Annotated in this window: 48 protein-coding genes and 2 pseudogenes; 30 read left to right on the plus strand and 20 right to left on the minus strand. The window is 68.4% G+C overall.

Going from position 1 to position 54154, the window contains the following annotated elements:
- Positions 1 to 134 precede the first annotated feature (134 nt).
- A complete protein-coding gene (gene dnaG, locus QM619_RS15690; protein WP_415110969.1) occupies positions 135 to 2027 on the plus strand; it encodes a DNA primase in 1893 nt (630 codons plus the stop codon).
- A gap of 66 nt (positions 2028 to 2093) precedes the next feature.
- Here the strand turns inward: dnaG and pgm are convergent, their stop codons facing one another.
- Entirely contained in the window at positions 2094 to 3725 is a 1632-nt protein-coding gene (gene pgm / locus QM619_RS15695; RefSeq protein ID WP_415110835.1) for a phosphoglucomutase (alpha-D-glucose-1,6-bisphosphate-dependent), read from the minus strand.
- Between the two features lie 148 nt (positions 3726 to 3873).
- Positions 3874 to 4593 carry a type 1 glutamine amidotransferase gene (locus QM619_RS15700; protein ID WP_415110838.1) on the minus strand — a complete coding sequence of 240 codons (720 nt, stop codon included), beginning with the start codon at positions 4591 to 4593 and terminating at the stop codon, positions 3874 to 3876.
- 25 nt (positions 4594 to 4618) lie between these two features.
- On the opposite strand from QM619_RS15700, the gene QM619_RS15705 reads away from it, so the two are divergent.
- Positions 4619 to 5509, plus strand: coding sequence for a tetratricopeptide repeat protein (locus QM619_RS15705; RefSeq protein ID WP_415110841.1), 891 nt, complete (start codon positions 4619 to 4621; stop codon positions 5507 to 5509).
- A gap of 61 nt (positions 5510 to 5570) precedes the next feature.
- Positions 5571 to 5981 (plus strand): CRISPR-associated endonuclease Cas1, encoded by a 411-nt coding sequence (locus QM619_RS15710; RefSeq protein WP_415110844.1) that lies wholly within the window; start codon positions 5571 to 5573, stop codon positions 5979 to 5981.
- A gap of 498 nt (positions 5982 to 6479) precedes the next feature.
- Here the strand turns inward: QM619_RS15710 and QM619_RS15715 are convergent, their stop codons facing one another.
- The 6 genes from QM619_RS15715 to glgX form a co-directional block, all read right to left on the minus strand.
- Positions 6480 to 6707: a hypothetical protein gene (locus QM619_RS15715; RefSeq protein WP_415110846.1), complete on the minus strand. Its 228-nt coding sequence runs from the start codon at positions 6705 to 6707 to the stop codon at positions 6480 to 6482.
- Positions 6708 to 6838: 131 nt separating this feature from the next.
- Positions 6839 to 7639, minus strand: a complete 801-nt coding sequence (locus QM619_RS15720) for an NUDIX hydrolase (protein ID WP_415110849.1) — start codon at positions 7637 to 7639, stop codon at positions 6839 to 6841.
- Positions 7636 to 9528 carry a 1,4-alpha-glucan branching protein GlgB gene (glgB, locus tag QM619_RS15725; protein ID WP_415110852.1) on the minus strand — a complete coding sequence of 631 codons (1893 nt, stop codon included), beginning with the start codon at positions 9526 to 9528 and terminating at the stop codon, positions 7636 to 7638. The genes QM619_RS15720 and glgB overlap by 4 nt, the downstream gene beginning before the upstream one ends.
- The gene (locus QM619_RS15730; RefSeq protein ID WP_415110855.1) at positions 9528 to 10832 is read right to left on the minus strand and encodes a phosphotransferase; all 1305 of its coding nucleotides are present in this window, start codon (positions 10830 to 10832) and stop codon (positions 9528 to 9530) included. Before QM619_RS15730 ends, glgB begins: the two co-directional genes overlap by 1 nt.
- Positions 10833 to 10890: 58 nt before the next feature.
- Positions 10891 to 12864 carry an alpha-1,4-glucan--maltose-1-phosphate maltosyltransferase gene (locus QM619_RS15735; RefSeq protein ID WP_415110858.1) on the minus strand — a complete coding sequence of 658 codons (1974 nt, stop codon included), beginning with the start codon at positions 12862 to 12864 and terminating at the stop codon, positions 10891 to 10893.
- A 136-nt stretch (positions 12865 to 13000) separates the two neighbouring features.
- Positions 13001 to 15235 (minus strand): glycogen debranching protein GlgX, encoded by a 2235-nt coding sequence (gene glgX / locus QM619_RS15740; RefSeq protein ID WP_415110861.1) that lies wholly within the window; start codon positions 15233 to 15235, stop codon positions 13001 to 13003.
- A gap of 176 nt (positions 15236 to 15411) precedes the next feature.
- On the opposite strand from glgX, the gene QM619_RS15745 reads away from it, so the two are divergent.
- The gene (locus QM619_RS15745; protein ID WP_415110864.1) at positions 15412 to 16542 is read left to right on the plus strand and encodes a cysteine desulfurase family protein; all 1131 of its coding nucleotides are present in this window, start codon (positions 15412 to 15414) and stop codon (positions 16540 to 16542) included.
- Positions 16543 to 16632: 90 nt separating this feature from the next.
- Here QM619_RS15745 and QM619_RS15750 read toward each other — a convergent pair whose 3' ends face one another.
- A complete protein-coding gene (locus QM619_RS15750; protein WP_415110867.1) occupies positions 16633 to 16947 on the minus strand; it encodes a hypothetical protein in 315 nt (104 codons plus the stop codon).
- Positions 16948 to 17142: 195 nt separating this feature from the next.
- Between QM619_RS15750 and mnmA the strand changes: the two genes are divergently transcribed.
- A complete protein-coding gene (gene mnmA, locus QM619_RS15755) occupies positions 17143 to 18219 on the plus strand; it encodes a tRNA 2-thiouridine(34) synthase MnmA (protein ID WP_415110870.1) in 1077 nt (358 codons plus the stop codon).
- Positions 18220 to 18221: 2 nt separating this feature from the next.
- A complete protein-coding gene (locus QM619_RS15760; protein ID WP_415110873.1) occupies positions 18222 to 19205 on the plus strand; it encodes a methionine synthase in 984 nt (327 codons plus the stop codon).
- Positions 19206 to 19349: 144 nt separating this feature from the next.
- Here the strand turns inward: QM619_RS15760 and QM619_RS15765 are convergent, their stop codons facing one another.
- Positions 19350 to 19787 (minus strand): NUDIX hydrolase, encoded by a 438-nt coding sequence (locus tag QM619_RS15765; RefSeq protein WP_415110876.1) that lies wholly within the window; start codon positions 19785 to 19787, stop codon positions 19350 to 19352.
- Between the two features lie 73 nt (positions 19788 to 19860).
- Here QM619_RS15765 and QM619_RS15770 point away from each other — a divergent pair, with 73 nt between their 5' ends.
- Positions 19861 to 20313: a hypothetical protein gene (locus tag QM619_RS15770; RefSeq protein WP_415110879.1), complete on the plus strand. Its 453-nt coding sequence runs from the start codon at positions 19861 to 19863 to the stop codon at positions 20311 to 20313.
- A 152-nt stretch (positions 20314 to 20465) separates the two neighbouring features.
- On the opposite strand, the gene QM619_RS15775 is transcribed toward QM619_RS15770, so the two are convergent.
- The gene (locus QM619_RS15775; protein WP_415110882.1) at positions 20466 to 20735 is read right to left on the minus strand and encodes an ankyrin repeat domain-containing protein; all 270 of its coding nucleotides are present in this window, start codon (positions 20733 to 20735) and stop codon (positions 20466 to 20468) included.
- A gap of 102 nt (positions 20736 to 20837) precedes the next feature.
- Positions 20838 to 21011 carry a hypothetical protein gene (locus QM619_RS15780; RefSeq protein WP_415110885.1) on the minus strand — a complete coding sequence of 58 codons (174 nt, stop codon included), beginning with the start codon at positions 21009 to 21011 and terminating at the stop codon, positions 20838 to 20840.
- A gap of 122 nt (positions 21012 to 21133) precedes the next feature.
- Between QM619_RS15780 and ligA the strand changes: the two genes are divergently transcribed.
- The 4 genes and pseudogenes from ligA to QM619_RS15800 all read left to right on the plus strand — a co-directional run bounded on the left by ligA (position 21134) and on the right by QM619_RS15800 (position 24602).
- Entirely contained in the window at positions 21134 to 23215 is a 2082-nt protein-coding gene (gene ligA / locus QM619_RS15785) for an NAD-dependent DNA ligase LigA (RefSeq protein ID WP_415110888.1), read from the plus strand.
- A 378-nt stretch (positions 23216 to 23593) separates the two neighbouring features.
- Positions 23594 to 24046: a response regulator transcription factor gene (locus tag QM619_RS15790; RefSeq protein WP_415110891.1), complete on the plus strand. Its 453-nt coding sequence runs from the start codon at positions 23594 to 23596 to the stop codon at positions 24044 to 24046.
- 12 nt (positions 24047 to 24058) lie between these two features.
- Positions 24059 to 24232, plus strand: a pseudogene (locus tag QM619_RS15795) (response regulator transcription factor); the annotation flags it as partial.
- Positions 24233 to 24392: 160 nt separating this feature from the next.
- Positions 24393 to 24602: a hypothetical protein gene (locus tag QM619_RS15800; RefSeq protein ID WP_415110894.1), complete on the plus strand. Its 210-nt coding sequence runs from the start codon at positions 24393 to 24395 to the stop codon at positions 24600 to 24602.
- Between the two features lie 383 nt (positions 24603 to 24985).
- Here the strand turns inward: QM619_RS15800 and QM619_RS15805 are convergent, their stop codons facing one another.
- Entirely contained in the window at positions 24986 to 25606 is a 621-nt protein-coding gene (locus QM619_RS15805; RefSeq protein ID WP_415110897.1) for an ACT domain-containing protein, read from the minus strand.
- A gap of 131 nt (positions 25607 to 25737) precedes the next feature.
- Between QM619_RS15805 and gatC the strand changes: the two genes are divergently transcribed.
- From gatC to gatB, 3 genes are read left to right on the plus strand one after another with little or no spacing between them, the layout of a single operon-like run.
- Positions 25738 to 26034: an Asp-tRNA(Asn)/Glu-tRNA(Gln) amidotransferase subunit GatC gene (gene gatC / locus QM619_RS15810; protein WP_415110899.1), complete on the plus strand. Its 297-nt coding sequence runs from the start codon at positions 25738 to 25740 to the stop codon at positions 26032 to 26034.
- Positions 26031 to 27572: an Asp-tRNA(Asn)/Glu-tRNA(Gln) amidotransferase subunit GatA gene (gatA, locus tag QM619_RS15815; RefSeq protein WP_415110902.1), complete on the plus strand. Its 1542-nt coding sequence runs from the start codon at positions 26031 to 26033 to the stop codon at positions 27570 to 27572. The genes gatC and gatA overlap by 4 nt, the downstream gene beginning before the upstream one ends.
- Before the next feature lie 5 nt (positions 27573 to 27577).
- Positions 27578 to 29059, plus strand: a complete 1482-nt coding sequence (gene gatB, locus QM619_RS15820; protein ID WP_415110905.1) for an Asp-tRNA(Asn)/Glu-tRNA(Gln) amidotransferase subunit GatB — start codon at positions 27578 to 27580, stop codon at positions 29057 to 29059.
- Between the two features lie 115 nt (positions 29060 to 29174).
- Here gatB and QM619_RS15825 read toward each other — a convergent pair whose 3' ends face one another.
- The 6 genes from QM619_RS15825 to serC all read right to left on the minus strand — a co-directional run bounded on the left by QM619_RS15825 (position 29175) and on the right by serC (position 34947).
- The gene (locus QM619_RS15825) at positions 29175 to 29990 is read right to left on the minus strand and encodes an inositol monophosphatase family protein (RefSeq protein WP_415110908.1); all 816 of its coding nucleotides are present in this window, start codon (positions 29988 to 29990) and stop codon (positions 29175 to 29177) included.
- A 441-nt stretch (positions 29991 to 30431) separates the two neighbouring features.
- On the minus strand, positions 30432 to 30770 hold the full coding sequence (locus QM619_RS15830; RefSeq protein ID WP_415110911.1) for a CopG family ribbon-helix-helix protein: 339 nt from the start codon (positions 30768 to 30770) through the stop codon (positions 30432 to 30434).
- Between the two features lie 334 nt (positions 30771 to 31104).
- On the minus strand, positions 31105 to 31713 hold the full coding sequence (locus QM619_RS15835; RefSeq protein WP_415110914.1) for a hypothetical protein: 609 nt from the start codon (positions 31711 to 31713) through the stop codon (positions 31105 to 31107).
- A gap of 217 nt (positions 31714 to 31930) precedes the next feature.
- Positions 31931 to 32470 (minus strand): ferritin, encoded by a 540-nt coding sequence (locus QM619_RS15840; RefSeq protein WP_415110917.1) that lies wholly within the window; start codon positions 32468 to 32470, stop codon positions 31931 to 31933.
- A 213-nt stretch (positions 32471 to 32683) separates the two neighbouring features.
- Positions 32684 to 33853, minus strand: coding sequence for a phosphoglycerate dehydrogenase (locus QM619_RS15845; RefSeq protein ID WP_415110920.1), 1170 nt, complete (start codon positions 33851 to 33853; stop codon positions 32684 to 32686).
- Between the two features lie 14 nt (positions 33854 to 33867).
- A complete protein-coding gene (gene serC, locus QM619_RS15850) occupies positions 33868 to 34947 on the minus strand; it encodes a 3-phosphoserine/phosphohydroxythreonine transaminase (RefSeq protein WP_415110923.1) in 1080 nt (359 codons plus the stop codon).
- A gap of 106 nt (positions 34948 to 35053) precedes the next feature.
- On the opposite strand from serC, the gene QM619_RS15855 reads away from it, so the two are divergent.
- Positions 35054 to 35557 carry a hypothetical protein gene (locus QM619_RS15855; protein WP_415110926.1) on the plus strand — a complete coding sequence of 168 codons (504 nt, stop codon included), beginning with the start codon at positions 35054 to 35056 and terminating at the stop codon, positions 35555 to 35557.
- On the opposite strand, the gene QM619_RS15860 is transcribed toward QM619_RS15855, so the two are convergent.
- Positions 35476 to 36111 (minus strand): TIGR03085 family metal-binding protein, encoded by a 636-nt coding sequence (locus tag QM619_RS15860; RefSeq protein ID WP_415110929.1) that lies wholly within the window; start codon positions 36109 to 36111, stop codon positions 35476 to 35478. The two genes, QM619_RS15855 and QM619_RS15860, sit on opposite strands and share 82 nt — an antisense overlap.
- 38 nt (positions 36112 to 36149) lie before the next feature.
- Here QM619_RS15860 and hisI point away from each other — a divergent pair, with 38 nt between their 5' ends.
- From hisI to QM619_RS15935, 15 genes and pseudogenes are all read left to right on the plus strand, one after another.
- Complete coding sequence (hisI, locus tag QM619_RS15865) at positions 36150 to 36539, plus strand: phosphoribosyl-AMP cyclohydrolase (RefSeq protein WP_415110932.1); 390 nt, start codon at positions 36150 to 36152, stop codon at positions 36537 to 36539.
- Positions 36536 to 38047, plus strand: a complete 1512-nt coding sequence (locus QM619_RS15870; RefSeq protein WP_415110935.1) for an anthranilate synthase component I — start codon at positions 36536 to 36538, stop codon at positions 38045 to 38047. Before hisI ends, QM619_RS15870 begins: the two co-directional genes overlap by 4 nt.
- Before the next feature lies 1 nt (position 38048).
- On the plus strand, positions 38049 to 38519 hold the full coding sequence (locus QM619_RS15875) for a Trp biosynthesis-associated membrane protein (protein WP_415110940.1): 471 nt from the start codon (positions 38049 to 38051) through the stop codon (positions 38517 to 38519).
- 90 nt (positions 38520 to 38609) lie between these two features.
- Positions 38610 to 38816 carry an HGxxPAAW family protein gene (locus QM619_RS15880; RefSeq protein ID WP_415110943.1) on the plus strand — a complete coding sequence of 69 codons (207 nt, stop codon included), beginning with the start codon at positions 38610 to 38612 and terminating at the stop codon, positions 38814 to 38816.
- 2 nt (positions 38817 to 38818) lie between these two features.
- Positions 38819 to 39601, plus strand: coding sequence for an indole-3-glycerol phosphate synthase TrpC (gene trpC / locus QM619_RS15885; RefSeq protein ID WP_415110946.1), 783 nt, complete (start codon positions 38819 to 38821; stop codon positions 39599 to 39601).
- A gap of 459 nt (positions 39602 to 40060) precedes the next feature.
- The gene (locus QM619_RS15890) at positions 40061 to 42085 is read left to right on the plus strand and encodes an IPT/TIG domain-containing protein (protein WP_415110972.1); all 2025 of its coding nucleotides are present in this window, start codon (positions 40061 to 40063) and stop codon (positions 42083 to 42085) included.
- A 434-nt stretch (positions 42086 to 42519) separates the two neighbouring features.
- A pseudogene (locus tag QM619_RS15895) lies at positions 42520 to 42741 on the plus strand (IPT/TIG domain-containing protein); the annotation flags it as partial.
- 82 nt (positions 42742 to 42823) lie between these two features.
- Positions 42824 to 42967, plus strand: a complete 144-nt coding sequence (locus QM619_RS15900) for a hypothetical protein (RefSeq protein WP_415110948.1) — start codon at positions 42824 to 42826, stop codon at positions 42965 to 42967.
- 168 nt (positions 42968 to 43135) lie between these two features.
- Positions 43136 to 44374, plus strand: coding sequence for a tryptophan synthase subunit beta (gene trpB, locus QM619_RS15905; RefSeq protein WP_415110975.1), 1239 nt, complete (start codon positions 43136 to 43138; stop codon positions 44372 to 44374).
- Positions 44371 to 45192: a tryptophan synthase subunit alpha gene (gene trpA, locus QM619_RS15910; protein ID WP_415110951.1), complete on the plus strand. Its 822-nt coding sequence runs from the start codon at positions 44371 to 44373 to the stop codon at positions 45190 to 45192. Before trpB ends, trpA begins: the two co-directional genes overlap by 4 nt.
- Positions 45189 to 45821: an SCO family protein gene (locus QM619_RS15915; protein WP_415110954.1), complete on the plus strand. Its 633-nt coding sequence runs from the start codon at positions 45189 to 45191 to the stop codon at positions 45819 to 45821. Before trpA ends, QM619_RS15915 begins: the two co-directional genes overlap by 4 nt.
- Positions 45822 to 45953: 132 nt before the next feature.
- Positions 45954 to 46628 carry a hypothetical protein gene (locus QM619_RS15920; protein WP_415110957.1) on the plus strand — a complete coding sequence of 225 codons (675 nt, stop codon included), beginning with the start codon at positions 45954 to 45956 and terminating at the stop codon, positions 46626 to 46628.
- A gap of 117 nt (positions 46629 to 46745) precedes the next feature.
- Complete coding sequence (gene lgt, locus QM619_RS15925) at positions 46746 to 47738, plus strand: prolipoprotein diacylglyceryl transferase (protein ID WP_415110960.1); 993 nt, start codon at positions 46746 to 46748, stop codon at positions 47736 to 47738.
- Between the two features lie 309 nt (positions 47739 to 48047).
- Positions 48048 to 52568, plus strand: coding sequence for a glutamate synthase large subunit (gltB, locus tag QM619_RS15930; protein ID WP_415110963.1), 4521 nt, complete (start codon positions 48048 to 48050; stop codon positions 52566 to 52568).
- A complete protein-coding gene (locus tag QM619_RS15935) occupies positions 52561 to 54033 on the plus strand; it encodes a glutamate synthase subunit beta (RefSeq protein WP_415110966.1) in 1473 nt (490 codons plus the stop codon). The genes gltB and QM619_RS15935 overlap by 8 nt, the downstream gene beginning before the upstream one ends.
- Positions 54034 to 54154 lie beyond the last annotated feature (121 nt).

A 54154-nucleotide genomic window follows, 5' to 3' on the forward strand; every position in this document is an offset into this window, starting at 1 on the left:
CCCGAACAGAGACACCGGCCGAACCTCGGGCCGGCCCCGCGGACAGCCGCTCACTCTTCAGGAATCGCCAGGCGTTCCAGTCGGTGGCCTCGGCCCACCCGCGGGGCACACACTCAATCTAAATGTCTGTGCCGCTGCGTACACTGCCGGGTGTGCCGGGCTTGATCAACGAGGAGGATCTGGCGACCGTCCGTGAGCGCAGCCGGATCGAGGACGTCGTCGGTTCCTATGTCACCCTGCGTCCCGGCGGCGGGGGAGCGCTGGTCGGGCTGTGCCCGTTCCACGACGAGAAGACCCCGTCGTTCCGGGTGACGCCCGCCCGCGGCTTCTACTACTGCTTCGGCTGCAACGTCGGCGGCGACGTGATCGGCTTCGTGCAGGCGATCAACAACTGCAACTTCGTCGAGGCGGTCGAATTCCTCGCCGACCGGGTCGGCGTCCAGCTGCGCTACACCGACGGTGGCGGCGGCGTCCGGGTCGAACCGGGGCTGCGCTCCCGGATCTTGGAGGCCAACCGGCTGGCCGCGGAGTTCTTCGCCGACCAGCTGACCAGCCCGGACGCGGTCGCCGGCCGCCAGTTCCTTTCCGAGCGCGGCTTCGATCGGGACGCCGCCGAACACTTCGGGGTGGGCTTCGCGCCGATGGGCGGACGCGAACTCGCCAAGCATCTGCGGGCCCACAAATTCACCGACGACGAGTTGGTCAAGGCCAGCCTGATCCGCGACGGCGGCTGGGACTACTTCCAGGCCCGGCTGATCTGGCCGATCCGGGACGCCGGCCGCTCGGTGCTGGGCTTCGGCGCCCGGCGGCTGTTCGACGACGACCGGATGCCGGCCAAATACATCAACACCCGCGAGACGCCCGTGTACAAGAAGTCGCATGTGCTCTACGGGCTCGACCTGGCCCGGCAGAACATCGCCAAGAAGAACCAGGCGGTGATCGTCGAGGGCTACACCGACGTGATGGCCGCGCATGTGGCCGGCGTGGACACCGCGGTGGCCTCCTGTGGCACCGCGTTCGGCGACGATCATGCCCGGCTGCTGTCCCGGCTGATCGGATCGACGGACGCCCTCAACGGCGAGGTGATCTTCACCTTCGACGGCGACGCGGCCGGGCAGGCCGCCGCGCTCAAGGTGTTCTCCGGCGACCAGCACTTCATCTCGCAGACCTATGTGGCGATCGAACCGACCGGGCTCGACCCCTGCGATCTGCGCATCCAGCACGGGGACGCCGCCGTCCGCGAACTGGTCGGACGCCGCGAGCCGCTCTACCGGTACGTGATGGCCAGCACCATCGCCGGCTTCGACCTCGACCGGGTCGACGGACGGCTGGGCGCCTTGCGCGCCGCGGCACCGCTGGTCAGCAGCGTGCGGGACAGCTCACTGGTCAACGGCTACATCCATGAACTCGCCAAGATGCTCGGTGCCGAGGTGGACGAGGTACGCCGCGAAGTGGCCCGGGCCGGACGCCGCCGGCTGCCGGCCGCGCACCAGGAACGGCATCAACCGCCCGCGCCCGAGCCGGCGCACCCGGACGAGCCGAGCCTGCTCGGGCTGCCGATGCCCAACCCGCGCGACCGCGGGCTGGAGGTGGAACGCGGCACCTTGCGGCTGATGCTGCGGGCCCCGGAGGTGTTCGCATCCGGCTGGAACGAGGTCGGCGCCGACGACTTCACCCATCCGACCTATCGGGCGATCTTCACCGCCATCGCGGACGCCGGCGTACCCGGCGGCGACTGGCCGCAGCCCGTGGTCGCGACCGAGGCCGATCCGACCGTGTCGGCGGTGGTGGCGGCGTTGACCACCGAGCCACTGCTGCGTCCGGCCAGCCCCGGCTACGCCGCCGAATATGTGGCGAAGCTCCGGCTGCTGAGCGTCGCGCGCACCATCGCGGAGCTGAAGTCGAAGCTGCAACGGACCAATCCGGTGGACGACCAGCCGCGCTACAACCGGATGTTCGCCACGCTGCTGGAACTGGAACGGCAACGCCGCGAACTCAACGAGATCGCGGCCGGTCCGGCGTCCTGACCCTGTGAAAAGGACGCGCCCCCGAGCCATGCTCGAGGGCGCGTCCTATTCGAACAGCGGGGAATCTCAGCCGAGGGCGGCGTTGACGACCTCGCGGGCCTCGGCCTGGACCTGAGCGAGATGCTCGGGACCCTTCAGCGACTCGGCGTAGATCTTGTAGACGTCCTCGGTGCCAGACGGACGGGCGGCGAACCAGGCGTGCTCGGTGGCCACCTTGAGGCCGCCGATCGGCGCATCGTTGCCGGGCGCCTTGGTCAGCTTCGCCACGATCGGCTCCCCGGCCAGCTCGGTGGCGGTGACGTCGTCCGGCGACAGCTTGCCCAGCTTGGCCTTCTGCTCGCGGTTGGCCGGGGCGTCCACCCGCGCGTAGGCGCTCTTCCCGTACTTCTCTTCCATCTCGGCGTAGATCTGGGACGGCGACTTGCCGGTCACCGCGCGGATCTCGGACGCCAGCAGGCAGAGCAGGATGCCGTCCTTGTCGGTGGTCCAGGTCTGGCCGTCCAGGGTCAGGAAGGACGCCCCCGCCGACTCTTCGCCGCCGAAGCCGATGTCGCCGGTCATCAGGCCGGGCACGAACCACTTGAAGCCGACCGGCACCTCGACCAGGGTGCGGCCCAGATCGGCGGCCACCTTGTCGATGAAGGACGAGCTGACCAGGGTCTTGCCGACACCGGCGTCCGGCTTCCATCCGGGACGATGCGTGTACAGGTACCAGATCGCCACGGCCAGGAAGTGGTTCGGGTTCATCAGCCCGTGGTCGGGGGTGACGATGCCGTGCCGGTCCGAGTCCGCGTCGTTGCCGGTCGAGATGTCGTAGTTGTCCTTGTTGGCGATCAGCGACGCCATCGCGTACGGGCTGGAGCAGTCCATCCGGATCTTGCCGTCCCAGTCCAGCGTCATGAACGGCCAGGCCGGGTCGACGGTGGCGTCGATCACTTCGAGGCCGATGTTGAGGTTGTCGGCGATGTACTGCCAGTACTGGACGGCGGCGCCGCCCAGCGGATGGGCGCCGATCTTGAGGCCGGCGGCCCGGATGGCGTCCAGGTCGATGGCGTTCTTCAGGTCCTCGCAGTAGGCGGTCCGGTAGTCGTGCCGGACGACGCCGTCGGCGATCGCGTCGTAGGGACGATCGCGCTTGATGCCGTCCGGTGCCGCCATCAACTCGTTGGCGCGGGCCGCGATGACCGAGGTGGCGTCGGTGTCGGCCGGTCCGCCGTGCGGCGGGTTGTACTTGAAGCCGCCGTCGGTGGGCGGGTTGTGGGAGGGGGTGACCACGATGCCGTCGGCCCGTGGGCCTTCGTGATCGCGGTTGTAGACGATGATCGCCCGGGACACCGCGGGGGTCGGGGTGTAGTCGTCGTCGTTCTCGGCCCGGACGTCGACGCCGTTGGCGACCAGCACCTCCAATGCGGTCTTCCACGCCGGCAGGGACAGTCCGTGGGTGTCCTTGCCGATGAACAGCGGGCCGTCCACGCCCTGAGAGGCGCGGTATTCCACGATGGCCTGTGTGGTGGCGGCGATGTGCAGGTCGTTGAAGGAGGTCTTCAGGCTGGAGCCGCGATGCCCCGAGGTGCCGAAGACGACCCTCTGATCGATGTTGTTCGGATCCGGTACCAGGTCGTAATAGGCGGCGATCATTGCGTCGACATCGACGAGGTCTTCAGGCAGTGCGACCTGCCCGGCGCGTTCGTGAACCATAGGTGCCATCATGCCAACGTGGGACCGGCACGGCGAGCCCCCACACGGTTCGTCCGCAGGTCGGGTGAATCCCGGTACGCGGGGACGATTCTTTTCGTACCGGAGGTGGACCGAAAAGAACCGTCCCTCCGTACCACAGGAGGGGGTATCAGAGGTTCGAGGTGGTGGCGCAGAGCTCGACGAATCGTTCGGCCAGCGGACGCCAGGCGGCGTCCAGTTCGTCGCGGGCGGCCGCGACCTCGGCGATGGCCTGCTGCGCGTGGGTCTCGTCCGCGGGCGGATCGAGCGCACACCAGGTGGCGAAGATCTCCTCGTCCACCTCGGGATGCCATTGGACGCCCCAACTGGTCGCCGCGAACCGGGCGGCCTGGATCTCACCGCCCGGTGCCAGAGCGAGAACGGTGGCGGCGTCCGGAAGGGCGGCCACGATGTCGTTGTTGCTGTGGACGCCGCGCAACAGGTTCGGGTCCGGACCGAACAGCGGGTCGTCGCCGGCGGTCGGGGTGAAGCCGATCGGGGTCAGTCCGCGCTGTTTGCCGTTGGGGTTGCGGGTGACCCGTCCGCCCAACGCGACAGCGGCGAGCTGGTGGCCCAGGCAGATGCCGAGGGTCGGGACGCCGACGTCCGCTGCCGCGGCGATCAGAGCCCGCACCGCGGGCAGCCAGGGCGCCACCCCGTCGTCGGTCGCCCCCATCACCCCGCCGAGCACGATCAGTCCGGCGAACTCGGTGGGATCGGGCAGCGGCACGCCCAGGTCGGCGCGGACGATCGCCAGCTGGGCGCCGGCCTCGGTCAGCCACTGGGCCAGCCGGCCCGGCGGGCACTCGTCCTGATGCTGGATGATCGCGATGAGCGGTGCCGGTCTCACCCGCCAACTTTGACACAATGAGGCCATGACCTTGCCGAAGTTCACCTCCCGCGCCATGGACCTGTCCGGTATCGCCGCCGCCGCGAAGGCGCCGCCGGTACCGCCCGGCGCCTCGTTCGTCATCGAGGTCGACGAGAGCAACTTCGAAGCGGTGATGCAGCTGTCCGGCCGGCACCCGGTCGTGGTCGAGCTGTATTCGCCGCGCGCCAACGCCCAGGCCCTGTCCGACGACCTGATCGCGCTGGCCAATGCCGCCGCCGGCGCCTACCTGTTGGCCCGGGTGAACGTCGACGTGTCCGCGACGATCGCGCAGGCCCTCGGCATTCAGGCCGTGCCGACCGTGATCGGCGTGGTCGCCGGCCAGCTGGCGCCGCTGTTCCAGGGCACCCGGTCGAAGGCCGAGGCCGAGGCGGTCATCGCTCAGCTGCTGCAGGTCGCCGCCTCGAACGGCCTGGTCGGACGCGCCGACCCGGTCGCCGGCGGCGCGGGGGAGAGCGACGAGCCCGATCCCCGGTTCGCGGCCGCGGACGCAGCACTGGACCGCGGCGACTTCGCCGGCGCCGTCGTCGAGTACGACAAGATCCTGGCGCAGACCCCGAACGATCCCGAGGCGAAGGCCGGACGCGCCCAGGTCGCACTGCTGGCCCGCGCCGGCGGCAGCGACCCGGCAGCAGTGCTGGCGCGTGCGGCGTCCGAACCCACGTCGGTGGACGCCCAGCTGGCCGCCGCCGACCTCGAGATCCTCGCCGGCCGTCCCGATCAGGCGTTCGGACGTCTGATCGCCCTGATCCGCGAGACGACAGGCTCCGACCGCGACACCGTCCGAGTGCGGCTGCTGGAACTTTTCGAGATCGTCGGGCCCTCCGACCCGGCCGTGCTGAAGGCCCGCCGAGACCTGATGAGTGCCCTGTTCTGATCTCGGCGGTCGCCGTGCATCAGCATGATCGGGGCGGTGGTCTCTCTTGCCGTCTACCGCGATGAACGCGGAGGAACTGATGAGGGTCGAGGGAGCCGGGGCTCGCGGCCACGTCGATGCACTCGGGGCACTGCTCTCTGCCGAACTCAGCCTCACCGGACGCAACCGACGGCCTCGACGGGATGTGGTCAATGCGGCGCTGTCGTATGGCGACGCCGTACAAGGCGAGTGCATGTCGGCGTTGGTTTCTGCCCGGCTCGACCGGCGTGCTGGCGCTGACAAGCGCAATCAGCCAGGCCTGGCTCTCGACCTAATGGAGGAGTTCCGCCCGACCCGCGATAGTCGATCAGGTCGTGGTGCACCTGTTCCGGTCGGGTGCACTCGTCGCGACGCGGGGGAACCACGCTCAACGGCAAGACCGGGTACTGCCGACCAAAGCGGGCAAGGAATTCCCAATGGGGCGGTGTTCTGAAGGTATTAGCGCGCGGAAAGCCGACCGGGTCGCAGGGCGTTGACAAGGGAAGATGCAACGTTCATGGGGCGGAGATGCTCCCGTGGAAACCCCCTGCGGAGGGATGTCCGCAAACTGTTAGCATGACGCCTAGTCCGAAGGCCCGCGAATGAGGCATGGGTGCACATCGGGAGGGGTGGTGACGATGCTTACGCACGGTGTGATTCTGCTGATCATGTTGGTCGTCCAACTGCTCGGCGTGTAACAGCGGACAGGGGTCGACGAGGACATCCCCGTTGCTTACGATCGCGTCCGAGTTGAGGCTCCGCGTCCTCCGCGCCTTCATCCGACCGCCATATTCAGCGCCAACCGTCCACGCCATCGGATACGACGTTGCCCCGGTTCGGTGTCGTTTCCGTGGTTCAAACGAGGTGAAGGACGCCGAAGCGGAGCGAAGTCGAAATCTCGGAAGCCGCGAATGGCGTTCAGAGCCGGGCCGCCGGTCCGGCATCAGCGTCATTACCGCAGCACTTCTTCGAACTCCGCGACTAGAGCGGGATCAGCCGGGCCGTAGTGCGCCTCGAGTTCGCTGACCAACGCGGCGAGGTTGGCGCTCCGCGGGCTTCCAGGGACGATCGCCGTGGGTGCGTCCTCGGCATCGGAGGCCTCGATCGTGTCTGAACCGAGGTTCGGAACCTTCTGCACCTTCATCCGGTCACCATATTCATTGCCGACCATCTGCACCATCGGGTAGGACACATCACCCTGGTTCGGTGTCCTTTCCGTGGTTCAAACCAGGTGAAGGACGCCGAACCAGGGCGAAGTGGATCAGGCCCGGAGCGGGGTCTCGACAAGCTCGACCAGCGGGGGTGGCGCTGTCAGTCGCGACGGGGGAGTCCGCGCTCGAGGTATTGGGTGCCGCCACCGAGCCGGCAGGAGACTGCGGCCAGCATCCGGCCGCGGGCGAAGGGGGCCATCTTGTCGGCGGCCTTCTCCGGCGTCAGCCAGTGGACGGCGCGGATCTCGCCGGGGTCGGGCACGATCGCCTCGATCTGCTCCTGTGTCAGGACGCCGCCGTCGAAGATCAGCTCGACGGCGTCCTCCCAGCCCAGGTAGGGGGCCAGCCAGTCGACCACCAGGACACGGCCGACACCGACGTCCAGGGACATCTCCTCGGCGATCTCCCGGACGGCGCCGGCCCACGGCGATTCCCGCGGGTTCACGATGCCGCCGGGCAGTTCCCAGTCGGGTTTGAAGGTGGTCTCCATGAGACAGACCCGGTCCCACGGATCGGTGATCAGGGCGTGCGCGATCAGCCGCTTCCGGGGCAGCACCGAGTTCATCACGCCGGTGAAACCGCCCGGACCATAGACCAGGTCGCTGGCCAGCCGGGCGTACATCACGACATCGCCGAAGCTGCCGTCCGGCAACGCCAGCGCTTCCCGCCGGGTGCCTTCCAGCCGGAAACCGGCCCGCTGCAACGCCCGGCGTCCGACCACATCGGACGCCGGCAGCGACACCTCGATCCGGCGCAGCCCACGGACGATCAGCCCGTCGTCCGCGGCAAGGCTGACCGCCCGGTCCACCGTCTCCTGAGAGGCCCGCCCGGACCACTCCAGGACGCCGACACCGTCGGCGGCCTGGAGCTGGACCTCGAACTCGTCGGGAGCCGTGCTCACGCCTCGTGCCGGAAGAAGACCGCGCCGAGCGGCGGCACGGTGATCGTGGCGGCCGCCTCGAAGCCGTTGAACTCCTCCTCGTGGGCCTCGACCTGGCCGAGGTTGCCGTGCGAATCGGAACCGTCGTAGATACCGGCGTCGGAGTTCAGGATCTCTTTCCAGACCCCGGCCGCGGGCAGCCCGACCTTGTAGTTGTGCCACGGCTCGGAGGAGAAGTTCACCACCACCGCGATCTGTTCGCCGTCACCGTCGGAGCGCACCCAGCTGAAGGTGTTGCCGCTGGCGTCGTCGGCGTTGATCCAGCGGAAGCCGGCCGGGTCGCAATCCAGCTTCCACAACGCCGGATGCTTGGCGTACAGGGCGTTGAGGTCCTTGATCAGCCGCTGCAGGCCGTGGTGGCCCCACAGGTCGGAGACCCACCACTCCAGCGAGGTCGCCTCGTTGAACTCGGTGCGCTGCCCGAACTCGCAGCCCATGAACAGCAACTGCTTGCCGGGGAACGCCCACATGAACGAGTAGAACGCTCGCAGCGTGGCGAACTGCCGCCAGGAATCCTGCGGGATCTTGTTGATCATCGATCCCTTGCCGTGCACGACCTCGTCGTGGCTGATCGGCAGCACGAAGTTCTCCGAGTACTGGTAGACCATCGCGAAGGTCATCTCGTGGTGGTGGTACTGCCGGTACACCGGCTCGAGCGCCAGGTAGCGCAGCGAGTCGTTCATCCAGCCCATGTTCCACTTGAAGCCGAAGCCCAGACCGCCCTGGTCGACCGGCTTGGTGACGCCGCCGAACGAGGTGGACTCCTCGGCGATCATGCACACGCCCGGCACCCGCTCGTAGAGGTGTTTGTTGACGTAGCGCAGAAAGTCGATCGCCTCCAGGTTCTCGTTGCCGCCGAACTGGTTCGGCACCCATTCGCCGTCTTTGCGCGAGTAGTCGAGGTAGAGCATGGACGCCACGGCGTCCACCCGCAGCGCGTCGATGTGGTACTCGGTCACCCAGTACAGGGCGTTGGAGACCAGGAAGCTCTTCACCTCGTTGCGGCCGTAGTTGAAGATGTAGGTGCCCCAGTCCATGTGCTCGCCCTGGCGGGGATCGGCGTGCTCGTACAGCGCGGTGCCGTCGAAGCGGCCCAGCGCCCATTCGTCCTTGGGAAAGTGGCCCGGCACCCAGTCCAGGATCACGCCGATGCCGGCCTGGTGCAGCCGGTCGACCAGGTGCCGGAACTCGTCCGGACTTCCCAGTCGCGACTGCGGCGCGAAGTAGTTGGTCACCTGGTAGCCCCAGGACGGCTCGAACGGATGCTCGGTGACTGGCAGGAACTCGACATGGGTGAAGCCCTGCCAGGTGACGTACTCGACCAGTTCGTCGGCGAGCTCGAGGTAGGTCTTGCCCTTGCGCCACGAGCCGAGGTGCACCTCGTAGATCGACATCGGCGCCTCGTGCGGACGGGTCGCGGCCCGCTGGGTCATCCAGGCCTCGTCGCCCCAGTCGTACTGGCTGGTGTAGACGATCGACGAGTTGGCCGGTGCCTGTTCGGCGAAGAACGCCATCGGGTCGACCTTCTCGCGCCAGACGCCGTCGGCGCCGAGGATGTTGTACTTGTACAGGACGCCGTCGCCGACGCCCTCGACGAAGATCGCCCAGACGCCGGAGCCGGGCACCAGCTGCATCGCGTCGCCGGTCCACCAGTTGAAATCGGCGTTCAGCCGGACGGCCTGGGCGTTCGGCGCCCATACCGCGAAGCGGGTGCCGTGGATCTCGCCCCGTTCGTCGTCGTGCAGAGTGACTGGGTGAGCCCCGAGCCGGCGCCAGACCTCGGTGTCGCCACCGCTGTGGAACCCTTCGAGATCCCAGCCGGCCAAGCCACCGTTTGGATCGTGTGCCATCAGTTCTCCTCCTGGTTGTGCGTAGCGGACAGCGCCGTCCGTCCTGCGACATCATGGACCGCACCGAGCGGGATGTGAACCCAATTGGGTCTATTGCGTGTTTCGTACACCACCTCGTAAATCGCCTTGTCAAGCACGTAGGCGTCGAGCACCGAAGCCTCCGGCAGGGCACCGTCGCAGTACCCGTCCAGGAAGCCTCCGCACGCCGAGCGGCACCAGGCGCGCGCCTGGCTCGAGGTGGGATCGTGGTGTGCTCCCCGAACATAGTCGAAGGAGCGCAGCATGCCGGCGACGTCGCGCCACACGCTGTCGGGCTGCCGGCGCTCGGCCAGCGACTTGAGCGGTTCGCCCTCGAAGTCGATGATCGTCCAGCCGTCGGACGAGCGCAGCGTCTGGCCGAGATGGAAGTCGCCGTGCACCCGTTGGGTGACCAGCTTGGACGCCGCCAGCTCCCGTAGGACGCCATGCGCCGTCTCCTGTACGGACGCCAGCGCGCCGACCTCGCCCGCTGCGGCGTCCAGTCGTGTCGCCATCGTTTCGGCCACACCGGCGCCGGAACTCGTCGAGGTGCCGAAGGCCTGCGCCAGCCGAGCGTGCACACCGCGCAGCGCCCGCCCCAGCTGGGTGGCTTCGGTGGCGATCTCGCGGCCTTCCGCACACGCCTCGCAGGCCCACTCCCAGCCGTCTCGGACGCCTTGCACCCGCTCCACGAACATGCCCAGATCGGCCCCCTGCCCGTCGGGCAACGCGCCGGTCAGGGTGCCGTACAGCGCGGGGGTGATGCCCGAACCGTTCAGCGCGGCCAGCACCTCGACGTCCAGGTTGCGGCCGGCCTCCAGCCGCCGGAACAGCTTGAACATCCGGTCGTCGCCGAGGCAGATCGTGGTGTTGCTCTGCTCGCCGGCCCAGACCCGCGTCGCGGCGTCCGGATCGATCGCGGCGGCGTCCGCCCATTCCATCGCCGGGTGATCGGACGCCGTCAGCGCAGCCAGCAGGGCCCGCATGCAGCCGGCGTCCCCCGGCGCCTCGACGACCTGCAGCACGCCGAGGCCGGGGTCGGTGACACTGGCCACCACCGGCGCCGCGGGGTTCGTGGTGTAGCCGACCAGCAGTTGGTAGTGCTCGTCGGCGCGGCCCGGGTAGCGGACGGTGGCGATCTCGGTCCGGACCGCCGGAAGGCTCCCCGGCGGGGTCAGCCAGGGCAGTGCCGTCAGTTCGACAAGCGCCCCGGAAAGACCCTTGCCGGCGAACCAGCGGGCGTCCGAAATCACCCCCCACCACGCGGCCAGCGGCTGTTCGCTCACCTGGCCATCCTGTCAGGAAAGCCTTCCCGGCAACAGCTTCGCACGGTGCTTCCCGTGCTCAGAACGAGTTCTGAACGTGCAGGATGTGGGCCGGGCTGCCGGGGCTGAGCTTCACGTAGTTGCGTTCTCCCCAGGTGAACGTCGCGCCGGTCAACTCGTCCCGCAGCGTGACCAGTTCGCTGCCCGGCAGACCGAGCGCGGCCATGTCGAGGTAGAGGTCCGACTCCACAACGTTGTCCGGGTCGAGGCTGCAGATCACGATCATCACGTCGTCGCCGTCGCGCTTGGAGTAGGCGATCACGGCGTCGTGCGGGGCGTGGTGGAAGTGGATCTGCCGCAGCTGCTGCAGCGCCGGATGCGCCTTCCGGATCGAGTTCAGCGTGCCCATCAGCAGGTTGAGGTTCGGCTGCGCGTTGTAGTCGCGGGGCCGGAACTCGTACTTCTCGGAGTTCAGGTACTCCTCGCGCCCCGGCGCCAGCGCCTCGTGCTCGAACAGCTCGAAGCCCGAGTAGACCCCCCAGGTCGGCGACAGCGTCGCGGCCAGGATCGCCCGGATCGCGAAGATCGCCGGGTTGCCCGACTGCAGGTGGAACGGGTTGATGTCGGGGGTGTTGACGAAGAAGTTCGGCCGGTAGAACGGCGACATCTCGCCGGACAGCTCGCGCAGGTACTCCTCGATCTCCCACTTGGTCGTCCGCCAGGTGAAGTAGGTGTACGACTGGTGGTAGCCGACCTTGCCCAGGGCGTGCACCATCTCGGGCTTGGTGAACGCCTCGGCCAGGAAGATCACGTCCGGGTCGGTCTCCCGCAGCCGGTCGAGGATCCAGCCCCAGAACTCGACCGGCTTGGTGTGCGGGTTGTCGATCCGGAAGATCCGCACGCCGTGGCTCATCCACAGTTTGAACAGCCGCAACACCTCGTTGTAGATGCCGACCGGGTCGTTGTCGAAGTTGATCGGGTAGATGTCCTGGTACTTCTTCGGCGGGTTCTCGGCGTAGGCGATGGTGCCGTCGATCCGGGTGGTGAACCACTCGGGATGCTCGGTCACCCAGGGATGGTCGGGGCTGGCCTGCAGGGCGAAGTCGAGCGCGACCTCGACGCCCAACTCCTTGGCCTTGGCGACGAACCGGTCGAACGACTCCCAGTCGCCCAGGTCGGGGTGGATGGCGTCGTGGCCGCCGTCCGCGCTGCCGATCGCCCACGGCGAGCCCGGGTCCTTGTCGGTGGCGTCCAGGGTGTTGTTCTTGCCCTTCTTGAACGCGTTGCCGATCGGGTGGATGGGTGGCAGGTAGATGACGTCGAAGCCCATCGCGGCGGCCGCCTCGAGCCGCTCGTGGGAGGAGTCGAAGGTGCCGGACGTCCAGGTGTCGGTGTTCGCGTCGTAGCTGGCGCCCTGGGAGCGCGGGAAGAACTCGTACCAGGACGAGAACAGCGCCCGCTTGCGGTCGACCCAGAGCGGGAAGTCGGCGGTGGGGGAGACCAGTTCGCGCGGGCCGTAGGCCTTCATCGCCTCGGCCAGCCCGGTGCCGTTGGCCACTTCGAGCAGGTCGGACGCCTTGCGCTGCGGAATCAGCAGCTGCGCGGTGGCCCGCAGAATGGACGCCTCGACCGGGTCGCCGGCCTCGTCGGCGATGACGGCGGTGCGCTCCAGCAGGTCCTTACCCTCCAGGCAGACCAGTTCGAGGTCGATGCCGGCGGCCAGCTTGGCCTCGGCGTTGTGGTGCCAGGTGCCCCACGGGTCGGACCAGCCCTCGACCCGGAAGGTCCAGGAGCCCTCGGCGTCCGGACGCACCCAGGCCTCCCAGCCGTCCAGGCCGGTCGGCTCGGTGGGGGTCATGTCGACACGGGTCTCGACGCCCGACGGACTGGTCAGGATGACGGAGGCGTTCACCGCGTCGTGGCCTTCGCGGAACACCTTGGCGCGGATCGGGATCAGCTCGCCGACGGCGGCCTTGACGGCATAGGCGCCGCCTTCGATGACGGGCCAGACCTTGGCCACGGGGATGCGTCGGAAACCGAATGGGCCGGTCATCCGGGGGGAAAGGTCAACCTCAAGGGGGGCGGCGTCGCCCGCGTTCGTCGATTCGGTCACACTGGTCAACCTACCGGCTGCCGCCCCGGTCGTGGAGTATCCCGGACCGGAAAGACTCGCACTCCGGGATCGCCGGTCATCGTGTCTCGACCGGCGTATCGTCCGGCCCGGTCGGGGCGGACGCCGGCGCTGCGGACGAACCGGGCAGGGTCGCGGACGCGGTCGGCGACTCCGGGCTGACCGGCGATGCGGCCACCGGCTGCGGATGGTTGAGCACCTGCCCGTGCAGCAGCACCACCGTCCGGGCCGGGACGCTGATGGTGGCACCGACACCCAACGGACGGTGCGGCAGCTCGCTGCCCAGCCCGGTGTGGGCCGCGATCCGCCAGCCCACCGACCAGGGCGGTCCCGGCAGCGTCACCTCGATCGGGGCGTCCCCGCCGTGCACGAAGATCAGGAAGGCCTCGTCGACGTCGCAGACGTACTGGCCGAGGGTTCGGCGGCCGTGGTCGTGCCAGTCGTCGATGGTCATCTCGGTGCCGTGCTCGGAGAACCAGGCCACCTCGGCGCGGCCCAGCCCGACGCCGTCGCTGTCCCGCATCTCGCGATGGGTGCGGAACTGCGGGTTGCGCAGCACCGGATGCTCGGCCCGTAGTCGCAGCAGGGTGCGAGTGAGTTCGGCCTGCCCGCTCCACTCGTCGGCAGTGTGCCAGTCGACCCACGAGACGGGGGAATCCTGGCAGTAGGCGTTGTTGTTGCCCTGCTGGGTGCGGCCCATCTCGTCGCCGGCGGTGATCATCGGCACGCCCGCGGAGAGCAGCAGCATGGCCATCATGTTGCGGGCGTCTCGCTGCCGCGACGCGTTGATCTCCGGGTCGTCAGTCTCCCCTTCGTAGCCGTGGTTCCAGGACCGGTTGTCGTCGGCGCCGTCCCGGTTGCGTTCGGCGTTGGCCTCGTTGTGCTTGAGGTCGTAGGTGACCACGTCGCGCAGTGTGAACCCGTCGTGGGCGGTGACGAAGTTGATCGAGCTGGTGGCGGGGCGTCCGGCATGGTCGAAGGTGTCGGACGACCCCGACAGCCGGGTGGCCAACTCTTGGACGCCGTGGGTCGCCCCCCGCCAGAAGTCGCGGGTGAAGCCGCGGAAGTGGTCGTTCCATTCCGACCAGCCCCGGCCCCAGCGTCCGACCTGGTAGCCGTAGGGGCCCAGATCCCAGGGCTCGGCGATCATGATCTTCTCGGCCAGCACCTCATCGGCGGCGATCAGCTGCTTGAACGGATGGTCCTGGTTGACGTGATGGTGGGTGTCCCGGATCAGGGTGGTGCACAGGTCGAAGCGGAAGCCGTCCACGCCCATGTCGGTGGCCCAGTAGCGCAGCGAGTCGAGCACCAGCTGGAGCACCCGCGGGTTCGAGGTGTCCACCGCGTTGCCGCAGCCGGTGACGTCGTAGTCGTTGCGGTTGTCGCTGGTCAGCCGGTAGTAGCCGCCGTGATCGATGCCGCGGAACGACAGCGTCGGACCGTCGTGCCCGCCCTCGCCGGTGTGGTTGTAGACGACGTCCAGGATGACCGCGATGCCGGCCTCGTGCAGCTTGCCGACCATGTGCTTGAACTCGGTCACCTGGCCGCCCAGGGTGCCGGCGGTGGCGCTCGCGTAGGGGGCGTGCGGGGCGAAGAAGCCCAGCGTGTTGTAGCCCCAGTAGTTCAGCAGGCCGCGTCCGATGTGGAACGGCTCGGAGACGAAATGCTGCAATGGCAGGAATTCGATGGCGTTGATTCCGGTGTCGACCAGATGCTGGATCACCGCGTCGTCGGCGAAACCGGCGTAGGTGCCGCGCAGGCCTTCGGGAACTTCGGGATGCCGCTGCGTGTAGCCCTTCAGGTGGGTCTCGTAGATGATCATCTCATCGATCGGAATCGGCGTTTTCAGCGGCGCGGGCGGCGGTGTGTCGGCGACCACCACGCTGAGCGGAACTGCCCCGAAAGAATCGGTGGTGTCGCTCTCGAAATTCGATTCGGTGGTGTGGTCGCTGATCGGTCCGCGGTAATCGACATAGCCGGTGATCGCCCGGGCATAAGGATCGAGCAGCAATTTGGCCGGGTTGAACCGGCAGCCTTCGTCGGGATTCCATTCGCCGTGCACCCGGTAGCCGTAGCGCTGACCGGCGCCGATGCCCGGAACGAATCCGCTCCAGATGCCCTCGTCGGCATTCAACGAGAGGTCGACGTTGGTCTGGTGCTCGTCGGCGTCGACCAACGCCAACTCGACCCGGCGGGCTCGCGGGGCCCACAATGCGAATTCCGCGCCGCCGTGGCGCAGATGCGCCCCCAACGGGACGGTGGTGGCCGGTGCGTTGAGCACGGGCTCGGTCATAGGCTGCCTTCGATCGGTGGACGAGACGCACCGCGGCGCGGCTGGACGGCCGCCATCGCGGAGTATCGGCTTCATATAGTGCCGCAAGTAGCTGACGAAGCAAGCACTGACCGCCACGGGCTGAGCAGCCCTCAGACAGGTCACAGTCAACTCACAGACCCTCGACAGGAGGCGCGATGACCGAGCGGGTGTACCTCGATCACGCAGCCGGGGCGCCGCTGCTTCCCGCGGCGCGGAATGCGATGGACGCGGTCTGGGGCCTGCCCGGAAATCCCTCGTCGCTGCACACCGCTGGCCGGACGGCCCGCCGGCTGCTGGAGGAGAGCCGTGAGTCATTGGCGGAATGTCTAGGTGCGTCGCCGACGGAGGTGGTCTTCACCTCCGGGGGCACCGAGGCCAACAACCTGATGTTGCTGGGTGCCGCCGGTGCCCGACCGGGACGGCCCCGGCTGGCGATCGGCGGAGGTGAGCACCCGTCGGTGGCCGGGGTGGTAGCGCGGCTGCCTGGTCGAGTGGACGTGATGCCGCTGGCGGCGTTCGGACGCCTGGTGGACGGGGCGGAGGCCACGATCGGGGCCGAGACGGCGCTGGCGTCGGTGATGGTGGTGAACAACGAGACCGGTGTGGTGGCCGACCTGGACGCCGTGCTCGCTCGTGCTGGCGAGGTCGGGGCATGGGTGCACAGCGATGCAGTCCAGGCCTTCGGGCATCTGCCGCTGAACTTCGCCGCGCTGGGCGTGGACGCGATGACCGTGACGGCGCACAAGCTGGGCGGCCCGGTCGGCATCGGGGCGTTGGTGATTCGGCGGGAGCTGACCCTGGCTGCGCCAGGCTTCGGCGGCGGTCAGGAACGCCGGATTCGCTCCGGCACCGCCATGACCGCGTTGGCTACGGGTTTCGCCGCTGCCGCTCGGGTCGCTGTGGGCGATCTGGAAACTGAGGCTGCTCGGCTCGGCGAGCTGCGCGAGCTGCTGGTGCGGGGTGTTGTGTCGGGCGTTGGAGACGTCCGGGTGAACGGCGAGGCGCCGACGAGTCCGGCGATCCTGAACGTCACGTTCCGCGGGTGTCGTGCCGACGATCTGCTGTTGATGCTGGACGCCGCGGGCATCGACTGCTCGACCGGATCGGCCTGCACCGCCGGCGTCCATCAACCCAGCGAGGTGTTGCTCGCGATGGGCCGCAGCGTCGACGAGGCGTCCGCGTCGCTGCGATTCTCGCTCGGTCGGGCCACGGATTCCGCGGTGATCGAGAAGGTGCTCGCGATCCTTCCGGACGCCGTGAACCGGGCGCGGGCGGCCTTCGGATAGCTCGGCGGCGACCCCGTGGCGAATAATTCATATCGTGATGAAATCGTTACCTGCTGGACTGCGTCCGGCGGGGACCGGACGCGGGAATCGCTAGAACGAGCGAGCTGCTGGCACGGACCGGAGGTAGGGCTCGAGCCGGCGGGTGCCGACCGGGGTGCCGACGCCGTCCACGGCGAGCCATTCGAGGAAGAAGCGAGCCAGGTTGCCGACTCGTGGCGAGGCTCGATCGGCCGTCCAGGTCAGCGAACGGGCGAGGCCGGGTCCGATCCGGAGCAGGCGTTGCGGACGCCCGGCGACCCGGAAGGCGAGTTCTTCCAGAACCTGGGAGAACGCGTGTTTGGCCCGCATCGTGAGTGACGTGCCGTAATCGGAATGCAGCACGTTCACGTAGAGAAAGGACGCCACCTGGTGACGTTCGGCGTCCTCGAGCAGTCGCAGATTGCCCAGGAAGTCGATGTTCCATGGGCTCGCCTTCTGCCGTGTGACGCGTGTTCACCTCCACTCAGTGGTAGTCGCGATGGTCGACCACCATGCATCCGGGAGCCGCCCGCCGTCCTGCTCAAGGACGGGTCCGCCGACTGAGCTTTGTAGACTGCTCCGGTGCGTGTTCTGGCAGCCATGTCCGGCGGTGTCGACTCCGCGGTAGCAGCCGCGCGAATGGTCGACGCCGGGCACGACGTCACCGGCGTCCATCTGGCCTTGTCGAAGAACCCGCAGACCTATCGGTCCGGGGCTCGCGGCTGCTGCTCGCTGGAGGACTCTCACGACGCCCGGCGGGCTGCCGACGTGCTCGGCATCCCCTTCTACGTCTGGGACTTCTCCGATCGCTTCGCCGCCGACGTGGTGGACGACTTCCTGGCCGAGTACGCGGCGGGGCGGACCCCGAACCCATGCCTGCGCTGCAACGAGAAGATCAAATTCGCCGCCGTGCTGGAGCGGGGCATCGCGCTCGGTTTCGACGCCATCGCCACCGGTCACTACGCGGTGCTGCGCGAGGCGGACGGTCGCACCCAGCTGTGGCGCTCGGCCGAGGCGGCGAAGGACCAGAGCTATGTGCTCGGCGTGCTCGATCAGCGGCAGCTGAGCCGTTGCCTGTTCCCACTCGGCCACGACACGGCGAAGGCCGACGTCCGGGCGGAGGCGTCCGCGCGCGGGCTGTATCTGGCCACGAAGCCGGACAGTCACGACATCTGCTTCATCCCGTCCGGAGACACCGCCGGGTTCCTGAACCGGCACCTGGGCATCTCCGAGGGTGAGTTCGTCGACACCGCCGGCCAGGTGGTCGGCGCGCACAGCGGCAGCCACCAGTTCACCGTCGGACAGCGTCGCGGGCTGCATTTGGGCGTCCCGGCGGCCGACGGACGCCCCCGCTATGTGCTCGGCATCGAGCCGGCCGGCAACCGGGTGGTGGTGGGTCCGCACGAGGCGTTGGCGATCAGCTGTATCGACGGCGTCCGCCCGACCTGGGCGGAGCAGCCGGTGCTCGGACCGTGGCGCGGACTGGTGCAGGTGCGGGCACACGGCGAGCCGCTGCCGGCCACTATCGACGGACGCCCGGACGGCATCACGGTCGCCCTGGACGCCCCGGCGCACGGCATCGCCCCTGGCCAGGCAGTAGTTTGCTACGACGGCGACCGTGTCGTCGGTTCGGCCACCATCGCCTCGACCGGACGCTGAGCGTGGTCGGCTTCACCGGGGCCGGCTCGTTGCCCGGCACGGACTATCCGGCCGCCGTCCGGCTGGTGATGGACATCCTCGGCACCGACGGCGGCATTCCTCACCTTCCCGAGTTGCCGGAGCGCGGGCCGTGGGCGTCCATGATCGGACGCGGCACCGCCGTGCTGACCGAGTTGCCGGCCGAGCTGGTGGCAGGGGAGTGGCGGCTGAGCGACCATCCAGGCGTCGATCAGCGGCGCGCCCAGGCCACCCTGCGCGACGACCTGGATCGGCTCGAAGAGGATGCCCACGACTACGCCGGCACGGTGAAACTCCAAGTCACCGGGCCCTGGACGCTGGCCGCCTCGTTCTTTCTGCCATTGGGCGGACGAGTGCTCGGCGACCGGGCCGCCCGCCGCGACCTGGCCCAGTCGCTGGCCGACGGCGTTGTCGAGTTGCTCGCGCAGGCCCGTCGACGGCTGCCGTCCGCCACCGTCCTGCTGCAGGTCGATGAGCCGTCGCTGCCGGCGGTGCTGGCCGGCGCGGTGCCGACCGAGGGTGGCTATTTCCGGCACCGCGCGGTGCACCCCCCGGAGGTCGCCGAGGCGTTGCGGCCGCTCGCCGAGGCGACGGCGTCCAGCGTGTTGCACTGCTGCGCGCCGGGGCTGTCTGTGGACCTGGTCCGGGCATCGGGCTTCGCGGCGATCTCTGTCGACCAGGAGCTGATCGCCGAGATCGACGCCCTGGCGCAGGCGGTGGACGACGGGCTCCAGCTGTACTTGGGTTGCCTGCCCACATCTCGGACGGCGCGGGAGTGGCGTCCGGACGACCTGGTCCGGCGAGTGCTGGGGCTGCTGCGACCTCTTGAACTGGGGCCGGCATTGGCCGACCGGCTGGTGCTCACCCCGGCCTGCGGGCTGGCCGGGTTCTCCCCGCGGCGGGCGTCGGCGGCGCTGACGGCGCTGCGCCGGGCGTCCGGTCTGGTGGACGACGCCCTGCGCCAGTAGCGCGGGGACAGTCGCCATTACCCGTTGAACAACGATCCGGATCGGGCTGGGACAGACCAGCCTGATCCGGATCGTTGTTGTGAGCCGGTGATTCCTGGATCGGCGACAGCGTGGCGTACCGCAGGAGAAGGGGTTTCGATGAACTCAGCCTGCGACCAGCCCGAGCGCTAGCTCGGTCACTCCGTTCGGGTACAGCGGCGGGTTGCCGTCCGCCAGGTCAGAGAGCGGGTACCAGGCAGCGACGGAGTCGTTGTCGAGCACCGGGCGAGTCGCGTCGAGCGGGAACTGTTCCAGCTCGGGGCAACGGACGGCGAATACGTGCACGATCTCGTGTCCGGGATTGCCGGCGATCTGGTACAGGTTCTCGGTGACGGCGAGCAGCTCCGTCGTGGTCAGGTCGACGCCCAACTCTTCCTGGAACTCGCGGCGCAGCGCGTCCTCGGCACGCTCGCCGAACTCGATTCCGCCGCCGATCGCGCGGACGAAGCGGTGATGACCGGGGATCACGGCATGTTCGCAGGCCAGTACCCAGCCGTCCCGGACCACCAAGCCGACGGCGATATTGCGGATGCGCGAACTCATCTGGCGACCGTAACGCACACCGCGACGCGGGCGCGAAATGGAGTGCCACCAGCGGACTGCATATAGTCACGGCATGATCATCTGGCGAGGCTGGGGCATCCTGGCCATCCTGATCGCCGGCGCCTGCATCGGACTGGGCACGACGATCTCGATGGTGAACCCGGCGTTGACACCGGTCTTCATCGGAATAGCGCTGATCGGCGGCGGGGTCGGCACCTGGTTCCTGGGCGACTGGCTCAACACCAAGCGCCCGGTCGCCGAGTTCGACGGCTGGTTCGGCAGGCGTCGCGAAGAGATCGCCGCCCAGGTACGGGGCGGCGCCTACAACAACGTGCCCGACCCGCAACGTCCCGGCCAGTTCGCCGACCCGTGGGCGGTGGGCGAGCACGTGCTCAACCAGGAGAGCGCGAAGGTGCGGTCGGCGCTGACCAACCGGCACACCCTGTTCTTCGTCCCGATGCAGTACCTGGGCTTCCTGATGGGCGGCATGGGCATCGTGGTGATGATCGTCGGCATCTTCCGCTAGCCCGCGGTCTCGTCAGATTACGTCGGATTTGAGAGGCACTCGGCCTCGTCCGCCTCGGACAGGTCACTGATCGGACGTAATCCAGCGAGTCGCTTCTTTCGCTGACGTGACCGCGGGGCTCGACAGGCTCGACCAACGAAATCAGCACGTCCCTAGCTGCGCAGCAGCGCCGCGGTGGCGTCGGCGTGCGTCCCCGCCCAGGCCAGCGGCGTCGTTCCGTGCTCGAGGTCGGTGAAATCCGGGTCCGCGCCGGCGTCCAGCAGGGCACGCACCATCTCGACATCGCCGATCCATGCCGCCTGATGCAACAGGGTGCGTCCGTCGACCAGCGCGTTCAGATCGATTCCGCGTGCGGCGGCTTCGGCCACCGCGGACGGCGTCCCGATCCGGTCGAGCGGACCCGGTGGATGCCGGCGCCCCAACGGTGACCCTCCGGCCGCGCCCTCGGTGAAGCCATACTCGGCCAGCAGCCGCAGCCGGGCGGCGAAGCCGTGGTTCGGTGGCCCAGTCCACCTGCCGGCCGATCATCTCCGCAGGGGTTTCCAGGGCGTCCCGAGTCGGCGCTGCCAGACCCCGCCGTCGCCGTGCCCGAGGCCGCGGGCCAGCAGGATGCGCAGATGCCTGTCGTCGCGGTGGAACATCCGGTTGTAGAGGGTCTGGGCGTCGTTGGGATCGGCGCCATCATGATACCAACGCAATGGCGACAACCGTCCATGAGGGAAGCCGACAGGCTGAATCGGTTGTGGCGGCCGCGTCGGGCGGGCAGTCGGGCAGTCGGCGTCCTCCGAGAGTGTCCGCCGGCGACGGTAGATTGCCGGTCGTGATCGCAGACGAACCCCGCGCCCGGCACGCAGAGCTCTCCGAGCAGATCGAGGAGCACCGGTTCCGCTACTACATCCGCGACGCGCCCACGATCAGCGACGGCGAGTTCGACGCGCTGATGCGCGAGTTGGAGCGGTTGGAGGACGCGCATCCGGAGTTGCGCACCCCGGACTCGCCGACCCAGAAGGTGGGCGGCGCGCCGTCGGCGACCTTCGCGCCGGTCGTCCATCGGGTGCCGCTGATGAGCCTGGACAACGCCTTCAGCCGCGAGGACTTCGATCACTGGGTGGCGCGGGTGACCAAGGACGGGCCGATCGACGCCTGGCTCTGCGAGCTGAAGATCGACGGTCTGGCCCTCGACCTGGTCTACGAGAACGGACGGCTGGCCAGCGCCGCCACCCGCGGCGACGGCCGGGTAGGCGAGGACGTCACCACCAACGTCCGCACCATTGAGGCGATTCCGCACCGGCTCGAAGGCGACGTGCCGGGCGTCGTCGAGGTGCGCGGCGAGGTCTTCCTTCGGCCGGAGGACTTCGAGGCGCTGAACGAGCGGCTGGTGGCCTCCGGCAAAGCGCCGTTCGCCAACCCGCGGAACTCGGCCGCCGGGTCGTTGCGGCAGAAGGATCCGAAGGTGACGGCGTCTCGGAATCTGCGGTTTCTCTGTCACGGGCTGGGCGAGGTGGACGGCGTCGCGATCGCCAGCCAGTCCGCCGGCTACGCGTTGCTCAAGGCCTGGGGGTTGCCGACGTCGACGCATTACCGGGTGGTGCCGACTCCCGAGGAGGCCTGGAGCTACGTCGAGCACTTCGGCGAGCACCGGCATGCGGCCGAGCATGAGATCGACGGCACCGTGGTCAAGGTCGATGACCGGGAGACCCAGCTGCGGCTAGGCAATACGTCGCGGGCGCCGCGCTGGGCGATCGCCTACAAATACCCGCCCGAAGAGGTCACCACCAAGCTGTTGGACATTCGGGTGAACACCGGACGCACCGGTCGGGTGACTCCGTACGCGGTGATGGAGCCGGTGTTCGTCTCCGGCTCGACCGTCGAGATGGCAACCCTGCACAACGCGTCCGAGGTTAAGCGCAAGGGGGTGCTGATCGGCGACACGGTGGTGCTGCGCAAAGCCGGCGACGTGATTCCCGAGGTGGTCGGTCCGGTCGTCGACCTGCGAGACGGCAGCGAGGTCGAGTGGACGATGCCGACGCAATGTCCGGCCTGCGGGTCGCCGCTGGCCCCGGAGAAGGAGGGGGACGCCGATCTGCGCTGCCCGAACACCCGCTCGTGTCCGGCGCAGCTGCGCGAACGGCTGTTCCATGTGGCGTCCCGGTACGCCCTCGACATCGAGGCGCTGGGTTGGCAGGCAGCCGATGCCTTGCTCGGTGCCGGACTGCTCACCGACGAGGGTGACCTGTTCTCGCTGACCGCCGAGAACCTGGCCACCGTGCCGATGTTCAGCCGGCTGCCCCGCAAGGGCGAAGAGGGACGGCAACTCTCCGCGAACGGGCAACGGCTGCTGGCCAACCTGGAAGAAGCCAAGCACCGCCCGTTCGCGAAGTTCCTGGTGGCGCTGTCGATCCGGCACATCGGCAAGGGGGTGGCGCCCGACGTGGCGGCCGCGTTTCCGAGCATCGAGGCGCTGCGGGCGGCGTCCGAGGACGAGCTGGCGGCGGTGGAGGGGATCGGCCCCACCCTGGTGGCGGCGATCCGGGACTGGTTCGAGGTCGACTGGCATGCCGAGATCGTCCGCAAATGGCAGGACGCCGGCTGCGAACTGTTCGATGAGCAGGCCGAACGCACGCAGGAGCAGCCGCAACTCCTGGCCGGGCTGTCGGTGGTGGTCACTGGCTCGATTCCCGGCTACACCCGTGACAGCGCGGCCGAGGCGATCACGTCCCGAGGCGGACGCTCGGCGAGTTCGGTGTCGGGCAAGACCGACTTTGTCGTGGTCGGCGAGAACGCCGGCTCGAAATACGACAAGGCGGTGGCGCTGAAGCGTCCGATCCTGGACGCCGCCGGTTTCGAGGTGCTGCTCACCGAGGGGCCGGACGCCGCCCGCGCGGTCGCGAAGGAATCCTGACGACGAGACCGGAGACTCAGCTCGAACTGGTGTGCCTGGACTCGCCCCGGGGATTCCCGATCTGCTTCCCGAGCATGAGGGTCTGAAGCCACTGGTGACCGGGACGGAGTGGAACCGACGCTGAAGGAGTCCGTTCCAGCCAGGAGGCTCCGATGACTGTCCGATCCACCACGTCCAGCGACCACGCTGTCGCCAACCAACCCAACCCCACGGCCGGGCCCGCCGCCGCGATCCTGATCAGTAGTCCGGCGTGCCTCCCGGCACCGGACTGAGCTCATTGCGGCAGCGCGCGGAAGACCTCGGTGGGAGTCTCGAGATTCGCGGCTGCGACCCGCACGGAACGGTGCTGAGCGCCGTCCTGCCAATAGGGGTCACGATATGACTGAGCTTCGTATCCTGCTGGTGGATGACCACTCCTTCTGTCGGGAGGGCGTGAAGGCGATGCTGGCGGCCACCGGAGCGGCTGTCCGCGTGGTCGGTGAGGCGGCCTCCGGCGAGAATGCCGTCGAACTGACTCGCGGCCTGGTGCCTGACGCAGTCGTGATGGACATCCGGCTCCCCGGTATGAGCGGGCTGGAGGCGATCCGCCGTATTCTCGCCGAGCGACCCACCGTACCGATTCTGATGCTGACGATGGCCGATGACGAGACTGTGCTGGCCGCCGTCCGCGCGGGCGCCCGGGGCTACCTGCTCACGGATGCCAGCATCGATGCACTCGTCAGAGCGCTATTCGCCGTCTATGAGGGACAAGCCATCTTCAGCCCCGAATCAGCCTCGCGGGTGATGGGGGCCGCCATCGGCGTCCAGAGATCGGCGCCGCCGTTCCCCTAACTCACTGGGCGTGAGCGGGAGGTGCTGACGCTGCTCGCCCGCGGGCTGAACAACAGCGAGACCGCGGCCGAACTGCATCTGACGCTGAAGACCGTCCGAAACTACGTATCGGCGATTCTCGTGAAACTCGGGGTTCGTGACCGCACCCAAGCCACGATCCGAGCAATAGAGGTAGGACTGAGTTGACTCGGCCGGACGTCGGTCGTCGACAGGCTTCAGCAGCGATAGCCGCGATTCCTGAGGGAGATTGTCGCAGAATGTCGATCCAGCACCGGTTCGGCCGACATCCTGGTGACTGCAAGCGCGCTCGACGGAGGCCTCAGCGACCGGAACTAGACTGACCGCCGTGGAGGGCCTGAACAGCAATCTGAACCTGAACGCCGGCGCGCCGCCGCGGGTCTGGCCCAAGCTGGGCGAGTGGGGCCCGGCGGAGGTGCCGTCGACCGGGCAGAAGAAGCGGTTGCGTTGGTGGGTGTCGCTCGGATTCGTGGGCGCGGCAGCCGTGCTGTTCGCGTACGGCTGGTACATCTTCACGATGATGAACGGTGCCGGCTGACGAGGTGGCCGGCGGTTGTGCCGACGCCGTTGCCGTCAATCGACACAACCGCCACCTCGGCCCCCATCCGCGGTAGCTGGGCAACCAACCGTGGCCTGCCGGTGATTGTCACGCATGAGCGACGACGTCACCTCTGCCAGTCACGATCTGCAGCGCGGGGCGCCTGCCAGTTGCCGAAACCACCACAAACATTAGCAGAGTTAGTATTGCCTCCCTATGTTCTCGTGCGACAGTTTCGTGAAATGGCTGCCGGGCAGCGCCTCTGCCGCCGGTCGGATTCGTCAAAACCCCTTGCCAGCGCGCATCGTCCAGGATCTGGACAGATCCGCCCAAGGAGGTGCGTTAATCGATTCCGACCTGGCCAGATTGACACGGGAATTTCATCAACTGGTGAGCGCCGCAAGATGGCGCAACCGGGCCAGTTCGGATTTGATGAATGCCGGACCACCGGTGCGGGCCAGCACGAGCGCCGAACGGTTCTTGAACGGTGCCGCGGCGAGCAGCATCTCCGGCCACCCCGGCAGCCAGCCTTCCGCGACCTCGACGTAGCCGGAGGCGTCAAGGCTGCCCAACGAGTCCAGCGGCAGCCGCTCGACATCGGGGGCCATGGACGTCCGGGTGATCACGCGTCCGTCGCCGCGGTCGACCTGCGCCGCCCAGTTGACCCGGAACACCGTCGGCGCGGCATGGGTGAGGATCGACGCCGCCTCTGCCGGGTTCTCGGTCATCTCGTCGAGGACGGCCACATCGGCCTGCAGCCCCCAACCCTCGGGATAGTGCGAGAACCACAGCACCGAGACGTCGGGGAGGCTCGTGCAGGCGGTGATCAGCGCGTCGGGAAGGGTGCCCAGCGGCACTTCGACCATGAAGTCGTCGACCGCGAAACCCGCATGCTTCTCCACGATCTCGACAGCCTGGATGTCGGCGCCGACTGTGCCGAGCGCCGTGGCGACGGCGCCCAGTGAACCGGGCCGGTCAGGCAGACCTATCCGCAACAGAAACACAGCCTCAGTGTTTCGCACATTTGTTACAGCCGGCGGTATCCCGCGCCCATCGAGCCCGGAAAGAGATCTGTCAGGCAGCACGAGTGCCTCGGCCCTAGGATGGGCGGTCGGACGAGAGCGAGGAGCACACGGTGGCCCTGACCACAGCCGAGGTGGCCCGCCTGGCGGCGCTGGCCCGAGTGGAGTTGTCGGACGACGAGTTGGCCACGCTGGCGCCTCAGTTGGACGTCATCCTGGACGCCGTGGCGCAGGTCCGCGAGGTGGCCGGCGAAGACGTCCCGCCGATGTCGCATGCCCTGCCGCTGACCAACGTGTTCCGGGCCGACGAGGTGCGTCCGTCGCTGCCGGTCGAGGCGGTGCTGGCGGGTGCGCCGTCCGTCGAGGACGACCGGTTCCGGGTGCCGCGGATCCTGGGGGAGGAGCAATGAGCGACCTGTTGCGCCGCACGGCCGCCGACCTGGCCGGGCTGATCGCCGCCGGCGAGGCGTCCGCCCGCGAGGTTGCCCAGGCGCATCTGGACCGGATCGCGGCCGTCGACGGCGAGGTGAAGGCGTTCCTGCACGTGGACGCCGAGCGGGCATTGGCCGCCGCCGACGCGGTGGACGCCCGACGTGCTGCCGGCGACGAGCTCGGCCCGCTGGCCGGCGTCCCGCTCGCGGTGAAGGACATCTTCTGCATGACCGGTGCCCCGACCACCGCCGGCTCCCGGATCCTCGAAGGCTGGCACCCCCCGTACAACGCGACCGTCACCCGACGGGTGCTCGATGCCGGCCTGGTGGTGCTCGGCAAGACCAACCTGGACGAGTTCGCGATGGGCTCGTCGACGGAGAACTCCGGCTACGGCCCCACCCACAACCCGTGGGATCTCGAACGCATCCCGGGCGGTTCCGGCGGCGGATCGGCGGCCGCGCTGGCCGCCTTCGAGGCCCCGCTGGCGCTCGGCACCGACACCGGCGGCTCGATCCGGCAGCCGGCGTCCGTCACCGGCACGGTCGGGGTGAAACCGACCTACGGCGGCACGTCGCGCTACGGGGTGATCGCGATGGCGTCCAGCCTCGACCAGCCCGGCCCGTGCGGACGCACCGTGCTGGACACCGCGCTGCTGCACCAGGCGATCGCCGGCTGGGATCCGATGGACTCGACCTCGATCGATGCCCCCGTCCCGGACGTCGTCGCGGCAGCCCGGCGGGCCGATGTGGCCGGGATGCGGATCGGCGTAGTGAAAGAACTCGGCGGCGAGGGTTACGCGCCTGGCGTCGAGCTGCGTTTCCGTGAGGCCCTGGACGCCCTGGAACAGCTGGGTGCCGAGATCGTCGAGGTGTCCTGCCCGAACTTCCGCTACGCGCTGGGCGCCTACTACCTGATCATGCCCAGTGAGGTGTCCTCGAACCTGGCCCGCTTCGACGCCATGCGCTACGGCCTGCGGATCGGCGACGACGGGTCGTCGAGTGCTGAAGAGGTGATGGCCCGGACCCGCGGTGCCGGTTTCGGCGCCGAGGTGAAGCGCCGGATCATCATCGGCACCTACGCGCTGAGCTCCGGCTATTACGACGCCTACTACGGCTCGGCGCAGAAGGCCCGGACGCTTATCGCCCGCGACTTCGAGGCCGCGTTCGCGTCGGTCGACGTGCTGGTGTCTCCGTCCACGCCGACCACGGCGTTCCGGATCGGGGAACGCACCGACGACCCGCTGGCGATGTATGCCGCCGACCTGTGCACCATTCCGTCCAATATGGCCGGCAATGCTTCGGGTTCGTTCCCGTGCGGGCTGGCACCCGAGGACGGCTTGCCGGTCGGCTTCCAGGTGATGGCGCCGGTGCTCGCCGACGACCGGGTGTACCGGGTGGGTGCGGCGCTGGAGGGTGCACTGGCGAGTCGTTGGGGTGGGGTCTTGACCGACCAGTTGTGGACGCGGGAGAGCAGTGCCCGAGAGATCGGTGCCCGAGAGAGTGGGGGAACGCTGTGACTTTGATGGCCTACGAAGACGTCCTGGCCGCCTACGATCCCGCGCTGGGGTTGGAGGTGCACGTCGAGCTGAACACGGCGTCCAAGATGTTCTGCGGCTGCTCGACCGCGTTCGGTGCGGCGCCGAACACCCAGACCTGCCCGGTCTGTCTCGGGCTGCCCGGCGCGCTGCCGGTGGTGAACGCGCAGGCGATCGAATCGGTGATCCGGATCGGGCTGGCGTTGAACTGCTCGATCGCGCCGTGGTGCCGGTTCGCGCGGAAGAACTACTTCTATCCGGACATGCCGAAGAACTTCCAGACCTCGCAGTACGACGAGCCGATCTGCTTCGACGGCTGGACCGAGGTCGAGGTAGACGGGGTCACCTACCGGGTTGAGATCGAGCGGGTGCACATGGAGGAGGACGCCGGCAAGCTCACCCATGTCGGCGGTTCGACCGGCCGCATCCAGGGCGCCGACCACTCGCTGCTCGACTACAACCGGGCCGGCGTCCCACTGATGGAGATCGTCACCAAACCGGTGCTGGGCACCGGGGCGGCCGCACCCAAGGTGGCCCGTGCGTATATGGCGCAGCTGCGCGAGTTGCTGCGTGCGCTCGGTGTCTCCGACGTCCGGATGGAGCAGGGGTCGCTGCGCTGTGACGCGAACGTGTCGCTGGCACCGTCCGGTTCGGATGTCCTGGGCACCCGCACCGAGACCAAGAACGTGAACTCGCTGCGTTCGGTGGAGCGGGCGCTGACCTACGAGATCCAGCGCCAGGGCGAGGTGTTGGCGTCCGGTGGCCGGGTGCATCAGGAGACTCGGCACTGGCACGAGGACGGTGGCTACACCTCGCCGGGACGTTCCAAGGAGCAGGCCGAGGACTACCGCTACTTCCCCGAGCCCGACCTGGTGCCGGTTGCGCCGGCGCCGGAATGGGTGGCGGACCTGCGGCTCACCCTGCCCGAACCGCCCGCGCAGCGCCGTCGTCGGCTGGTGGCCGAGTGGGGCTTCACCGAGTTGGAGATGCGGGACGTCTCGGGCACCGGTTCGCTCGACCTGATCGTGGAGACGGTGACCGCCGGGGCTGCGCCGGGCGCGGCTCGCAAGTGGTGGTCGGGCGAGTTGGCCCGGCGGGCGAACGCCGCCGGCGTCGAGCTCGAAGACGTCGGCATCACCCCTGGTCAGGTGGCCGAACTACAGGTGCTGATCGACGCCGGCACGATCAACGACAAGCTGGCCCGCCAGGTGATCGACGGGGTGCTGGCCGGCGAAGGCTCGCCCGCCGAGGTGGTCGAAGCCCGCGGCCTGGCCGTGGTCTCCGACGACGGCGCGCTCACCGCGGCCGTGGACGCCGCGATCGCCGCCAACCCGGACGTCGCCCAGCGGATCCGCGACGGCAAGGTCCAGGCCGCCGGCGCCCTGATCGGTGCCGTGATGAAGGCGATGCGGGGACAAGCGGACGCCGCCCGGGTCCGCGAGCTCATCCTCGAACGCCTCGCCGGCTGAGCTATCCGGACGCCGTCATCCCGGCGAACGCCGGGATCTCCGCCGACCGGAGTGCTCCGGGGACGGCTGTCTTGGTCACCGGGGACGGTTCTCCTGGTCATCGGAGACGGGGAACTCAATCCAGTGCTGGGCCAAGCTCCTCGCGCACCAGGCGCCAGACCGTTGCGTTCGCTGCCGCCAGCAGGCTGGCTCCGTCCCTGCCCGGCGAGTACGGCGTGCCGTCCCAGCGCCGGACGCAGCCACCCGCCTCTTCGATATAGAGCGTTCCCGGCGCGTGGTCCCAGGGCAGCAGCCGATGGAACCGGACGAACTCCTGCGACCCTGCCACGATCAGTGGATATTCGACGCCGGCGCAGTATTGTCCGGGTCCGATCTTCCCGAACCGGGTCGCCACCTCCGCGATCGACGTCCGCTGCCGCGGAGTCAAGAACTTGCCGAGGACCGCGCCACGAAGTTCGCTGACCGTGTTCGGGGCGGGTGGGATGTATTGCCGGACGCCGTTGCGGAACGCGCCGGCGCGTCGCTCCGCCACATATCCGACCCGGTCGAGCGGGCACCACATCCAGGACGCGACGGTGTGGCCGGCCTCGACCAAGGCGACCATGACGGCGAATTCCGGACGGCCGCTCACGAAATTCTGCGTGCCGTCCAGCGGGTCGATCAGCCAGCAGGCGCCGTCCGTCTTCAAGGCATTGAGCAGGCCGGGGTCGGCCGCTGCGGCTTCCTCGCCGATCACCGTCGCGTCCGGACGCAGGCCGCGCAGGACGTCCGCGACCCGGACCTCTGCCTCGCGATCGGCGATCGTCACCAGTTCGCCGGGCGACTTCTCTTCCACCTCGCCGTCGCGGAGTGCCCGGAAGCGAGGCAGGATCACCTCGTCGGCGATCGCGGCGAGCGCCGGAATGATGTCGTCGGTCGGAATCGTGGGCACAGATTTCCCTTCGCCACCTGATCGTCCCGGACACCATAGCGTTCGCTCACCGCGACTTTCGCGGCGCGCATAGGCGGGCACTTCCGCCACTCGGCCGGTCCTCGACCCAGGAACGGTTCTGGCCGATCCGAACTCGCGTTTGGGGACGGTTCGCGGCGTGGAACCGTCCCCCAACGTTCGAAAATCGAACTCTCGAGAACCGTCCCCAGTGAGCGCAACCAGCAACGGAGGGCCGGCCGGTCAGGCGTCCGATGAGAGCGGGACGGCGGGGAAGTCGACCGGGACGTCCAGCGCGATGTTGATGGTAGTTGGTGAACAGGTTCAGGGCGACCTGAGCGATGGTCTCGACGATCTCACGGTCGTTCCAGCCGTGATCGCGCAACCGCTGCACGTCGGCGGCGTCGACCGCGCCCCGACGATCGACCAGACTCCGCTTGATGATCAGTGCCGCGCCAGGTAGTCGTCCAGGGCCTCTCGAACCACCTCCGATGCGCTCCGTCCTTGCGCCGCGGCGACCGCGTTCAGCCTCAACCGGGTCGACGATGGAATCCGCAGGTTCAGCGCGGGCGACCGCTCGCCGGGCGCTGTCAACGACGGCCTTCCCACACCTCTGGCCGCGCGCTCGGCCAACTGCTCCGCCCGTTCCTCGGTGAGCCGCTCACCACCGACCATGAGGTACTCGTCATCCAGATCGACGTTCCGGACGCGCACGTCGGCGCCGAAGCTCTCTGGAAAGCCGCTCGGTGGTTTCGGATTCCGGGTCATATCCGCCTCCTCCAATGTGCGGGCATCGCATGCACCACCGCGAAACCGCCGCCCCGGTCGTCGCGAACGACACCCACTCGATCGGAAGTCCCGTGGCATCCGTGCCCATAGATCGCCAAGTCCGTGGCCGTCCATCCGCACGAAGCTCGCCGTAACCAGGGCCTCCCTGATGCGACGCGACGACAACCGATGCTTGCGAGCCGAACGGGTCACTCGCGCCTCGATCATTTCGATGTCGCCTCCATAATAATGCAACACATAATTTAGGCAAGGTGTGATTTGATGGCGCGTTTGGGCGGGGTGCCGCGTCCGTGATTGAGAAGTCTCGCTCCGAGAGACCAGCCGGCAGCTACCAGTTGGGCTCGATCATGTGCCGGTGGTGCCAGTTGCGGTGTCCGCTGCGACCGCGCACCCAATAGTTGGCGTGCGCCCAGGCAGCGTCCTCGTCGATCGAGAACGGGGACGACCGGGCCGCTCGCCATGCCCGCATCTCGATCAGGCGGTCCGTCAAGCGGTCGGAGGCGAGACGTTCGGAGAGCTGGTCGAACAGCGCGGATTCCTCGGCGCCGCCGCTGACCAGCAGCGCGTAGGCGACGGTGACCACCTGGTCGTCGCTGAGGCCGTCCAGGCCGGAGCGGACGATCTCATTGCGGATGATCGGCGGCGACAACAGCATCTCGTGGCGCCAGTCGTAGGTCTCGTCGGCCAGCGCCGTGCGCAAGGCGTCCAGCACCAACTCCGGGTAGCACTCGCGCTGTGCCACCGGAAGCAGCCGGCGCAGTCGTGGCAGCAGGACGTTCTCTGCCCGGCCGATCCGGGACGCGAGCGACCGCAACTCCAGCCCGTCGCGCACCCCTTGAACCATCAGCTCGTAGTCGGACATCACCCACGGCTGACCGTGACGGTTCGGCTTCTTGGTGGCCTCGTGATGAGTGGGCAGGGCGATCAAGGACTCCATGGCGGCACCTTTCAGGACAGGACGTCGCCATCCTGCTCAGCCGGTGTTGTCTGGAGTGTTGCCCGGACGAGCCCAGGTGTTGTCAGTCTCCCGACTCCGGCCGACTCTGTCCGAGCCGGTGACCAAGAGAACCGCCCCCAGTGACCAAGAGCACCGTCCCCAGTGACCAAGAGAACCGTCCCCAGTGACCAAGAGAACCGTCCCCAGTGACCGCGGACTACAGCGCCCCGCCGGCTGCCTCGGGGGCCGAGGTGTCGTGGCCGGAATCTCCGACCGCTTCGCGGGCCAGGAACTCTTCCAGGTGGAACCAGTTGTCACCGGCGCGTTCGGCGACCGCCAGCAGGGTGGACATCGAGGAGACCTCTTCGACCTGCTCCTTGAGGAACCACAGCATGAACTGCTCGCCGAGGGCGTCGTCCTCGGCCCTGGCGGCGCGGAACAGGGCCTCGATCTGGCCGGTGACCTCCTTCTCCTGGCGCAGTGCCAGCGCGATCGGTGCGGTCACCGAATCGAAGTCGGTCTGCGGGTCGTCCAGGCCCCTGATCACCGGATTGACGTCCCGGTCGAGCAGGTACTGGACGAGCATCATCGCGTGATTGCGCTCCTCGACCGACTGACGGTAGAAGTGCGCGGCCAGCTGAGGCAGATCCTTGGCGTCGAACCACACCGCCACCGCGATGTACTGCTGGCTGGCGGAGAACTCATTGCGGACCTGCGCCTGGAGCAGGCCCATGAAGGTGGATTCGGTCGCGTTCATGCCGTCCACGCTACGCGCGATCTGCTCGCTGGCAAGCCTTGGTGGTGCCATCCGCCATCCGGGACTCAGGATCCGGTGGACGCCAGGGTGCGCCGATCTCACCATCGGTGCCCGCTGTCACGTTCGCCGACAGCTTTCGTGCTATTTCATGAAATCGGTCACGAAACCGGCCATCGGCTCCCGATGGTGAGATCGACGCACTCGACTCCCAACTCACAGCAGCCGCGCGGACAACACCCCGTCGATACCTTGGATCCGGGTCAGCACGTCGTCGGGGACCGCACCCTCGACGTCCACCAGGGTGTAGGCCAGGTCGCCGCGCGATTTGTTCAGCAGGTCCGAGATGTTCAGTCCGGCCCCGGCCAGCATGGTGGAGATCTGACCGACCATGTTCGGCACATTGCTGTTCGCGATCGCCACTCGCCGGGTACCGGCGCCGCGGGGCAGCCGGGCGTCCGGGAAGTTCACCGAGTTCTGAATGGTGCCTTCCTCCAGGTACCAGCGCAGCTGGTCGGCGGCCATCCGGGCGCAGTTCTCCTCGGCCTCGTTGGTGGACGCCCCGAGGTGCGGCAGGGTGACCACCCGCGGCCGCTTGTTCAGCGTCGGAGTGGGGAAGTCACACACGTAGCCACGAATCTGGTTGGCGTCCAGCGCGGCCAGCAGGCTGGGCTCGTCCACGATCGGGCCGCGGGCGAAGTTCAGCAGCACCGCGGACGACTTCATCGCCGCGAACTGCGGGGCACCGATCAGCCCCTTGGTGCCGGCCACCAGCGGCACGTGCAGGGTGACGATGTCGGAGCGGCGCAACAGGTCGTCGAGCGAGGTGACGTGCTCGACCTGGGACGACAGCGCCCAGGCGTGCTGCACGGTGATGCCGGGGTCGTAGCCCAGCACATGCATGCCGAGCGAGATCGCCACGTTGGCCACCTCGACACCGACGGCGCCCAGCCCGATCACGCCGAGCACGCGTCCGGGCAGCTCGAAGCCGACGTAGTTCTTCTTGCCAGCCTCGACCAGCTTGTCCATCGTGGCGTGGTCGCCTTCGAGCCGGTGGGCGAAGGCGGCGGCGTCCACAATGTTCCGGGCGGCCAGGAATAGTCCGGCCACCACAAGCTCTTTCACCGCGTTGGCGTTGGCGCCGGGGGTGTTGAACACCGGAATGCCGTGCTTGGAGTATTCGGCGACCGGAATGTTGTTGGTGCCGGCCCCGGCCCGCGCCACGGCCAGAACCGACGCCTCGATCGGCTGGTTGTGCAGGCTGGCGGACCGCAGCAGCAGGGCGTCCGGCTGGGTGACGTCGTGGCCGACCAGGTAGCGGTCGGCGGGCAGCCGGGACAGCCCTGCCTGGCTGATTGCGTTCAGGGTGCGAATGCGAAAAGGCATGGTGATAGTGAGCGTCAGCCGTTGCTGCGCTCGAACTCCTTCATGAAGTCGATGAGAGCCAGGACGCCCTCCAGGGGCATGGCGTTGTAGATGCTAGCCCGCATGCCGCCGACACTGCGGTGGCCGGCCAGGTTGGTGAGACCGGCGTCCGCGGCCTGCGCCACGAAGGTCTTCTCCAGCTCGGGCTTGGCGATCAGGAACGGGACGTTCATCCACGACCGGCTGTCGGCCTGCACCGGGTTGGCGTAGAAGTCAGAGCCGTCGATGAAGCCGTACAGCGCGTCGGCCTTGGCCTTGTTGCGCTCGGCCATCGCCGGCAGCCCGCCCTGGGCCTGCACCCATTCGTAGACCAGGCCGAGCAGGTACCAGCCGAAGGTCGGCGGGGTGTTCAGCATCGAGCCGTTGGCCGCCATCTTGGCGTAGCTCCACACTGCCGGGGTGGTCGGCCGGGCCCGCTCCAGCAGGTCGTCGCGGACGATCACCACGCACATGCCGGACGGCCCCATGTTCTTCTGGGCGCCGGCGTAGATGACGCCGAATTTCGACACGTCGACCGGACGGGACAGGATCGTCGAGCTCATGTCGGCGACCAGCGGGATATCGCCGGCGTCCGGGACGTAGCCGAACTCGACACCGCGGATGGTCTCGTTGGGCGTGTAGTGCAGGTACGCGGCGTCCGCGCCGACCTGGAACGAGCCTTCGGCGGGCACCCGGACGTAGTTGTCGGGCTTCTCGTCGGCGATCACCCGCGGCGTGACGTACTTCTTCGCCTCGGCGATCGCCTTGGCCGACCAGTCGCCGGTGCTCACGAAGTCGGCCGGGGCGCCGTCGGCGGCCAGGTTGAACGGGACGGCGGCGAACTGCCCGAAGGCGCCGCCCTGCAGGAACAGCACCCGGTAGTTCTCCGGAATGCCCATCACGGCGCGCAGGGTGGCCTCGACCCGTTCGGCGCAGGCGATGAACTCCTTGCTGCGATGCGACACCTCCATCACCGACATCCCGGAGCCGTCCCAGTCGAGCAACTCGTCCTTCGCGTGCTGCAGGACGGGCTCGGGGAGCATGGCGGGGCCGGCGGAGAAGTTGTAGACGCGCATGTCCCGATTCTTTCAGTGCCGTGCCGGGGCCGGTGCCGGGACGGCGTTTTCGGTCAGTCGCGGCAGCCGACACAAGCTCATTCGGACCGGCTGGCAGAATGGGGCGATGCCTAGGGAACCGCTGATCAATCATGTCCCGGCTGCCACCCGGCCCGCCGCCCCGGCTGGCGATCAGGCGCCCGGTGAGGCCGTGCGGAGTTGGCCACGCTGGGTGCGGATCGGGCTGGGTGTGGCGTTCGCTCTGGCGCTGATCGCACACTTCTGCGGCCTGTATCTACCGGCCGAACCGGACGCCTCACAGTGGTTCCCGAACTCGGACAAGGTGCTGCACTTCCTCGGCTTCGGCATTCCCTCTACGCTGGCGGTTCTGTTGACCCTGCGCTGGTTGCCGATCGCGGTGTTCGCCGCCCATGCGGTGGTCAGCGAGATCGCCCAGGGCATGCTGCTGCCCGGTCGCGACGGCGACCCGATGGACGTCCTCGCCGACATCACCGGTGTGCTGGTGTCGGTTGCGGCGTGGTGGTGGCTTCAGCGTCCGCGTGCCTCGGCGACAGCCTCGTCGAGTCCGACGAACCGGACGCCGGCGGCGGCCCGGCGTCCGAACGCGTAGAGCAGTAACTCGGTCGGTTCGCCGATCACGGTGACCAGCCGCTCGCCCTTGCCGACCCGGACGACCTGCGCGGGGCGTCCGGCCCATTCTAGGGCCAGCGGCACCGCGGTACCACGCAGCATCAGCTTCCCCATCCCGGCCAACTGCGACCAGGCCCAGGCCTGGAATTCCTCGTCGCGCGCCGGTTCCGGAATCTCGTTCGGACGCCGCACGTCCATGCCGTGGATCAGGAACTCGGTGGCGTTCGCCGCGGCGTCCACGGCCGGAATCGAGAACAGCGACCTACGCGGCGGGCCCTGGCGCAGCTTCGCCACGAGTTCGGCGTAGTTGCCGCGCTTCAGTTCTGCCACTCGTGCCTCGTAGCGTCCGGCAAAGGCCGGGACGACGGCACCGATGGCGTTGGACGGCTCCCCGTCGCGAATGTAGAGGTGGACCAGCAGATCGTGGGCCGTCCAGCCCTCGCACAAGGTGGTCGCGGTGGGTCCGACCTCCAGCAGGGCGTCGCAGGTGTAGGCACGTTCGGCCCTGGCGCGGTCGTTCACGGCATGCGGCATTGGCTCAGCCTAGTGGGAGGCCCTGACACAATGACCGGGTGAGTCTCGACCCTGCCGTCGCCGCGCGGCTCAAGCGCAATCCGGACCAACTGGTGCCCGCGATCGTCCAGGACGCCACCTCGCGGGAGGTGCTGATGCTGGCCTGGATGGACGACGAGGCACTGGCCCGCACCCTGTCCAGCCGGCGTGGCACCTACTGGTCGCGCAGCCGCCGCGAGTACTGGGTAAAGGGCGAAACCTCGGGGCACACCCAGCATGTCCGGCAGGTGTCACTGGACTGCGACGGCGACACATTGCTGGTGCTGGTCGACCAGACCGGGCCGGCCTGCCACACCGGCACCACAAGCTGCTTCACCGACCGCGCACTGCTCACCGAGCCATCGTCGGTCGAACCTGGCGCCACCACACAGACCGAGGAGAGCCGATGACCACCCTGCCGGTCACCCCCAACCTGGACGAATTCCTCGAGCTCGCCCGCGAACGCCGGGTGATCTCGGTGTATACCCGGCTGCTCGCCGACGATCTGACCGCGGTCGGGCTGTACCACCGGCTCTGCGGCGACCGCGACCACACCTTCCTGCTGGAGTCGGCCGACAACGGCATGTGGTCGCGCTGGTCGTTCGTCGGCGTCCACGCGGTCGCGACGCTGACCGAGTCGGGCGGCGAGGCGCAGTGGAGCGGACGCCCGCTCGCTGGCCTGCCGACCGGGGGCGATCCGTTGCAGGTGCTGGCCGAAACCCTGCGGATTCTGCACACCCCCGCCGACGAGAACCTGCCGCCGTTGACGTCCGGCATGGTCGGCTACCTGGCGTACGACGTCGTCCGGCGCCTCGAGGTGCTGCCGGACGGCAACCCCGACGACCTCGAATTGCCCGAGCTGGTGATGATGATGGTCAGCGACATGGCCATTCTCGATCACCACACCGGTGAGGTGTGGCTGCTGGCCAACGCCTTCAACTTCGACGATTCGGCCGAGCGGGCCGACCTTGCCTGGGCGGACGCCCGCGACCGGGTGCTGGCGATGGCCACGCAGCTGACCGAGCCGCTGGCCCCGGCGATCGCCGTCGTCGACCCGCAGACCAGCGCGCCTCAGATCCGGCGGCAGCGGACGCCCGAGGAGTATGAGACCGCGGTGCTGGCCGCGGTGGAGGAGATCAAGGCGGGTGAGGCATTCCAGATCGTGCCCAGCCAGCGTTTCGACATCGACACCGACGCCGACCCGCTCGACGTGTACCGGATTCTGCGGCGCACCAATCCGAGCCCCTACCTGTACCTGCTGCGGCTGCCGGGACTGGCCGTCGTCGGTTCGAGTCCCGAGGCACTGGTCACGGTCAGCAACGGACGCGCCGAGACCCATCCGATCGCCGGCTCCCGGCCACGGGGCAGTTCGGTGGCCGAGGACGCTGCGATGGAGGCCGAGCTGTTGGCCGACCCGAAGGAGCGGGCCGAGCACCTGATGCTGGTCGATCTCGGCCGCAATGACCTGGGCCGGGTGTGCCGTCCGGGGTCGGTCGAGGTGGTCGAGTTCATGAAGGTGCGGCGCTACAGCCACATCATGCATTTAGAGGCCGCGGTGATCGGCGAACTGTCGGCGGACCGGACGGCGCTCGACGTCACCCTGTCCTGCTTCCCGGCCGGCACTTTGTCGGGGGCGCCGAAGGTGCGGGCGATGGAGATCATCGACGAACTGGAAGCGTCCCGACGCGGCCTGTACGGCGGCGGGGTCGGCTACTTCGACTTCGCCGGCAATTCCGATGTGGCGATCGCGATCCGGACGGCGGTGCTGACCGGCGGCGTCGCCCATGTGCAGGCCGGGGCAGGCATCGTCGCGGACTCGATTCCGCACAACGAAGAGATCGAGGTGCGCAACAAGGCGGCGGCCGTTATCCAGGCCATCGAGAGTGCGCACCGGTTGCGCCGCCTCGACCGGAGCTGACATGCGCAGACTGGCGACCGTCCTGCTCTGGCTCGGGTGCGCGGCGGCATTGCTCGGCGCCACCCAGCCCTGGTGGTCGGCGGGGGAGCGCACCGCGGCAAGCGGGGGACAGGCGACCTCGGGTGCCGCGGTCGCCCTGATGCTGGCGGCCGCCGCGGGAGCTTTCCTGGGCAGCTGGCTGAGATCGATAGGACGCCGCATCGTCCTCGGCCTGGTTGCGGTGCTCGCCGTGGGCAGCATCGTGGTGGCGATCACCGCCACCGTGCCCACGTTGCCGGGCAGCACCCTGGGGGACGCCCTGGCCTTGGTCGCGACGCCGTGGCGGTGGGTCTACCTCGCCGGTGCCGTCCTGGTCGCCGTCGGCGCGGTGCTGGTGCAGTTCGCCGGGCCGCCGCCGGCGCGGACCGCGTCCGCTCCCAATCCGGGAATGGACGCCTGGAAGGCCCTGGACGCCGGCGAAGATCCCACCTGAGCACCCTGTATCCGCGTGCCGCGGGTGGCGGAGGAGGGCCGGGCCGGTCAGAATAGGACGGCACCAGCGCATCGACAGCAGGAGGTCTCTATGAGCGGCAACGGCAAGCACTACCATCACGGCCGCACGCCGGCGGCGTGGACCGGCAGCATGGTGTCCGGTGTGGGCTTCCTGCTCGGCACGGTCGCCTTCCTGATCGGGCCGAACTGGGTGCTGGTCTGGATCTCGATCGCGATCATCCTGGGCGGCGCGGTGGTCGGCGGCATCATGAGCAAGATGGGCATGGGCCAGGCCTGACGATGGGTGTGCTGGACGAGATCGTCGCCGGCGTCCGCGAAGATCTCGATGAACGACGCGCGCGCCGAAGCCTCGATGAACTGGCGGCAGTCGTCGCCCTGATGGACGCGACCCGCGACCCGATGCCGGCCTTCCGCGCCGAGCCGCTCGCGGTGATCGCCGAAGTGAAGCGTTCCAGCCCGAGCAAGGGCGCACTGGCCGACATCCCCGATCCGGCCGCGTTGGCCGCGGAGTATGCGGCAGGCGGGGCGTCCGCGATCTCGGTACTGACCGAGAAGCGCCGGTTCAACGGCACACTGGCCGACCTGGTCGCTGTCCGGGCGGCTGTGGACGTCCCGGTGCTGCGCAAGGATTTCATCGTCACCCACTACCAGCTCTGGGAGGCCCGTGCCGCGGGCGCCGACCTTGCCCTGCTGATCGTGGCAGCCCTGACCGACGACGAGTTGTCGGCGCTGTCGGAGACGGCGAGGATGCTCGGGCTCACCGCACTGGTGGAGGTGCATACCGCGGACGAGGCACGCCGGGCGGTCGCCGCCGGCGCGTCCCTGATCGGGGTCAACAACCGCAATCTGCAGACCCTGGACGTCGACCTGGCCCAGTTCGAGCGGCTGGCCGGGCTGATCCCGGACGACGTGGTGAAGGTTGCCGAATCCGGCATTTTGTCCACCGCTGACGTCCGTCGGGTTGCGGACGCCGGCGCCGACGTCATCCTGGTCGGCGAGGCCCTGGTCCGACACGGCGACCCGCGGAGCGCGGTCGCGGACTTCATCGCTGCCGGCTCCTGACCGAGGTCAGCGCGGGCACACCTGCACGGCGATCCGGACGAAAGGTTCGGGCCGATGCTGAGCTTGGAATGGCAGTGGGGACGGGCGAGATTGTAGTTTCCGGCAATACGCTTGACTCGGCCGACGCCATCTAGGCCCCATCTGCAAATCTCGGCAGGCTGGAAGTCCGTGACAACAATCTGACGTGGTGACACTAACGGCAACGGCAACGTCACGAACCCGCCAACGGAGATCGGGATGGCCTCGCCATCACGATCATCGGCGCCGAGTTCGACTCGAAGCTGGAATGTTGGAGGTAGTTCCGCTAGGTTGTGGGAAGGCGCCTCCAAATCCTATGCGGGCGCCTGGGCCTCAAGAGTTCCTGGTGGCCCGGCTTCTAGCAGGAGAACTCGAGTGCCAGCAACGAAAGCGCCTATCTGGGTTTGGGGTGCCGTTGCAGTCCTGATGTCATCGGTATCGATGTCGGGTGCCCCGGTCGCATCGGCAGAGCCGATCCCGTCGCCGTCGCCTCCCGCGACTTCAGCGTCAGCGAGCATTTCGGCCGCGTCAGTGCCCTCTGTGACCGGAGTCTCACCCGCACGTGGCCGAACGGCCGGCAAGACGGTCGTGACGCTCACCGGCCAAGGATTCAGCGGCGCCAAGCGGGTAGCGTTCGGCACGAACATCGGCTCGCGCCTGACCATCATCTCCGACACGAAGCTGCAGGTCGCGGCTCCTGCCGGGAAGGGGACCGTGCCGGTCCGGGTCACGACGAAGGCTGGTGCGACCTCGCCGAAGTCCGGGAAGGCCATCTATCGCTACGTGTCCGCGCCCACGGTGGCGAAAGTTTCGCCCAAATCTGGCAGCGCCGACGGCAAGACGTCGGTGACCATTACGGGAAAGAATTTCGTCGACGTCACCGGGGTTCGCTTCGGCAACGCGCCCGGCACCGATATCCGGGTCATCTCAGAGAAGAAGCTCGTCGTCAGCACACCGGCCCACGCGGCGGGCACGGTCTACGTCCGGGTCGCCACCGCACACGGAACATCACCCAAGACGACTCACGGAAAATTTTCCTTCGCTGCCGGACCCACGGTGAGGGAGATCTCGCCCACGTCCGGGCCTGAGGCCGGCGGTACCACGGTCACGATCACCGGCAGCGGTTTCACCGAACTGACCCAGGTCACCTTCGGTGGTGTTCCGGGAACCAACCTGAACGTCATCTCCAGCCGAAAGCTCACCGTCACCACGCCCCCGAGGAAGGACGGCGTGGTCGATGTGCTCGTCACCGGACGCTACGGCACCAGCCAGCCCACGACGGCCACCCGATACACCTACACGCCGGCCTGCGCTCGCACCGTCATCGAGGTCAGTGGGGAGATCACGGAAGACACCACATGGAAGGCAGGCTGTGGAATCGTCTACCACATCACCGGTGCGGTCCTCGTAGAAGGATCCGGGCCGCCTCGCCTGCTCGACCCGGCCAAGCTGACCATACAGGCCGGCACGATCGTCAAATTCGATGACGGCGCGTCACTGGTGGCGGCGCCCGGATGGGTGGTTGTCGAGGGAACCTCCGAAAACCCCGTGATCTTTACCAGCATCGACGATGACACCGCCAGCGGTGACACCAACAACAACGGCGACCGTACGAAGCCAAAGGCACGCAGTTGGGGTGGTGTCGTCGCCCAGGCTAATGCCGGCGTCATCCGAATTAATTCGCTCGATATGCGGTACGGTGGCGATATAACCGGAGGCTATGGTGGCGGCATGATCGGGCAAAGTCCGTCAACGGTGCGAGTGACGAATTCCACCCTGTTCCAGAGCGGCAGCATCCTCGCCAAGATCTTTTTCGAATTTGTGCCGTACGACCCTGTCCTGATCGTTGGTAACACCCTCACGTCGTCAGGCACTATCAGTGTCGCCGGCCAGGCGGCAGCGGAGAATTCCGTTCCCATTCAGGTCACGGACAATACCGTCATTGGGTCGGACAGTTCAGAGCCAGCCTTCTCCGTGGTAAGCTCTCGGCTCCAGCCGTCTCTCCTCACGGGCAATACAGGTCGAGACAACAAGGTCAACGCCTTTCGCATCCATGGGACGCTCGTCGAGAACTGGACTCTTTCCACCACAGGGCTGCCCTACATCGTAGGAGCTCCTTGGCGTTTGATCGGGGCGCCAGGGGACGCCGACGGTCTCAACGTCGACAAAGGTGTCACGCTCACCGTTCCAGCCGGGGCCGTCCTGAAGTTCCAGCGGGTCACCGTCGTCTACCCCGAGCCGCTGACGCGCCCTGCGCCCATCGGCATATCGGGCGACGGGACGCTGGTCGTGAAGGGCACCGCTGCCAAGCCGGTTGTTTTCACCAGCATCCACGACGACACCGTCGGTGGCGACACCAATGGTGACGGAGACGCCACCAAACCCGCCGCAGGCGACTGGGACGGCCTCGCCATCCGCGAGACCGGAACGCTCGAGGCCACCTTCCTCGACATCCGCTACGCCTGATCGGTCATCTCAGCCGCAACGCTCACGATCACCAGCATCGCCCCCGTATCAGGACCTGCCAGCGGAGGTGCCACCGTCACCGGCTCGCACCTCGCCGAAAGAGTGAACTGGAATATCCAGCGTGAGCGCTGTTAAGTCAAAGGTTGGGATGTTCGGGTAGCGGGACTACGTTGTGAGAGGAGCCCGCTGCGACGCGGGCGTCAAGACCCCGGAGTTCCCGAGGCCTGACCATATGTCAGGTCAGGAGGACTCAAATGCGAGCAACTCAAATCATCTGTCTGCGCCTGGGATGTCGCGGCGCTTCTGATGTCATCGACATCTTTTGCCGCCGCCCGGTGGCATCGGCCGAGCCGACCCCAGCCGCATCACCGCCGGCCGCGACGCAGGCAGCGAGTCCGGCGCAGGCACCGAGCGTCGGCGCAGCGCAGCAGTCCATGCGGGCATCCGCTCCGACGGTCACCGGGCTGTCGCCGACGTCCGGCGCGGTGGCGGGTGGCACCAAGGTGACTGTCAGCGGCAGCGGTTTCACCCACCTCACCAGGGTCACGTTCGGCGGCGTTCCGGGCACGCAGCTGAAGGTGCATTCGCGGAGCAAGCTCACCGTCACCGCGCCCAAGGGGAGGGACGGCGTGGTCGACGTGCGGGTCACCGGTCGCGATGGCACCAGCAAGCCGGCCGCATCCCGCCCGGTACACCCACGCACCGGGCTGTGCCAGGACCGTGATCAACGTCAGCGGCTTGATCACCGCAGACACCACCTGGCAGGCCGGCTGCGGCATCGTCTATCACGTCAGCGGCTCGCTCGCCGTCGTTGGACACGGGATCCCGGCGATGCGGGGCACCGTCACCAAGACGGGCGGCTTCACCTACCTGACCAGCTGATCCCCCGCGGCAGTTCAGCCGATCAAGGGGTCGGGTCTTTCGAGTGCGGGCAGCAAGCGCTCGAAAGACTCGGCCCCTTGATGTCGGTCGCCGGTCGAGAGACCGGGGCCGATCGGACGGCAGGTCGTAGAGTGGGGCGTCCGCACCCAAACCGAGAACCGAGGATCGATCGTGTCGCTACCCGATGCCGCGGGGCATTACGACATCTTCGGGGGCAAGTACGTCCCCGAGGCCCTGTACGCCGCACTCGCCCAGCTGGAGGCCGAGTTCGACAAGGCGATGGGCGATCCGACCTTCTGGCGCGAGCTGGACGACCTGCGCCGCAACTACTCCGGACGCCCCACCCCGCTGACCGAGGCCAAGCGGTTCGCGGAGCATTGCGGCAACGCGACCGTGCTGCTCAAGCGCGAGGACCTGAACCACACCGGCTCGCACAAGATCAACAACGTGCTCGGGCAGGCCCTGCTCACCAAGCGGATGGGCAAGACCCGGGTGATCGCCGAGACCGGTGCCGGTCAGCACGGTGTCGCCACCGCGACCGCCGCGGCTCTGCTCGGCCTGAAGTGCCGGGTCTACATGGGCAAGGTCGACACCGACCGGCAGGCCCTCAACGTGGCCCGGATGCAGCTGCTCGGCGCCGAGGTAGTCGCCGTCGAATCCGGTAGTCAGACACTGAAAGACGCAATGAACGACGCGATGCGCGAGTGGGTCGCACGGGTCGACGACACCCATTACCTGATCGGCACCGTGGCCGGCCCGCACCCGTTCCCGAAGATGGTCCGGGAACTGCAGCGGGTGATCTCCACCGAGGCCAAGGCCCAGGTCCTGGAGCGGTACGGACGCCTGCCCGACGCCGTGACCGCCTGCGTCGGCGGCGGGTCGAACGCGATGGGCATCTTCGCCGACTTCATCGACGATCCGACCGTCGCCCTGTACGGATTCGAGGCCGGCGGCGACGGGGTGGAGACCGGACGGCACGCGTCCGCGATCTACGGAGGCTCGGTGGGCGTGCTGCACGGCATGCGCACCTACATCTTGCAGGACTCCGACGGCCAGACCCTGGAGTCGCACTCCATCTCGGCCGGCCTGGACTACCCGGGCGTCGGCCCCGAGCACTCCTGGCTGGCGAAGACCGGACGTGCCCGCTACGAGCCGGTCACCGACACCGAAGCCATGGAGGCTTTCACGCTGCTCACCCAGACCGAGGGCATCATGCCGGCCATCGAGTCCGCGCACGCCCTGGCCGGCGCCATGCGGCTCGGCAAGCGGGTGGCCGCCAAGTACCCCGATGCCCAGCCGATCATCGTCGTCTGCGTGTCGGGACGTGGCGACAAGGACGTGGATACGGCGATCAAGTGGTTCGGCCTGGACGGCTCCGCCAACGCCACCGTGGGAGGGGAACAGTGAACGCGGGCATCTCCGGAAAGGCGTTTCAGCGCGCCATCGACGAGGGCCGCAAGGCGCTGGTCGGCTACTACCCGGTCGGCTACCCCGACGTCCCCGGTTCGCTGGACGTCCTGCGCGCCCTGTGCGGGGAGGGCGACCAGCCTGGCGCCGACCTGATCGAGATCGGCCTGCCGTATTCCGATCCGGTGATGGACGGCGTGGTGATCCAACGCGCCGGCACCCGTGCGCTGGCGCGTGGCGTCCGCACCAAAGATGTCTTCGCCGCCGTCGAGACGGTCGCGAACACCGGCACCACCGCGGTGGTGATGACCTACTGGAACCTGGTCGATCACTACGGGGTGGACGCCTTCGCTCGCGATCTGGCGGCCGCCGGGGGAGCGGGGCTGATCACCCCCGACCTGGTGCCGGACGAGGCGTCCGACTGGTTCGAGGCGTCCGACGCGCACGGTCTGGACCGGATCTTCCTGGTCTCGCCGTCGTCCACCGACGAGCGCATCGTTGCCACCGCGAACGCCTGCCGGGGCTGGATGTACGCCACCGCGGTGATGGGCGTCACCGGCACCCGCACCCAGACGTCCTCGCTCGCACCGGGACTCGTGGCCCGTGTCCGGGCGCTCGCGCCGGACACCCTGGTCGGCGTCGGTCTCGGCATCTCCAACGGCGATCAGGCCGCGGACGTCGCCGCCTTCGCCGACGCGGCGATCGTCGGTTCGGCGTTCGTGAAGCTGATGCTGGCCGCCGACGATGCCGGCACCCCCGGCGATCTCAGCGGCCTGACCACACTGCTCTCCGACCTGGCGGCCGGCGTCCGGCGATGAAGCGGCTGGCGCTGCGGGTCGTGGCCGGGCTCGCCGCGGTCGTGTTGGCGGCCTGCGGCGCGCCCGCGGCGGACATCCGCCCGGTCGGCAGCCCCTCTGCGAAGACCTACGGGGGCGCCGAGTTGACCGAGCCGTACACCATGCCCGACGTCCGGCTCACCGACTCGGCGGGGCAGCCGTTCGCGCTGCGCACCGGCAGCGACAAGCCGGTCGTGGTGATCTTCTTCGGCTATACGAACTGTCCGGACATCTGCAAGACCACACTGTCCGACCTGGCCAGCGCGCTGAACCGGGTCAGCCCGGAGGCGCGCGGCAAGATCCAGGTGCTGCTGATCACCACCGATCCGGACCGCGACACCCCCGAGGTGCTGAAGGCCTACCTGGCCAGGTTCGACCCCACCTTCATCGGGCTGACGGCGTCCCTGGACGAGATAAAGAAGGTCGCGGGCAGCATGGGCGTGGTGATCGAGGGCACCACCAAGACCGCCGACGGCGGCTACGAGGTCACCCATTCGACCCAGGTGATCGGCTTCGACGCGGCCCGTAAGGGACGCCTGGTCTGGACCCAGGGCACCTCGATCGGCACCTACAAGGACGACTTCGAGCGCTTCGTCGCTGCCCAGGGCTGAGCGATTCCGCAGGCAGACGAAGTCGGCTGGCCAGCCCTACCCGGTCTCGGCGCGACGAGGCCGCGACGCATATGGCAAACGAGCGCACCCTGCCGGAACTGTGGTCGATGCTGGACCACATCGATGCGGTCCATGACGCGTACTACCTGGTCGTCCGGCTCTGGCAGCATGTGGGCCGGGCTCGGCTACGCGCTGCTGCCGCCGCTCACCTCGGCCGCGGCGGAGGCCCGCTCGTATGCGATGGCGGTCGCCCTGGTCACCGGGGCCATGCTGGCGTTCTGGTGGGCGGTGCGCCGCCGGGGCTACTGGTGGATCTGCTACGCGCTGTTGGCCGCGGCCAGCATCTATGTCTTGCTCCACTCGGCGCTGGCCTACGTGCCGCTGGCGGTGGCGCTGATCTGGTTGCCGCCGCGAGCACGGCTCTTCGCGTCGGTGTCGACGATGGTCGCGGCCGGAATCTCGGTGCCGCTGGCGGTGCGGGTCAGCACTCACTCCGCTCAGGTGTCCTGGCTGGAGACCTACTACTACGGCTTTCCGCAGGTGGTGGCGGAAGCGTTCTTGGGGGCAGGTCGACTGGCTGTCCTGGTCGTTCCCCGGCACGGTGCAGGGCTCACCAACGTCGGTGCCGACACCGGCGACGCCTGGCGTGGCGAGGAGCTCAAGCGGCCGTCGCGGCCGGTCCGGAAGATCGCCGACCGGTTGACCTCGCTGGATCGCGTCTGGATCTTCGCCGACAAGGGATGTGGCGGCTCCCGGAAACCGAGGCGGCGTTCGCCGAGCTCGGCTTCCGTCCCACGCTCACGCTGACCGTCGAACAGGGCTACCTGGTCACCCTGGTGCTGCTGGAACGCACCAGCTGACCCGCGGCACCCGCGCACTCGGACAGACGAGGCCGTCCCGGCCTGCGCAAAGTCTGCTTCGGCGATGGGGCAGGATGGGCGGGTGGTCTTGTCGATTCCCTCCCCGCCGATCAGCGGCTGGCAGATCGGTCCGTTCTTCCTGCACATCTACGCGCTGTGCCTGATCGCGGGCATGGTGGCGGCCTGGATGATCGGCAACCGGCGCTGGCAGGCCCGTGGCGGTGCCTCCGAGCAGTTCGAGACGATCGTGCTGGTGACGATCCCGGTCGGCATCGTCGGCGCCCGGATCTACCACGTGCTGACCCACCTGGGCGACTACTTCGCGCCGGGCATCGACCCGTGGAGCGCGCTGCGGATCTGGGAGGGCGGCATCGCCATCTACGGCGCGATCGGTGCTGGCGCCCTGGCCGCCTGGCTGATGTGCCGCCGCCACGGCGTCCGGTTCGCGTCGCTGGCCGACTCGCTGGCTCCCGGCATTGCCGTCGGGCAGGCGCTGGGTCGGTTCGGCAACTGGTTCAACCAGGAGCTGTACGGGCTGCCCACCGACCTGCCCTGGGGTCTGGAGATCGACCTCGCGCATCGGGTCGCCGGCTACCAGCAGTACGCCACCTTCCACCCGACCTTCGCCTATGAGTCGCTGTGGAACCTGCTGGTCGCCTTCGCCCTGATCTGGGCCGACCGGCGCTTCCGGCTCGGCCGCGGCAAGGCGTTCGCCCTGTACATCGCGCTGTACGGCTTCGGTCGCTTCTTCACCGAGGGCATCCGGCTCGACTTCTCCTATGACACCTTCGGACCGCTCCGGTTCAACCAGGCGGTCGCCGCGCTGATCTGCCTGGCCGGCATCGCCCTGCTGGTCTGGCTGGTCAAGAAACGTCCCGGACGGGAGCCAAGCGTCGCTCTCGTCACGCCGGAGGTGCCGGTGTCCGACAGTACCGGCGAGGAAGCCGCACTCTCGGACGAGCGACCTGTCACCGAAGCAACGGACCAGGCCGGGCCGGATGGGGGAGAGAGCCCACCGACCACAGCGGAATCGCTCGGCGAGCGGGTGGACCGATAGACCGAGCGACTCGGGCTGCCCTGAGTGCGCCGACTGCAGCCGTCCGCGGCCCCCAGCCCGCCGTCACGTTACACAGGCATGAAGATCTGTTGCGCAGGTAGGTGTCTCGAGGGCTGATGCGCCAAACTTTCCGGCAAGCCCGCCGGAGGAAGTCTGCCCCCTGCTCGTCCAGGATGCAAGCAGTCGTAACCTTGCTGAAGCGTTGGCGTCTGTATGCTGCGCACGCGTGCAGCGTCGACGCCGGGCGGCGGACGCGTTTCCGCACCCCGGCTGCGACCCTGCGCACCCGGAAGATGAGGAGATCGCTCTATGGCTGAAACGTTCATGCCCGCAAGGCCCCGAGAGGGCCTGTACGACCCCTCCTTCGAGCACGACGCCTGCGGTGTGGCGTTCGTCGCCCAGCTCAGCGGGGAGGCCAGCCATGACATCGTGGCCAAGGGCCTGACCGCCCTGGAGAACCTGGACCACCGTGGCGCCACCGGTGCGGACGCCGCCGCCGGCGATGGTGCCGGCATGCTGCTGCAGGTGCCGGACGCCTTCCTGCGTGCCGTCGCCGACTTCGATCTGCCCGAGTCGGGCAGCTATGCGATGGGCATGGCGTTCCTCCCGGTCTCGCCGGTGAAGCGGGCCGGTGCCAAGCGCACCATCGAGTACATCGCCGTCGAGGAGGGTCTGGACGTCCTCGGCTGGCGGCCGGTGCCGACCGACGACTCCACGCTGAGCCCGATCTCGCGGGAGGCGATGCCGGTCTTCGAGCAGCTCTTCCTGTCGTCGCCGAACGGCGAGACCGGCATCGATCTCGACCGGCTGGCCTATCCGCTGCGTCAGCGGGCCCGCAACGAGGCCGGCGTGTACTTCGCCTCGCTGTCCGCCCGCACCACCGTGTACAAGGGCATGCTGACCACCCAGCAGCTGGCTGAGGTGTTCCCCGACCTGACCGACGAGCGCATCGCGTCCGCGCTGGCGCTGGTGCACTCGCGGTTCTCCACCAACACCTTCCCGGCCTGGGAGCTGAGCCACCCGTACCGGCTGATCGCGCACAACGGCGAGATCAACACCGTGAAGGGCAACCGGAACTGGATGCGGGCCCGCGAGGCGCTGCTGGCCAGCGAGAAGATCCACGGGGACCTGGAGCGGATCTTCCCGATCTGCACCCCCGGAGGATCGGACTCGGCGTCCTTCGACGAGGTGCTCGAACTGCTGCATCTCGGCGGACGCTCGCTGCCGCACGCGGTGATGATGATGATCCCGGAGCCCTGGGAGAACAACACCGAGATGGACCCGGCCCGCCGGGCCTTCTACTCGTTCCATTCCTCGCTGATGGAGCCCTGGGACGGCCCCGCCGCGGTCTGCTTCACCGACGGCACCCTGATCGGCGCGACGCTCGACCGCAACGGCCTGCGTCCGGGCCGTTACTGGGTGACCGACGCCGGCCTGGTGGTCTTCGCGTCCGAGTCGGGCGTTCTCGACCTGCCGCAGAGCTCGGTGATCGCCAAGGGACGGCTGCAGCCGGGCCGGATGCTGCTGGTCGATCTGGCCGAGCACCGGCTGATCGACGACGACGAGATCAAATCGTCGCTCGCCGCCGAGCACCCCTACGACGAGTGGGTCCGGCAGGGCCGGGTAAATCTGGACGACCTTCCCGAACGGCAGCATGTGGTGCACAGCGCCGCCTCGGTGCTGCGCCGCCAGCAGATGTTCGGCTACACCCATGAGGAGCTGAAGCTGATCCTGGCGCCGATGGCCAACAGTGGCGCCGAGCCGATCGGCTCAATGGGCACCGACACCCCGCTGGCGGTGCTCAGTGAGCGTCCTCGGCTGCTCTTCGACTACTTCGCGCAGCTGTTCGCCCAGGTGACCAACCCGCCGCTGGACGCCATTCGCGAAGAGCTGGTCACCTCGCTGAGCTCCACCTTCGGGCCCGAGGGGAACCTGCTGCAGCCCGGCCCGGATTCCTGCAAGCACATCGTGATCGGCTACCCGGTGCTCGACTCCGACCAGCTGGCCAAGCTGGTCCGGATCAACCGGGACGGCTCGATGCCCGCCTACGACACCCATGTGGTGCGTGGCCTCTACCCTGTGGAAGATGGTGCTGCCGGCCTCAAGGCCACGCTGGACGCGCTCTGCGAGGAAGTCACCAACTCCATCGAGCGGGGCTGCCGGACGATCATCCTGTCCGACCGGCATTCCAACGCCGACCTGGCACCGATCCCGTCGCTGCTGCTCACCGCGGCCGTCCATCACCATCTGGTCCGCGAGAAGAAGCGGAGCCACGTCGGCCTGATCGTCGAAGCCGGCGACGTCCGCGAGGTGCACCATCTGGCGCTGCTGATCGGCTACGGCGCGGCCGCGGTCAACCCATACCTGGCCTTCGAGTCGGCCGAAGACCTGGCCCGCCGCGAGTGGCTGGTCAAGGTCGATCCGGAGAAGGCGGTGGCCAATGTCCGCAAGGCGCTGGGCAAGGGCGTGCTGAAGGTGATGTCGAAGATGGGTGTCTCCACCATCGCCTCGTACACAGGCGCGCAGATCTTCGAGGCGCTGGGGCTGAACTCGGAATTCGTCGACACCTATTTCACCGGCACCACCAGCCGGGTCGAGGGGATCGGGCTGGACGAGATCGCCCAGAGCATCGCCGCACGGCACGCCCAGGCGTACCCGCCGGACCGGATCACCCTGCCGCACCGCACCCTGAACGTGGGCGGCGAGTACCAGTGGCGTCGCGAGGGCGAACCGCACCTGTTCGATCCCGAGACGGTATTCCGGCTGCAGCACGCCACCCGGTCGAAGCGCTATGACATCTTCAAGGCCTACACCGAACGGGTGAACGACCAGGCGGAGCGGCTGATGACGCTGCGCGGCCTGCTCGAATTCGCGTCCGACCGCAAGCCGGTGCCGATCGATCAGGTCGAGCCGGTCAGCGAGATCGTGAAGCGGTTCTCCACCGGTGCCATGTCCTACGGCTCGATCTCGCGCGAGGCGCACGAGAACCTGGCCATCGCGATGAACCGGCTGGGCGCCAAGTCGAACACCGGGGAGGGCGGCGAGGACGTCGACCGACTCTATGATCCCGAGCGGCGCTCGGCGATCAAGCAGGTGGCGTCCGGACGCTTCGGGGTCACCTCGGACTACCTGACCAACGCCACCGACCTGCAGATCAAGATGGCCCAGGGCGCCAAGCCCGGCGAGGGCGGTCAGCTGCCCGGCCAGAAGGTCTACCCGTGGGTGGCGAAGACCCGGCACTCGACGCCGGGCGTGGGTCTGATCAGCCCGCCGCCGCACCACGACATCTATTCGATCGAGGATCTCAAGCAGCTGATCCACGACCTGAAGTGCGCCAACCCGTCCGCGCGGGTGCACGTCAAGCTGGTCGCCGAGGTCGGCGTCGGCACGGTCGCCGCCGGGGTCTCCAAGGCGAAGGCGGACGTCGTGCTGATCTCCGGTCACGACGGCGGCACCGGCGCGGCCCCGCTCACCTCGCTGAAGCATGCCGGCGGTCCGTGGGAGCTCGGCCTGGCCGAGACCCAGCAGACTCTGCTGCTGAACGGGCTGCGCGACCGGATCGTGGTGCAGGTCGACGGCCAGCTGAAGACCGGCCGCGACGTGGTGATCGGCGCCCTGCTGGGTGCCGAGGAGTTCGGTTTCGCCACGGCGCCGCTGGTGGTCTCCGGCTGCGTGATGATGCGGGTCTGCCACTTGGACACCTGCCCGGTCGGCGTGGCCACGCAGAACCCGGAGTTGCGGGCGAAGTTCAACGGCAAGCCCGAGTTCGTGGTCAACTTCTTCGAGTTCATCGCCGAGGAGGTGCGCGAGATCCTGGCCTCGCTCGGCTTCCGCTCGATCGAAGAGGCGGTCGGTCACGTCGAGGTGCTGCAGGCCCGCAAGGCCATCGACCACTGGAAGGCGAAGGGGCTCGACCTGGAGCCGATCCTGCACTGGGTCGACACCGACGGTCCGCTGCACCGCATCACGGTGCAGGACCACGGCCTGGACGCCAAGCTCGACATGAAGCTGATCGAACTCGCCCAGCCGGCGCTGACCCGCGGCGAGCTGGTGCGCGCCGACCTGTCGGTGCGCAACGTGGACCGCACGGTCGGCACCATCCTGGGCCACGAGGTGACCAAGGCGACCCGCGGCAAGGGGCTGCCCGAGAACACCATCGACCTGACCCTGCGCGGCACCGCCGGGCAGAGCTTCGGTGCCTTCCTGCCGGCCGGCATCACCCTGCGGCTGGTCGGCGACTCCAACGACTACTTCGGCAAGGGGCTCTCCGGCGGACGTCTGATCGTCCGTCCGGCCGAGGATGCGGCCTTCGTCGCCGAGGAACACATCATCGCCGGCAACGTGATCGGCTACGGCGCCACCTCGGGCGAACTGTTCATCCGCGGCAAGGTCGGCGAGCGGTTCTGCGTCCGGAACTCGGGTGCGACCGCCGTCGTCGAAGGTGTCGGCGACCACGGCTGCGAGTACATGACCGGCGGCGAGGTGCTGATTCTCGGCGGCACCGGACGCAACTTCGCGGCCGGCATGTCCGGTGGCGTCGCGTACGTGCTCGACCTGAACCGCGACCGGCTGAACACCGAGATGGTCGATCCGCTGGAGCCGACCGAGGCCGACCTGGCCCGCATTCGGCAGCTGTTGACGAAACATGCCGAAGAGACCGGGTCCGCCGTCGCCGAGCGGCTGCTGGCCCTCGACGACCTGGCGACGAGATTCACCACCGTGCTGCCGCGTGACTACGCCCGTGTGCTGGCGGCGCGGGCCGAGGCAGAACGGGCCGGACTGGACGAGGTGGCAACAACCGCGATGATGATGGAGGCCGCGCATGGCTGACCCCAGGGGTTTCATGACCACACCGCGCGAGGTCGCGGAGCGGCGTCCGGTGGCAGAGCGGGTGCACGACTGGAAAGAGGTGTACCCGGAGTCGCCCGGCAAGGCGGTGCTGCCGATCATCACCAAGCAGGCCGGACGCTGCATGGACTGCGGCATTCCGTTCTGCCACTCCGGCTGCCCGTTGGGCAACCTGATCCCGGAATGGAACGACCTGGTCTGGCGCGACGACTGGCGCGGCGCGACCGAGCGGCTGCATGCCACCAACAACTTCCCCGAGTTCACCGGACGGCTCTGCCCGGCTCCGTGTGAGACGGCGTGCGTGGTCGGCATCAACCGCGACCCGGTGACCATCAAGAACGTCGAGGTGGCCATCATCGACCGGGCCTGGAGCGACCGCCGGGTGACCGCGGAGACTCCCGAGTGGCACACCGGCAAGACGGTGGCCGTGGTCGGCTCCGGGCCGTCCGGGCTGGCCACCGCCCAGCAACTGACCCGTGCGGGGCACACCGTGGTGGTCTACGAGCGGGCGGACGCCATCGGCGGCCTGCTGCGCTACGGCATTCCCGAGTTCAAGATGGAGAAGGCCGTCCTGGACCGCCGGCTGCGCCAGATGCGGCTGGAAGGCACCGTGTTCAAGACCGGACGCCGGATCGGTGGCGAAGGCGAGTTGACCGGCGAGCAGCTGCTGGACCGGTTCGACGCCGTGGTGCTGGCGATCGGTTCGACCGTGGCCCGTGACCTGCCGGTGCCGGGCCGCGAGCTGAACGGCATTCATCAAGCGATGGAATTCCTGCCGCAGGCCAACCGGGCCGCGCTCGGCCAGGAGGTGCCCGACCAGATCACCGCCACCGGCAAGCACGTGGTGATCATCGGCGGCGGCGACACCGGCGCGGACTGCCTCGGCACGTCCATTCGCCAGGGCGCGAAGTCGGTGACTCAGCTGGAGATCCTGCCGATGCCGCCCGAGCAGCGTCCGGCGAACCAGCCGTGGCCGACCTACCCGATGATCTTCCGGGTCTCGTCGGCTCACGAAGAGGCGGGGGAGCGGGTCTACGCGGTTTCGACCAGCGAGTTCATCGGCGACGACAGCGGCAACGTGGCAAAGCTGCGGCTGTCCGAGGTGGCGTTCAGCAACGGTCGCTTCGAGCCGGTGCCGGGCACCGAGCGCGAGATGCCCGCCGAGCTGGTGCTGCTGGCGATGGGCTTCGTCGGTCCGGAGAAGACCGGTCTGGTGGAACAGCTGGGGGTCGATCTCGATCCGCGCGGGAACATCGCTCGGGACGCGAACTACGCCACCTCGGTCCCGGGCGTCTTCGTCGCCGGGGACGCCGGACGCGGCCAGTCGCTGATCGTCTGGGCGATCGCCGAGGGCCGTTCCTGCGCCAATGGCGTGGATGCCTACCTGCAGGGCAGGTCCCGGTTGCCGAAGCCGATCCTGCCCACCGAGCGTCCATTGATGGCCTAAGGAACCGCTGATCAATCATGTCCCGGCTGCGGCGCACCCGGACGGGCGATCTGCGGCCCCCAAATCTTGCGCCGTACGTCCAGTACGCCCACAAGATCTGGGGGCCGCAGCTCATCCCGCC

Origin of the sequence: Micropruina sp., assembly GCF_047606665.1 — a bacterium.
In the GTDB taxonomy this organism is placed as follows: domain Bacteria; phylum Actinomycetota; class Actinomycetes; order Propionibacteriales; family Propionibacteriaceae; genus Micropruina.

Excerpts from the sequence above, each read along its gene's own strand:
- QM619_RS15715 (WP_415110846.1), bottom strand. The coding sequence starts at position 6,707 with ATGGTGCAGATGGTCGGCAATGAATATGGTGACCGGATGAAGGTGCAG.
- QM619_RS15840 (WP_415110917.1), bottom strand. The coding sequence starts at position 32,470 with ATGAACGCGACCGAATCCACCTTCATGGGCCTGCTCCAGGCGCAGGTC.
- gatB (WP_415110905.1), top strand. The coding sequence starts at position 27,578 with ATGGCCTACGAAGACGTCCTGGCCGCCTACGATCCCGCGCTGGGGTTG.
- QM619_RS15770 (WP_415110879.1), top strand. The coding sequence starts at position 19,861 with ATGATCATCTGGCGAGGCTGGGGCATCCTGGCCATCCTGATCGCCGGC.
- lgt (WP_415110960.1), top strand. The coding sequence starts at position 46,746 with ATGGGGCAGGATGGGCGGGTGGTCTTGTCGATTCCCTCCCCGCCGATC.
- QM619_RS15855 (WP_415110926.1), top strand. The coding sequence starts at position 35,054 with ATGCCTAGGGAACCGCTGATCAATCATGTCCCGGCTGCCACCCGGCCC.
- QM619_RS15915 (WP_415110954.1), top strand. The coding sequence starts at position 45,189 with ATGAAGCGGCTGGCGCTGCGGGTCGTGGCCGGGCTCGCCGCGGTCGTG.
- QM619_RS15765 (WP_415110876.1), bottom strand. The coding sequence starts at position 19,787 with ATGAGTTCGCGCATCCGCAATATCGCCGTCGGCTTGGTGGTCCGGGAC.
- QM619_RS15860 (WP_415110929.1), bottom strand. The coding sequence starts at position 36,111 with ATGCCGCATGCCGTGAACGACCGCGCCAGGGCCGAACGTGCCTACACC.
- QM619_RS15790 (WP_415110891.1), top strand. The coding sequence starts at position 23,594 with ATGACTGAGCTTCGTATCCTGCTGGTGGATGACCACTCCTTCTGTCGG.
- QM619_RS15890 (WP_415110972.1), top strand. The coding sequence starts at position 40,061 with ATGTCGGGTGCCCCGGTCGCATCGGCAGAGCCGATCCCGTCGCCGTCG.
- QM619_RS15845 (WP_415110920.1), bottom strand. The coding sequence starts at position 33,853 with ATGCCTTTTCGCATTCGCACCCTGAACGCAATCAGCCAGGCAGGGCTG.
- serC (WP_415110923.1), bottom strand. The coding sequence starts at position 34,947 with ATGCGCGTCTACAACTTCTCCGCCGGCCCCGCCATGCTCCCCGAGCCC.
- gltB (WP_415110963.1), top strand. The coding sequence starts at position 48,048 with ATGGCTGAAACGTTCATGCCCGCAAGGCCCCGAGAGGGCCTGTACGAC.
- glgX (WP_415110861.1), bottom strand. The coding sequence starts at position 15,235 with ATGACCGAGCCCGTGCTCAACGCACCGGCCACCACCGTCCCGTTGGGG.
- gatA (WP_415110902.1), top strand. The coding sequence starts at position 26,031 with ATGAGCGACCTGTTGCGCCGCACGGCCGCCGACCTGGCCGGGCTGATC.
- pgm (WP_415110835.1), bottom strand. The coding sequence starts at position 3,725 with ATGGTTCACGAACGCGCCGGGCAGGTCGCACTGCCTGAAGACCTCGTC.
- QM619_RS15735 (WP_415110858.1), bottom strand. The coding sequence starts at position 12,864 with ATGACCGGCCCATTCGGTTTCCGACGCATCCCCGTGGCCAAGGTCTGG.
- trpC (WP_415110946.1), top strand. The coding sequence starts at position 38,819 with ATGGGTGTGCTGGACGAGATCGTCGCCGGCGTCCGCGAAGATCTCGAT.
- QM619_RS15880 (WP_415110943.1), top strand. The coding sequence starts at position 38,610 with ATGAGCGGCAACGGCAAGCACTACCATCACGGCCGCACGCCGGCGGCG.
- QM619_RS15745 (WP_415110864.1), top strand. The coding sequence starts at position 15,412 with ATGACCGAGCGGGTGTACCTCGATCACGCAGCCGGGGCGCCGCTGCTT.
- glgB (WP_415110852.1), bottom strand. The coding sequence starts at position 9,528 with ATGGCACACGATCCAAACGGTGGCTTGGCCGGCTGGGATCTCGAAGGG.
- QM619_RS15870 (WP_415110935.1), top strand. The coding sequence starts at position 36,536 with ATGACCACCCTGCCGGTCACCCCCAACCTGGACGAATTCCTCGAGCTC.
- QM619_RS15875 (WP_415110940.1), top strand. The coding sequence starts at position 38,049 with ATGCGCAGACTGGCGACCGTCCTGCTCTGGCTCGGGTGCGCGGCGGCA.
- QM619_RS15920 (WP_415110957.1), top strand. The coding sequence starts at position 45,954 with ATGACGCGTACTACCTGGTCGTCCGGCTCTGGCAGCATGTGGGCCGGG.
- QM619_RS15935 (WP_415110966.1), top strand. The coding sequence starts at position 52,561 with ATGGCTGACCCCAGGGGTTTCATGACCACACCGCGCGAGGTCGCGGAG.
- QM619_RS15835 (WP_415110914.1), bottom strand. The coding sequence starts at position 31,713 with ATGGAGTCCTTGATCGCCCTGCCCACTCATCACGAGGCCACCAAGAAG.
- QM619_RS15710 (WP_415110844.1), top strand. The coding sequence starts at position 5,571 with ATGAACGCGGAGGAACTGATGAGGGTCGAGGGAGCCGGGGCTCGCGGC.
- QM619_RS15705 (WP_415110841.1), top strand. The coding sequence starts at position 4,619 with ATGACCTTGCCGAAGTTCACCTCCCGCGCCATGGACCTGTCCGGTATC.